Source organism: Streptomyces sp. CA-278952, from assembly GCF_028747205.1.
Classification (GTDB): Bacteria; Actinomycetota; Actinomycetes; order Streptomycetales; family Streptomycetaceae; genus Streptomyces.
In genome coordinates this window covers 7,807,397-7,863,243 of record NZ_CP112880.1, presented here as the reverse complement: position 1 = coordinate 7,863,243, position 55,847 = coordinate 7,807,397, and the positions used below count along the sequence as shown (strand labels likewise).

Sequence of the window (55,847 nt, the reverse complement as noted above, 5' to 3'; positions counted from 1 at the left end):
GCGCAGCACCGCGAAGAGTGCCGCGATCCAGTCGAGGGAGCGCGGGATCGCCAGTCCCACGGTCGTCTCGGGTCCGATGCCGCGCAGGGCGAGGACGCCCGCCACGGCCCGGCTGCGCTCCTGGAGTTCGGCGAAGGTCATCGTGGCGCCGTCGGCGACGAGCGCGATGCGCCCCGGATCGCGCTCGGCCGCCAGGTCGAAGCGGTCGACGACGGTGTCCGTGCCGACCTCGGTGCGCCCGGCGGGTTCGGGGTCCGGGCCCAGGCCGCGCAGCGCGCCCATCGGTCCGGTGGCCCGCGCGACGTCCTCCAGGACGCGCAGGTAGTCCGCCAGGAGACGGCGGGCGCTGTCGGGGTCTCCGTGGCGGTGCTCCAGCTTGACCGTGAGCCGGTCGCCGGGTGTGACGACCCAGGTGTACGGGTAGTGCGTGGAGTCGTCGGCCCGGACGGAGGTGATGCCGTGGCGGGCGTTCATCTCCGCGAAGGCGTCCGGGTCCAGGAAGTTCTGGAGCACGAACAGGTTGTCGAACAGGGTGTCGTGCCCGCCGGCCCGCTGGATCTCGCCGAGCCCCAGGTGCTCGTGGTCCATCGCCGCCACGCGCGCCGCCTGCACGGACGAGAGGTACGCGTCGACCGTCTCGTCGGGCCGGGCCCGGGTCCACAGAGGGACGGTGTTGAGCAGGACGCCGACGATGTCGCCGTGTCCCTCGCCCTCGCGGCCCGAGACGGTCACGCCGAAGACCGCGTCGCCGCGGCCCGTACGGGCTCCGAGGAAGAGGCCGAAGGCGCCGGTCAGCACCGAGTTCAGTGTGACGCCCCGGGCCCGCGCCGTTTCGCGCAGCAGCTCCGACAGCTCGGCGGAGAGGGCGTGCACGAGCGGTCGCGGCAGCTCCTCGATGAGGTCCGGGGCCGGTCCGGCGAGCAGCGTCGGTCCCGGCAGTGCCGCGAGGTGTTCGGCCCAGAAGCGCTCGGAGGCGGCCGGGTCCTTCGCGGCGAGCGTCCGGGCGTACTCCTCGAAGCCCGGCACGGCCGGCGTCGTGTCCCACGGCCGGCCCGCCACGACGGCCTCGTACGCGTCGAACAGGTCGCGCAGCAGGATCTCGCGGGACCAGCCGTCCCAGAGCAGCAGGTGGTAGCTGAGCAGCAGGCCGTCGCGGCCGTCGGGCATCGTGACGACGGTCAGCCGGACGAGCGGCGGCTCGCCCGGGTCGAAGCCCTGCTCGCGGTCCCGGGTGCGCAGGGCCTCGACCTCGGCCTCCGTCGTCAGGGCGAGGGTGCGGACGGGGACCCGCCGGCCGGTCTTGAGGACCTGGACCGGATTGCCGTCGTCGTCCGTGGTGAAACCGGCGCCGACGACGGGGTGGCGCGCGATCACGTACGCCAGCGCCTCGGCCAGCGCGTCGGCGTCCAGACGCCGGTCGAAGGTGAAGTAGCTCTGTGCGACGTAGTGCCCCGCCGCGCCCGCCAGCTGGGCCTGGAAGAACAGGCCCCGCTGGAGCGGGGTGACCGGTGCGGTGCGCTCGGCCGTCTCGGAGGCGTTTCCGATCTCTTCCAGGGCGGCGAGCCAGTGCCCGGTGATCGCGTCGGGTATGCCCTCGGCGAGGGTGAAGGCCGCGTGGAGGCAGCCGGTGGCCTCATCGGTCCAGGCGTTGACCTCGACGGCGTACGGGCTGTTCCGGTCGCCCGTGGTGATCGGCAGGGCGTCCGACTCGGCGCCCCGGCCGAGGTAGTTGAACAGGACCTGCGGTTGCGCGGTGAGCAGGGGGGCCGTCTGCGGATTGAGGTACCTGAGGCGGCCGTAGGCGACGTGCCCGTCCTCGTCCGGCTGGCGTTCGGCGATCTCGCGCGCCGAGGCGACGGGGTCGGTGTGGGCGGTGAGGCGTAGGGGGGCGATGGAGGTGAACCAGCCGACCGTACGGGAGTAGTCGTGGTGCTCGGCGGCCGGGACCCGGCCGTGTCGCTCCAGCTCGACGGCGAGGTCGGTGGGCGCGGTCTGGATCCGGGTCAGCGCGGTGCGCAGGGCTCCGCCCAGCAGTTCGGTGAGTCCGAGCCCGAGTGCGCCGGGTGCACCGCGGGTCACCCGGTCGCTCGCTCCGGGCGGGAGGACGGCCGTCCTGTCGCGGTGGCCCTGGACGGTGCGCAGCAGGGCCGGGGCCCGGAGGGTGGTGATCCAGTGGCCGGGGTCGTCGGTCTGCTCGGCGGTCCGCACGGCGAGCGCTTCGGCGTAGGCGGCGTAGGAGGTGGTCGGCTCCGGCAGGGCCGCCCCGGTCAGGGCGGTGGCCAGGTCGTCGAGGAGGATCAGCCAGGACACCGTGTCCACGGCGAAGTGGTGGACGGTGACGACCAGGGTGCGGTGCGCCGCCAGCCAGGAGAACGCGACGACGTCCCCGGTCTCCGGGTCGAGCCGGCCGGCGGCCTCGTTCGCCGCTGTGGTGGCGTCGGCAGCGTCCGGGGTGTCGACGCGGACCTCGCGGGCGGGTTCGGTGCGCAGGGCCCACACCCCGTGCTCGACGCGCAGGCGCAGGCGCAGGGCCGGGTGTGCGGCGACGAGGGCGTTCCCCGCGCGCCGGATGTCGTCGAGGCGGGTGCCTTCGGGGACGGTCACCGACCGGGCCTGGGCGAAGCCGCGGAGCGACCCGGCCAGCTCCCGTCGGCGCAGGATGATCGGTGTGAGCGGAAGCGGTCCGTCCGTGCGGCGGGACGTCGGCGTCGGCACGGCCTGCGGGGTGCGCTCGGCCAGGTGGCCGGCGAGGGCGCGAGGCGTCCTGAAGAGGAAGACGTCCCGGGGTGCGATCGACAGGCCGAGCGCCCGGGCCCGGTTGATCACGGTGATGGCGACGATGCTGTCGCCCCCGGCGCCGAAGAAGTCGGTGTCGGCCTCCACGGTGGCACCGGGGAGCGTTTCGGCGAAGATGCGGGTCAGGGTGGTGAGCGCGGAGTCGCCGGGGGGCTGCGGGATCTCCTGCGGCGGGTCGGTGTGCTGTGCGGCCCGTTTCGTCAGCGCCTTGCGGTCCAGTTTGCCGTTGACGGTCAGCGGCAGGGAGTCCACCGGCAGCACCCGGCCCGGCACCAGGTGCGCGGGCAGTTTGGCGGCGAGCAGGCCGGTGAGGTCCGCGGGCGGCTCGCCGACGACATGGGCGACCAGGTGGTCGCCGCCGTCCGCCACGGTGACGGCCGCGTCGAGGACGCCGTCGAGTTCCCGGATCGCGCTCTCCACTTCGCCCGGCTCGATCCGGAATCCCTTCACCTGCACCTGGTCGTCGGCGCGTCCGGCGAACTCCAGCTCGCCGTCGAGCGTCCGGCGGGCCAGGTCGCCCGTGTGGTACATGCGGGAGCCGTCGGTGGCGAACGGGTTCGCCACGAACCGCGCGGCGGTGAGCCCGGGGCGCCCCAGATAGCCGAGGGACAGCTGGTCGCCCGCGACGTAGATGGCGCCGACCCGGCCCGGCGGCACCGGTCGCAGCCGGTCGTCGAGGAGATGGGTGGTCAGTCCGGGGATCGGCGCGCCGATGGGGCCGGCGTCGGCGCCCCGGGCGAAGTCCTCGTCGGTCAGCACCCGGTGGGTGACGTGGACGGTGGTCTCGGTGATGCCGTACATGTTGACCAGTTCGGGGGAGCCCGTACCGTGCCGCCCCACCCATCCGCGCAGCCGTCCGAGGTCGAGCGCCTCACCGCCGAAGATGACGCGGCGCAGCGCCGTGACCGGCTCCTCCGCGTGCAGGTCCGCCTCGATGAACCGGTGGAAGGCGGAGGGGGTCTGGTTGAGTACGGTCACGCCGCGTTCCCGGACCAGCCGGTGGAAGTCGACCGGCGAGCGGGTCAGTGCGTACTCCGGGACCAGCAGTTCGCCGCCGTGCACGAGAGTGCCCCACAGCTCCCAGACGGCGAAGTCGAAGGAGAAGGAGTGGAACTGGACCCCGACGTCGTCCGGTCCAAAGTCCACGTCGTTGCGCGTGTTGGCGAGGAGCGTCGTCACCGCGGAGTGCGGGACGACGACTCCCTTGGGCCGCCCGGTCGAGCCGGAGGTGTAGATGACGTAGGCGGAGTCCCGGGGCGCGACGGCCGGGAGGTCGGTGTCCAGGGGGTGTTCGTCGCCCAGGACGAGCACCCGGGCCCGCACGCCCGCCCGGTCCAGCAACCCGGTGAAGCGGTCCTGCTGCTCCCGGTCCACGAGGACGACCTGCGGGGCGGCGTCGGCGAGGATGTACTCCAGCCGCTCGTCCGGATAGGCCAGGTCCAGCGGTACGTAGGCGCCTCCGGCGGTGACGACGGCGACGAGGGCGACGACCTGTTCCAGCGATCGCGGGACGGCGACGGCGACCCGCTGCCCCGGCCCGACCCCGGCCGCGCGCGTTGCGGCAGCCAACTCCTGTTTGGCGTGAGCGAGTTCGCCGTAGGTGAGGGAGCGGGTGGTGCCGTCCAGCGCGCACTGGGTGACGGCGGTGGCCGCCGGGTCTCCGAGCGCGGCGGCGTCGAACAGCTCGACCAGGGTCGTCGGCGCCTCGCGTGCCGGGGTGCTGTCGGGAGGGGCGACCAGCAGGTCGACGGGGTCGTCCGGGCGGCCGAGCAGTCCGGTGAGGTTCCGGGTGAACGTGTCGAGGATCGCCCCGGCGCCTTCGGGACGCAGGAGGTCGCCGTCGTAGATCAGGTTGAAGCGCGAGCGGCCGTCCTGTGCGCGTTCCACGACGAGCGTCAACGGGTAGTGCGGTGCGCCCTCGTTGAGGATGGCGGCGATGGTGAGGGTGTCGTCCGGTCGGCGCAGGGCGGTCACGTCGGTCGCGATGTCGAAGACGACCAGGGTGTCGAAGAGCGAGCCCGTGCCGTGCAGCCGGCCGATCCGGGCGAGGGAGACGTGCTGGTGTGCCAGGACGGCGCCCTGGTGTCGCTTCACGGCGTCGAGCAGGTCGTACGCCGTGTCGTTCGCTGTCCAACGGGCCCGCACGGGAATGGTGTTGATGAAGAGGCCGACCATGTCCCGGATGCCGGGGAGCTCGGCGTCCCGTCCGGAGACGGTGGAGCCGAAGACGACGTCCCTGCTGTGCAGGATGGGTCCGAGGGTCGCCGCCCAGGCACTGTGCACCGCCACGCTCAGGGGCACTCCGGCCGAGCGTGCGGCCGCGTCGATGTCGTCGGCGGGTTCGGCCGAGACGTCGGCGAACCGCTGGGAGGGGGTGTGCCCCTCGGCGACGAGGGAGGGACCCGGCAGTCCGGCGAGCTCCTCGCGCCACACCCGGTCGCTCTCGCCGTGGTCGCGTCCGGAGAGCCAGTCGACGTAGTCGCGGTAGCCGCCGATCGGGTACACCGATCCGGGCGCGTGGTACTCGGCCAGCAGGGTGCGGAGCATCGGCGGCACCGACCAGCCGTCGGCGATGATGTGGTGCACGGTCTGCACCAGGACGGGGCGCCGGGCGCCGGCGCGGACGAGCGTGTACCGCATCAGCGGCCCGGCGGCGAGGTCGAACCCGGCCCTGCGGTCCTGCTCGGCCAGGTCGCGGATCTCCTCGTCGGTGAGGGCGGGGCGGTCCAGGGTGACGAAGGGCGCGGTCCTGCCACGCTCGACGACGGAGACGACCCTGCCGTCGGCGAGGGCCGTGAAACGGGCGGCCAGGTTGGGATAGAGGGTGAGCAGCCGGGTGGCGGCCTCGGCGAGGCGGTCGGCGTCCACGTCGCCGTCCAGGGTCAGCACCTGCTGCTCGACGTAGGCGCCGGTGGCGTCGTCGTCGTAGACGGTGTGGAAGTAGAAGCCCTCCTGCAACGGGGTCAGCGGCAGGATGTCGTGGAGCGCCGGGCCGTCCAGTGCGTCGACGTCGGCCTGGGTCAGCGGCACCAGCGGGAAGTCGCTGGGCGTGTGGCCGCCGTCGTCGAGCGCGGCGAGTGAGGTGAGGGCGGAGCGGAAGTGGTCGCCGAGGGCGGTGATGTCGTCCTCGGTGAAGACGCCCTCGGGCCAGGAGATGGTGGTGACCAGTTCGTACGCGCCGCTCGCGTCGGGTTCGGCGATCGCGTTGAACTCCAGGGCGCGCGGCAGCCGCATCGACGGGTCGCGCTTCTCACCCAACTGGCCTGTCGTGACGCCGAGTTGCCAGTCACCGGAGGTGCCGGCGTCGAAGCGGCCCAGGTAGTTGAAGAGGATCTGCGGCGCCGGGCCGGCCGGTCCGTCACCGGCCAGGTGGCGCAGGGCGCCGTAGGAGATTCCGTTGCTCGGTACGCGGGCGAGGTCCTCCTTGACCGCCTTGAGGGCGGCGGCGAGGTAGGCGGGCGCGGTGGGATCGGGTGCCGTCCCGGGATCCACGACAACCGGGAACAGGGTGGTGAACCAGCCGACGGTGCGCGACAGTTCCGGGTCGAACCCGGCCGTGGCCGCCACGAAGCGCCCCTCGCGCCCGTGCCCTTCCAGCTCGATGTGGGCGAACGTCTGGTCCTGCCCCCGGTCGTGGCGCAGGCGGGCGAGGGCGACGGCGAGGGCGGTCAGCAGGACGTCGTTGACGCCGGCGTGGAACTTCGCGGGGATCTCGCCCAGCAGTGCGGCCGTGGTGTCGGGCCCGACGGAGACGGTGCGGGTCCGCTCCCGTGCCACGGTGTCGGCCGCGGTGAGCGCACGCCTGCCGATGGGTGCGTCGGGGGCGGGCAGTCGCGTGGCGTAGTGCCCGCGGTCGGTGTCGAACGACGCGCGGCCCAGCAGCTGGGTCCAGCGCCGGAAGGAGGTGCCGACCGGGGGCAGATCGACGGGGGCGCCGGTGGAGTGCTGACGCCAGGCCGTGGCCAGGTCGTCCATCAGGATGCGCCAGGACACGCCGTCGATCACCACGTGGTGGGCGACCAGCACGAGTTGGCGTGCCTCGCGGCGCCAGACGGCGCGGAGCATGACGCCGTTGTCCGGGTCGAGCGCGTCGGTGGCGAGGGCGACGCACTCCGCCGGCGGGGCGTCGCTCTCCTCCCAGCAGGGTGCGGTCTTCCCGGCCGGCGGGATGTCGAAGCCCCAGCGCTCGCCGCGTACGAGCTTGGCGCGGAGCATGTCGTGCCGGGTGAGCACGGCGGCGAGCATGGCGTCGAGGGCGTCGGCGGTCAGCTCCGCCGGGGTGTTGAGGACGACCGACTGCACGAAGCCGTCGATCGCGTCCGTGGTCTCGCCCAGCCACTGCACGATGGGCGAACCGACGACGGTGCCGGTCGCGACGTCAGCGTGGTCGACGGCGGCGACGGACTCGGCGCTCGCCACCGCCGCCAGCGCCCCGACGACCGTGTGGGTGAAGATCTGCCGGGCGCTCACGTGGAGACCGGCCTCGCGCAGGGCGCTGAGGAGGGAGATCGCCAGGATGCTGTCTCCGCCGAGCTGGAAGAAGTCGTCGTCCGCGCCGACGTCGTCCAGCCGCAGCACCCGCGCGACGGCTTCGCAGACCAGGCGCTCGTTCTCGGTGGCGGGCGCCACGGGGACTGCGGCGCCCACGGCGGGTTCCGGCAGCGCCTTCCGGTCGATCTTGCCGTTCGCGGTGAGCGGGAACTCCGTCAGTACGACGAGGTGGGCGGGGACCGCGTACTCGACCATGTTGGCCGTGGCCCACGCCTTGACCTCGTCCGCGCTCAGGTCCTGGTGGCCGCCGGACGGGATGACGTATCCGATCAGGTAGGTGCCGCCCACCGTGTTCTTCCTCGCGACGACACAGGTGTGCCGTACACCGGGGTGCTCGGCGAGGGAGGCCTCGACGTCCTCGATCTCCAGCCGCATGCCGCGGATCTTGACCTGGTTGTCCGCGCGGCCCAGGAAGTCCAGCGAACCGTCGGGGGCGTACCGCGCCAGGTCGCCCGTCCGGTACAGCCGGGAACCGTCCGAGGCGAAGGGGTTGGCCACGAAGCGGGAGGCGGTGAGGCCCGGCGCGCCCACGTATCCGCGGCCCAGGAGGAATCCGCCTACGTACAGCTCGCCGCCGACGCCGACCGGCACGGGCCGCAGCTCGTCGTCGAGCACGTAGAGCTGGGTGTTGGGGTTGGCCCTGCCGATGGAGGTCGACAGCCGTTCCGCGGCTCCCCGGTAGATGACGTGGGAGACGCCGATGGTCGTCTCGGCGGGGCCGTAGCCGTGGTAGAGGGGGATGTCCAGGCGGTCGCGGAACCGCTCGTACAGCTCCGGGGTGAGGACCTCGCCGCCGCACCAGACGTGCCGCAGGCTGTCGAGGCGGCCGGAGTCGCCCGCGATCTCCAGGAGGACGTCCAGCATGGACGAGACCAGGTAGGTGAAGGTGACGCGTTGCTCGGCGATGACGGCGAGCAGGTGGTGCGGGTCGCGTTCGCCGCCGGGCCGCAGGATCACGAGACGGCCGCCGGTGACCAGCGGCAGGAAGATCTCGTTGACGGAGATGTCGAAGGAGAGCGGGGCCTTGAAGAGCGACGCGTCGTCATGGCCGAAGCGGAGGATCTCGGCGGACTGCCACAACAGGCGTTCGCTGATCGCCTCGTGTCGGATCATGGCGCCCTTGGGCCGTCCGGTGGAGCCGGACGTGAAGATCACATAGGCCAGGGAGGCGCCGGGGACGCTCACGTCGGGTGCGTCCCCGGGGTGGGCCCCGTACTTCCAGTCACCGAGGTCGACGGGGACGGCGTCCGGTTCCCCCGCGTCTGCCTTGCCCGTGGAGTTGAGCTGCAGCACGACCGTGGCGTCCTCGACGACGGCGTTCCTGCGGGTGGCGGGCCACTGGGGGTCCAGGGGGACGAACGCGCCGTGGGCCTGGAGCACAGCGAGGAGGCCGACGACCATCTCTGCGGAGCGGCCGAGCGAGATTCCGACGACCTGTTCCGCGCCGAGGCCCCGTTCGATCAGGTGGTGCGCCAACTGTGCGGACAGCCGTGCCGCTTCGCGGTAGGTCAGCGACCGGTGCTCGTCGACGATCGCGACGGCGTCGGGCCTCAGGCGCGCCTGTTCGCGGAACAGCTCCATGACGGTCGGGCGGGCCCGGTCCGCCCGGGTGTCGTTCCACCGGGCCAGTTCCTCGGCCCGGGCACGGGGACCGGACGGGCCTATGGTGCCGAGAGGCCGGTCGGGGAAGTCGGCCAAGTCGTCGAGGGCCTGCTGGGCGTCGGCCGGGTCGGTCCCGGCCGGGACGGCGACGGCGAGGCACTCGGCGTCGGCCGGCCGGCCGTCGGGACCACCGGCTCCGCCGGGACCACCGGTTCTGTTGTGGCCACCGCTTCCGTTGTGGATCCGTCCGAGGACGTCGGGAAAGGGCGTGGCGGGTGTCAGCTCCATGCCGTCCGGGGCGATGCCGGTCGCCCAGTACGCGAGGGCGACGGAGCACGCTTCGACGATGGTCCGGTCGCTGTGGTCGCCGAGCCGCCGGCGTACGGCGGCCAGCCGAGTGGGGGAAAGCTCCAGGCGAGAACCGTTCGGTTCGGACATCGAAGTCTCAGCACCCTTCCGCGGTATGCGAATCGACCCGGCTCTCGGCCGGAATGCGCTCAACTGCCCTCTCGCCACGCACGCCACAGCCGGGCGTACTGGCCGCCCAGCTCGACCAGTTCGCTGTGCGTCCCCTCCTCCACCACGCGCCCCGCGTCCAGCACGGCGATCCGGTCCGCCGCCATCGCCTGGGTCAGCCGGTGGGCCACGAACAGCGTGGTCCGGCCGGAACAGGCGGCCAGCACGGCGCGTTCCAACTCGGCCGCGCCCTCACTGCCCGCCTCCGCGGTCGACTCGTCGAGTACGACCACGGGTGACCGGCCGAGCACCAGCCGGGCCAGGGCGATCTGGGCGACCTTGGTGACGTCCAGGCGTTCGCCGCCCTCGCCGACCGTGGTGTCCAGACCGTCGGGGAGCAGGTCGAGCCATCCCCCGGCGCCGACCGTGCGCAGCGCGTCCCTCAGCTCGTCATCGCTCGCGTCGGGAGCGGCGAGCCGCAGGTCGTCGGCGAGCGGGCCGGAGAACACATGGGTCTCCTGGGTCAGGATGCTCACCAGGGCGCGCGCGCCGGCCTCGTCCGTCCCCGCGAGGTCGTGCGTCCCGATGCGCACCGACCCGGCCTGCGGTCTCCCGATCCCGGCGATCAGCGCGGCCAGGGTCGACTTGCCGGCGCCCGTCGCCCCGACCAGGGCGAGGGAGCCCCCGGCCGGGATGGACAGGGACACGCCCCGCAGGACCGGGTCCTCGGCCCCGGGATAGGTGAACGTCAGGTCCCGTACGGTGACGGGGTAGGGCGCGTCGCCGGCCGCGGCCACCGAGCCGTCGCCCACCAGCCGCTTCTCGGCGGGCTCCGAGAACACGCCGACCAGCCGGGTGAGGCTCGCGCCGGACTTCTGCGCCTCGTCGAAGGTGAACATGATGGCGCCGAGCGGGGTGAACAGGCGGTGGAACATCAGCGGGGCGGCCGACACCTCGCCCAGGGTGGCGGCGTCCGCCTCCAGCAGGGCGTACCCGACGACCAGGATCAGGACGAGGCCGATGAACTCGGCCCGGTTCTCCCGGCCGACGAACCGTCCGAAGAAGCGGAACACCTCGACGCCGAGGTTCCGCACCCGCCACGACTCGCTGGTCACCTTCTCCCGTACGGAGTCCTCCATACGGTAGGCGCGGACCGTGTCGATGCCGTTCAGTCCACTGATCAGAGCCTGCGCGCGATCGGCCTGGGCCACCCGCTGCTCGCGGTAGAGCGGCGCCGAGCGGGGCAGGTACCAGCGGAGCGCCAGCGCGTAGGCGGGCAGGGCGCCGGCTCCCGCCAGGCCGAGCCGCCAGTCGAGACCGAACATGCCGATCGTCGCGATGGCCACCAGGACTCCGGCCGAGAACACGGTGGGGATGGCCGTACGGATGCCCTTGGAGAGCACGGCCACGTCGTCGCCGACGCGGGACAGCACATCCCCCCGCCCCACCTGCTCCACGCGTGCGCTCGGCATCCCCAGAACCGCTCGCACGGCTTCCTCGCGGAGCCGTGCGAGCAGTTCGGCGCCGAGTCTCCCGATCAGGTACGTGGAGGCCGCGGAGGCCGCCGCGCCGAGGAGCGCCGCACCCACCATCAGCACCCCGACGGTGAGCAGTATCGAGCGCGACTCGCCCCCGACCACCCCGTCGACGACCCGGCCGAGGAGCAGCACCGGGAGCACCTGGAGCGCGGCCCCGGCGACCGTGGTGAGCACCGTGGAGGCGGTCAGCCACCGTGCCCGCCGGCAGTGCTCGGCCACCCAGCGGGTGGCCTCGCGTCCGGTGGCCGTGCGCAGGGTCGTCCCGGCGAGGGGGGTGGTTCTGGTCGTAGTCACACGGAGACCGGTTCTCGCCGAGGGAGCCGAGGGAGCCGAGGGAGGGAGCGTCGGATCGTCATCGTTACTTGGCCGACGCGACGAGCTCGTCGATCGCGTACGGCAGGGAGAGCAGGGTGCCCTGCGACATCGCCGCGCCGATCGCCGGTCCCTCGCTGTCCAGCAGGTAGGAGACCTTGCCGTTCTTGACGGCCGGGAGGTTGGTGAACAGCTCGAACTTCTTCAGCGCTTCCGTGTCGGCCTTGTCGTTGATGACGAAGATCCGGTCGACGTCGACGAGGTCGATGCGCTCGGGCGAGAGCTCGGCGGAGAAGCCGCCGTCCGCGATCTTGTCGATCTCGGTCTGGTAGCCGAATCCGGTGCCCGTGACGAGGCGGCCGCGCACGTCCGTGGAGGTGAACGCCGAGATCGAGTCCTTGTACCAGGACAGGGCGACGGCCTTCTGTCCGCCGAACTCGGGGTGCGCCTTCTTGGCCGCGTCCAGCTTGGTCTGGATGCCCTTGACCAGTTCGGCGCCCTCCTTCTCCTTGCCGAGCGCCTTGGCGATGTGCACCGCGTTGTCCTGCCACGGGGCGCTGAAGAGCTCCTTCTCGCCCTTGGTGCGGCCCACGGTCGGGGCGATCTTGGCAAGCTTCTCGTAGGCCGCCTTGTCGACCTCGGAGTAGACCGCGATGATCAGGTCCGGCCGGAGGGAAGCGATCTTCTCGAAGTTGGGGCCCGCGTCACCGTTCTTCATGACGACCTCGGGGCGGGTGTCACCCCACTGGTCCTTCACCCAGGGCCACTGCGTGTTGATGTCGGGCGTCTGCCCGGCCGGGTTCGGGTACTGGTCGACCATGCCGACCGGCTTGACGCCCAACGCCAGGACGGCCTGGTCGTCGGTGTAGCCGACGGTGACGACCCGCTGGGGAGCCTTGCTGACCTCGGTGGATCCGAACGCGTGCTCCACCGTGACGGGGAACGCGCCCCCGGCGGCGGCAGGGGCGTCGTCGTTCTTCTCGTCCGCCGCATCGGTACCGCATCCCGCGAGGAGACCGACGCCGAGGGTCGCGGCGGACACGGCCGCGGCCAGCCGCTGCCACGGCTTCACAAGCGTCGTTCGATGGAGAGACATCCAGAATCCCTTGCTTTCGCGCTGTCCACTGCGCCCCGGTACGAGGGCAGCCAGACTGTATCCCGACCAAGTGAGGTCAGCCTAGCCTAACTGGGCAACTTTCCGCCGGTCACGAGGAGTTGGATCCGCCGGGAGGTCAGCGGCCCTCCGGGGCAGGCCCGTTCCACGGTTCGCGCCGGACGTGTGTGCGGCCGATCGGCACGATGAGCGGCCGGTCGCCCACCGGATCGTCGATCACCTCGGCGCGCAGCCCGAACGCCTCGTGGAGCAGCTCGGCGGTGATCACGTCCCGGGGGTGTCCCTGCGCCAGGACGGCTCCCGCCCGCATGACGACGAGGTTGTCGCTGTAGCGCGTGGCCAGGTTGAGGTCGTGCAGGACCATGACCACGGTGCGGCCCGACTCGTGCAGATCGTCGACCAGGTCGAGTACGTCGATCGCGTGGGCCAGGTCGAGGTAGGTGGTCGGCTCGTCCAGCAACAGCAGGTCGGTGCCCTGAGCCAGGGTCATCGATATCCACACGCGCTGGCGCTGGCCGCCGGAGAGCGAGTCGACGGGCCGGTCGGCCAGGTCCGCCACGCCGGTCATGGCCAGCGCGCGCCGCACGACGTCGGCGTCGTCGGAGGACCACTGCCGCAGCCAGCTCTGGTGCGGGTGGCGTCCGCGGGCTACGAGGTCGGCGACGGTCAGCCCTTCCGGCGCAACCGGCGCCTGCGGCAGCAGTCCGAGCTTCTTCGCCACGTCCCTGGTACGGAGCCTGCCGATGTCCTCGCCGTCCAGCACGACGGAACCGCCGGCCGGTTTGAGCAGCCGGCTCAGGGTCCGCAGCAGGGTGGACTTCCCGCACCCGTTGGGGCCGATGATCGTGGTGATCACCCCCGGTGGAACGGTTACGTCGAGCTTGTCGATGACCGTGCGGTCGCCGTATCCGACGGTGATGCCCCTGGCTGCCAGCCGTGGGACGTCCTCGACGCCGGCTTCGGTCCGGGCGGTGAACTGAGCGGCCACAAGCCCCCCTTGTTGAGGTTAGCCTTACTTCTACCATCTATCGGAGGTTCGCCCGTACCAGCAGGTAGACGAGGAACGGCCCCCCGATCACCGCGGTGACCACCCCGACCGGCAGACCGATCGGCAGCGCCGCGCGGGCGAGAAGGTCCGAGCCGATCAGCAGCAGCGCGCCCACCAGCCCGGAGGCGATCAACGGCGGCGTGGGCCGACGCGCCAGACGCATCGCCACCTGCGGTGCCACCAGGGCGACGAACGGCACCGGACCCGCCGCGCTCACCCCCACCGCGGCCAGCAGGACGGCGCAGAGCAGCAGGACGGCCCGAACCCGCGTGAACCGTACGCCCAGCCCGGCGGCGACGTCGTCGCCGAGGTGCATGGGCTTGAACGGGAAGGCCACCGCGGCCACGACGACGAGCAGGACGAGGCTGCACCAGAACGCCACCCGGACCTCGTCCCAGCTCCGGTTGTCCAGCGAGCCGATCAGCCACACCTGGGCGCGCGCCACGTCCCGGATGTCGGCGGAGGCCAGCAGCCACACCGTGATGGCCTGCATCGCCGCGGTGACGGAGATGCCGATGAGGATGAGCCGGAAGCCGTCGATCCCGCGCCGCCAGGCGAGGAAGTACACCAGCAGCCCCGTGCCGAGGCCGCCCAGGAGGGCCGCCGAGGAGAGCCCGACCGAACCGGCGATCGCCGCAGCGGTCCCTCCCGTCGTCGTCACCAGGAACACCGCGACGGCGCCGGCGCCGGTGGTGATCCCCAGGATGTCCGGGCTGGCGAGCGGATTGCGCGCCACGGACTGGGTGATGGCCCCGGAGAGGCCCAGGGCGATGCCCACGATGAGACCGGCCAGCGCCCGGGGCATCCGGAGGTCCATGACCACGAACGCGTCGACCTGTTCGCCCCGGCCGAAGAGGGTGGCGATGACCCGGGAGAGGCCGATGGGAAAGTCGCCGACGGCGATGGAGAGGCAGAAGACCAGGAAGGCCGCCGCCCCGAGGACCAGCGTGACCAGTACGAGCCAGGGACGCCAGACGAACGACACCTGGCCGAGCCGTACGCCCGGCGGCATCGACGCCCGCACTTCGGCTCCGCTCATGGGCTCCTGGACTTCCCTCATGTGCTCGTGAACCCGCCTCATGCGCTCCTGAACTTTCCTCGCCACACCAGGAGCGCGAAGAACGGGGCTCCGAGAAGGGCGACGACGACGCCCGACTCCAGCTCCCCCGGCCGCACGACCAGGCGGCCCACGATGTCGCAGACCAACAGCACGCCGGCGCCGAGCAGCCCCGCGTACGGCACCAGCCAGCGGTAGTCGGGGCCGGTCAGATAACGGGCCACGTGGGCCACCATGAGCCCGAGGAAGGCGATGGGGCCACTGGCCGCCGTCGCGGCCCCCGCCAGCAGCGTGATGGCGACGATGCCGATCGTCCGGCTCACCGCGATGTTCACTCCCAGGCCGCGGGCCACATCGTCGCCCAGGTTGAGCAGGTTGAGGGCGGGCAGCGTGATCAGCGCCAGGAGCAGCCCGACGGCGATGAACCCCGTCACCGGCCAGATGACGTCGAAGCCGACGCCGGCGACGGAGCCCGCGTTCCAGAACCGCAGCGCGTTCAGCGACTTCTGGTCGGACAGGGCCACCGCCGTGGTCATCGCCGCGAGGAACACCGTGACGCCCTGTCCGGCCAGAGCGAGGGTCAGGGGGTTGCCCGCGCCCCTGCCGATGCTGGCCAGGCCGAAGACGACGACGCCGGCGATCCCCGCGCCCACGAAGGCGAACCAGACGTACTGGAACGGGTCGGTGAACCCGAACAGGGCGATGACCGACACCACGGCGAAGGAGGCTCCGGCGTTCACGCCCAGCAGTCCCGTGTCGGCGATCGGATTGCGCGTGTACCCCTGGATCAGCGCGCCGCCCACGCCCAGGGCCAGGCCCGCCACGATCGCCAGGACCGTGCGGGGCACACGCACGGTCTGCACGATGAGCCGGATCTCGGTGAGCTTCTGGTCGGGCCCGGGGTCCGCGAGCAGCCCGTGCCAGACCTCGGCGGGACTCAACGCGCGCGCCCCGACGGCCAAGGACACCGCCGCCGCGATCACCAGGGCCACCGTGAGGACGCCCAGCCCGACGACCCGCCGTCGGCGGGTGTCGGCCGTCCCCCCGGGCACGGGGCGCTCCACCTCAGTCGTGAACATGTCGAGGAACGATATCCCTTTGATCGGAGCGGTCCCGCGGGGCCCACCCGGCAGGTCGCCGGGCGGGCGACGACGGCAGTTCGACGGACAGCGCTCAGCGCGGGGTGGCGGCGCCGGTCCCCTCCGGCACCGGCCGGGACTCGTCGGAGGTGGACTTGACCCGGCGGTCGAGCAGCGAGTCCAGGATCTCGCCGACCCGTATCGCGGTGTTGGAGAGCAGCGAGGTGGTGATGCCGTGCGTGTGCTCCGTACCGCCCTGGAGGTAGATGCCGCAGCGCAGGCCGGGGTCGGTCACGATCCGGTAGTCGCGCTCGACCCGTACGCGGCCGGCATCGTCGCGCCGGCAGCGTTCTCCGACCTCGCCGAGGACGCCGAGCGGGTCGGCGGGGCTGTATCCGGTGGCGAACACCACGACGTCGGCGTCCAGTTCCGACTCCTCGTCGGTCACCAGGGATTTCACGGTCGCCCGGACCCCGTCGGCCCTCTCCTCGACTCCGGTGACCCGGGACACGTTGAGGAAGCGCAGCCGTTCGGTGCCCAGCACCTTCTCGCGGTACATCTGGCGGTAGAGGTCGTCGATCAGATCGATGTCCACCACGGAGTAGTTGGTGTTGCCGTGGTAGGCCATCAGCCGGCTCTTGACCTCCTCGGGGGCGGCGAAGTAGTCGTCGACCGCGCCGGGGTCGAAGATCCTGTTGGCGAAGCTGCTGTCGTCGGCGGGGCTGTAGCCGTAGCGGGAGAAGACCGCGCAGACCTCGGCGTCCGGGAAACGGCGGTGCAGATAGGCGACGTTCTCGGCGGCGCTCTGGCCGGCGCCGACGACGACGAACCGCGAGGGCGAGGCGTTCTCGAGGCCGTCGACCTTCCGCAGCAGGTCGGAGTTGTGCCAGACGCGTTCGCCGCGTTCCACACCCTTGGGCATGAGGGGGCGCAGCCCGGTTCCGATGACGAGGTTGCGGGCCCGGTGGACCGTCGGCCCCTCCGCGGACCGGACGGTCACGTCGAGGTACTCCACCGTCCCGTCGTACACGAACGGTGTGACGGCGACGACCTCGTGGCCGTAGGAGACGAGGTCGTCGACCTTGGCCGCGGCCCACTCGAAGTAGTCGTGGAACTCCACCCGCAGCGGGAAGAGGTTCTTGTGGTTGATGAAGTCGATCAGCCGGCCCTTGCTCTGCAGGTAGCACAGGAAGCTGAATTCGCTGGCCGGGTTCCGCAGTGTCACCAGGTCCTTGAGGAAGGAGACCTGCATGGTGGCGTCGTCGATGAGCATGCCGCGGTGCCAGCCGAAGCTCGACTGCTGCTCGAAGAAGTGGGCGGTGACCGAATCCTGCCTGCCGACTTTGCTGTTGTGCTCGCTGAGCGCGATCGCCATGGCCACATTCGACGGGCCGAAGCCGATGCCGATGAGGTCGTGGACCAGTGGTGTGTCGCCAGGAAGAACCTGTGACATGTCACTCCCATTCGTCTGGGAAAGTCGCCTGTCAGGCGTGGGGGTTGGTGGCGAAAGGCGGGCAGGCCGACGGAACCGCCCACCTCAACTTAGGCGAGCCTAAGCTGACTAACACGCCTTGTCGATAGGGCAAATGGGGTGAGGGCGCCCTGACGGTCCGTCAAGCACGGACGACAGCATGCCGTGTTGCCGACTCAGGTGAGGCTTGCTTTACTTGCCCGGCCCATCCCTGCCCCGAGGAGGAACCCATGCGGGTCGTCATGTTCGGTTACCAGACCTGGGGGCACCGCACCCTGCAGGCCCTCCTCGCATCCGAGCACTCGGTGGTGCTGGTCGTGACGCACCCCAGGAGTGAGCACGCGTACGAGAAGATCTGGAGCGACTCCGTCGCCGATCTCGCCGAGGAGCACGGGGTTCCCGTCCTGATCCGCGAACGCCCGGACGACGAGGAGCTGTTCGAGCGCCTCAAGGAGGCGGACGCGGACATCATCGTGGCCAACAACTGGCGGACCTGGATACCGCCGCGCATCTTCGGCCTCCCCCGCCACGGCACGCTGAACGTCCACGACTCGCTGCTGCCGAAGTACGCGGGATTCTCGCCCCTGATCTGGGCGCTGATCAACGGCGAGAGCGAAGTCGGCGTCACCGCGCACCTGATGGACGACGAACTCGACGCCGGCGACATCGTCCGCCAGGAGGCGATAGCGGTCGGCCCGACGGACACCGCCACCGACCTCTTCCACCGCACCGTCGATCTCATTGCCCCGGTCACCATCGGCGCACTCGCCCTCATCGCCTCCGGACAGACCGAGTTCACCCCGCAGGACCGGTCGAAGGCGACCTTCTTCCACAAGCGGGCCGCCGAGGACATCCGCATCGACTGGAACTGGCCCGCCGAGGATCTCGAACGGCTGATCCGCGCCCAGTCCGCCCCTTACCCCAGCGCCTTCACCTTCCACCGGGGCCGGCGGCTGGAGGTCCTCTCCGCCGTCGTGTCGCAGAACCGCTACGGCGGCACACCCGGCCGGGTGTTCTACCGGGAGGGCGAGGGCGTGGTGATCGTCGCCGGGGCCGACGCCCGCACCGGCCGCAATCACGGCCTCGCGATCACGCGCGTACGGACCGAGGACGGCCGCGAACTGCCCGCGACCGAGTACTTCACCTCGATGGGCGGCTACCTCACCGGCCGCCCCTGATCCGGGCGGGCTGCCGCCCGGCGCCCGCTCAGCGGACCGGGTCGGCGCCCGGCGCCGGCGGGGCATCGATGCGGACCAGCCGATACCCCTTGAGCTCCGCCTTCTTCTTCCGGCCCGGCGCCATGGTCCGGCGGCGCGCGCTCTGCGCCGCGCCGAAGAGCGCGCCGAGCCGGAGGTTGCCTCGCCTCAGGCGGTAGAAGGCGTCCCGCTTCGCGCCCACCAGAGCACCCACCGCGACGAACGGCACGCCGTCCAGGATGGCGTCCAGCGCCATCCCAGGCATCCGGCCGCTCGCCCGCCATGTCGCCCACCGGCCGATCGCTCAAGGGAACGCTCCTCTCTCACGACATGAATTGTTCAAGGTGCAACCATATGGGTGATGTCCGTGGCGAGCACGTCCGGAAGGACCACCGCCCGCCCGCGGGGCAGGGCGCCGACGGATCGCGGCCGGCCGGTCAGCCCGCCGTCGTCGCGTCGCCCCAGCCCAGGGGGTGCGGTCCGGCGCCTTCGTCCGGCAGCGGGGCCGGCGGCTCGCCTCCCGCCCGGTTGAAGTCGGTGAGCGCTTCGACGAGCGCCGTCCGCTGGTGCGGAGCCAGGCGCTCGACGATCGACGCGATCTCCTGACGTCGACGCGCGGTGACGTTCTCGACCGTGCGACGCCCCTCCTCCGTGAGCCGGAGCAGCGTCTCCCGGCGGTTGTCCGGATTGGTCTGCCGGTCCGCGAGGCCCGCCGCGATCAGCCGGTCGACCATGCGCATCGCCGTCGACGGCGCCACTCCCAGCAGCTCCGCCAGCGCCACGAGCTTGGTGTCACCCCGCGAGGACAGCACCACCAGCATCCGGAACTGCGGCAGCGTCACCCGCTCCTCGACGTCCGCCAGCGAGCGCGCCGACACCGCGACCAGCAGCCGGGATGCCGTCAGCACCGCCCCGGTCACGGCGTCCACATCGTCCATGCGCTCCGCAGGAGCCGGCTTCCTGGCCATGGCACCTTTCTACCCTGCTCCCGGCAGGGCGTGGACCGCCCCTCGGTCTTCCACGTCTCCTGGATTTAGACTGTGCAAAGATTGCACAGGCTAAGAGTCGAGCCGGGGCCCGCTGTGCCGCCGACTCCCGTTCGCGTCCAGAGGAGGCGTTGTGATGACGCCACGACAACACACCGGCCCCAGCCGTCCGCCCCTGCCGCGCGGCTGGCGGCGACGCCTCGCCCGCCTGCCCATCGCCTTCTACCGCGTGGGCCTCGGCCCGGTCTTCGGCCGGCGCTTGCTGCTCCTGCACCACACCGGCCGGAACAGCGGCCTGGACCGACGGGTGGCCCTGGAGGTCGTTGCGCACGACCGCGGGGAGGGAACCTGGTTTCTGGCCTCCGGTTTCGGCCCCCAGGCCGCCTGGTACCGCAACCTGCGTGCCTCGCCGAAGACCACGATCCAGGTCGGCAACCGCCACTACGCCGTCACCGCCCATTTCCCGAGCGCGGACGAGGGCGGCGAGATCATGGCCCGCTACGCCCCCGCCCACCCCCGCACCGCCCGTCGGCTGTGCGCCTTCCTGGGGTTCGACGTCGCCGACGGCAGCGCGGACGCCTACCGGCGGGCCGGCCGCGCCATCCCCTTCGTGCGGCTCGACGCGGCCCCCGGCCAGCGGGTGCGCTGACCGGGACGTCGGACACCTCCTTACGGACCCGTGACGGGTGCGCGCCGCGCCCGGCCCGACGGCTCGCCGGGCCCTAGCGTGGCGGTCATGCGCGTACTGGTCACCGGCGGAGCCGGGTTCATCGGGTCACATGTCGTCGCCGCACTCGCCGCGGCCGGGCACGAGAGCGTGGTGCTGGACGCCCTGCTGCCCTCGGCCCACCCCGGCGGCGCGCCGCCGGTGCCGCCGGGCGACCGGGTGCTCGTGGGCGACGTCCGGGACCGGGGAGTGGTGGCGGACGCGCTGGTCGGGGTGGACGCCGTGTGCCACCAGGCGGCCATGGTCGGCCTCGGCAAGGACTTCGCGGACGCCCCGCTGTACGTGGGGTGCAACGACCTCGGTACGGCGGTGCTGCTGGCGGAGATGGCCGCTGCCGGGGTCCGGGACCTGGTGCTGGCCGGGTCGATGGTCGTCTACGGCGAGGGCCGCTACGCCTGCCCCCGGCACGGCACGGTCCGCCCCGGACCGCGCGCGGAGGCCGATCTGCGGGCGGGGGACTTCGAGCCGCACTGCCCGGACTGCGGGGCGGAACTGACGCCCGGTCTGGTGGCCGAGGACGCGCCCGCGGACCCGCGCAACGTGTACGCGTCGACGAAGCTGGCCCAGGAGCACCTCGCCGCCGCGTGGGCACGGGCGACGGGCGGCCGGGCGGTGTCGCTGCGCTACCACAACGTGTACGGGCCGGGGATGCCGCGCGACACCCCGTACGCCGGTGTCGCCTCGTTCTTCCGCTCGGCCCTGGCGCGTGGCGAGGCCCCCCGGGTCTACGAGGACGGGGGCCAGCGGCGCGACTTCGTCCACGTCCATGACGTGGCGGCGGCGAACGCGGTGGCCCTGGAGGCGGTACGGGAGCGGCGGCCCGCGTCCTTCGCCGCGTACAACACCGGCAGCGGCGACCCGCACACCATCGGGGAGATGGCCGCCGCGCTGGCCGGCGCGCACGGCGGGCCGGACCCGGTGGTGACCGGGGAATACCGCCTGGGGGACGTCCGCCATGTCACGGCGGACTCGCGGGCGCTGCGCGAGGAGCTGGGCTGGCGGCCCCGGGTCTCCTTCGCCGAGGGGATGCGGGACTTCGCGGCGGCTCCGCTGCGGGGTTCGGCGGGCAGCCGGGAGGAGAGCGCCGTCACGCTGTCGGGAGCGTGACGGAGAGGCGGCAGCCGCCCTGTACGTTGCGCACCTCGGCGCGCCCGGCGTGCGCCTCGACGGCCGCGGTGCGTCGGGCGGGGTGGGGCGGGCGGGGTGGGGCGGGCGGGGTGGGGCGGATGGCGTTGATCAGGAGATCGCCCAGGACCCGGCCCTTCTCCTCGCCGTCCGCCTCCACCGGCCCCTCTCCTCACCGTCCGCCTCCACCGGCCCCTCGTCGATCCGGTCGCCGGTCAGCCGCACTCCGTGCTCACCGACCGGTCCGCGACGAGCAGGACGTTCTTCACCGCGAAGGGCCCCCGGCCGGCGGCGCGGGGGCGGCGGCCACACCCTCCTCCGTACGGTCCGCTTCGGCGTCCAGGCGGTAGCCCACGCCCCACACGGTGCGGATCAGCCGGGGGCGGGCGGGATCCGTCTCGACCTTGCCGCGCAGTCTGCGGATGTGGACGGTGACCGTCGACAGATCGCCGAAGTCCCACCCCCAGACCTCCCGCATCAGCTCCTCCCGCCCGAACGCCTTCCCGGGGTGCCGGAGGAGGAAGGCGAGCAGGTCGAACTCCCGCAGTGTCAGGGCCAGTCCGCGCCCGTCGCGGTAGGCCTGCCGGGCCGCCGGGTCGAGGCTCAGCCCGCCTCCGGAGAGCGGGCCGGCCCCGTCCGCCGGTACGGCGGCCCGGGCGCGGCGCAGCACGGAGTCGACCCGCAGGACGAGTTCGCGCGGGCTGAACGGCTTGGTGACGTAGTCGTCGGCGCCGGTCTCCAGTCCGAGGATGCGGTCCTCCTCGTCGCCCCGGGCGGTGAGCATGATGACGGGGACCGGCCCCTGCTCACGCATCCGGCGGCAGACCTCGAACCCGCCCATGGCGGGGAGCATCAGGTCCAGGACGACGAGGTCGGGCCGGTGTGCCGCGAACCGTGCCAGCGCGGTGGGACCGTCGCCGGCCTGCTCGACGGTGTAGCCGGCGCGGTGCAGATAGCCGACGACGACCTCGGCGACGGTGGGGTCGTCGTCCACGACGAGGACCCGGCCGCGCGCCCCCTGCGGGACGGGCGCCGGATGCCGGGCGGGCGGGGTGTTCTCCATGGCGTCCACTGTGGCACCCTCGCCCCGGGACTTCCGGGGCCGACCGCCCCCCATCCGGCCGATGTCCATGTTTCGTAAGAACCTGATGCCCTGAATGCCGGACTTGTCTCCGTAGGGTGATGCGGGTGACCGATTCTTCTGCCGCTCTTCCGTTCCCGCCCGCCCCGCACACCGGCCTCCCCAGGGCCGACCTCGTGCTGCCCTGCCTCGACGAGGCGGCCGCGCTGCCCTGGGTGCTCGATCGCGTCCCCGCCGGCTGGCGCGCGATCGTGGTCGACAACGGCTCGACCGACGGTTCGGCCGAGCTCGCCCGCTCCCTCGGCGCGCACGTCGTCACGGAGGAACGGCGCGGGTTCGGCGCGGCCTGCCACGCCGGGCTGCTCGCCGCCGAGGCCGAGTTCGTCTGCTTCTGCGACTGCGACGGCTCGCTGGACCCCGCGCTGCTGACCGGCTTCGTGCGGCGGATCGCGGACGGCGACTGCGATCTGCTGCTCGGCCGCCGCCGCCCCGAGGGCCGGGGCGCCTGGCCGCCGCACGCCCGCGCCGGCAATCTGGCACTGGCCCGGATGCTGCGCCGCCGCACCGGTCTGCGCCTGCACGACCTCGGCCCGCTGCGGGCGGCCCGCCGGAGCGATCTGCTCGCCCTGGACCTCACCGACCGGCGCAGCGGCTATCCGCTCCAGATGGTGGTCCGGGCCTCGGACGCCGGACTGCGGGTCGCCGAGAGCGACGTCCCCTACCGGCCGCGCACCGGGAAGTCGAAGGTGACCGGCACCTGGCGCGGAACCTGGCAGGCGGTGCGCGACATGCGCGGCGTGCTGCGGGAGCCACCGGCGGACCGGCCATCCGACCGGGCCCGGCGCGCGGGGACGGAGGCGGTTCGATGAGCGCGTACGGGCCCACGGAGCTCCTGGTCATCGCGAAAGAGCCGGTGGCGGGGCGGGTCAAGACCCGGCTCTGCCCACCCTTCTCCCCCGCCGAGGCCGCCGAGCTCGCCGCCGCGGCACTCGCGGACACCCTGGACGCCGTGCTCGCCCTGCCCGCCCGGCGGCGTGTCCTGGTCCTCGACGGGCGGCCGGGCCCCTGGGTGCCCCCGGGCTTCGAGGTGGTGCCGCAGAGCGCGGGCGGTCTCGACGAGCGTCTCGCCGCGGCCTTCGGCGGGTGTACGGGGCCGGCCCTCCTGGTCGGCATGGACACCCCGCAGATCACGTCCGATCTGCTCGCCCCCGCTCTCGCCCCGGGCGGCTGGGATGACGTCGGGGCCTGGTTCGGTCCGGCCGAGGACGGCGGCTTCTGGGCCCTGGGCCTGGCGGATCCCGATCCGGCCCTGTTGCGCGGGGTGCCGATGTCCGTCCCGGATACGGGTGCGGTGCAGCGGCGCAGACTGGTGGAGGCGGGGCTCGCCGTGCGCGATCTGCCGGTACTGGTCGACGTGGACACCGCTGCCGACGCCCACCGGGTCGCGTCGGCGGCGCCGGGCGGCCGGTTCGCCGCGGCGCTCGGCCGGCTGACCGGGGCGGGGGTGCGATGAGTACGACCGTGCCCTCGTCCGGGCTCGCCTCCCCGGCCCCGGCCGACCGCGTCGAGGCCCCGGACGCCCACGCCCACGGAGCGGCCTTCGGCTCCACGGATGCCCCCGGCGCCGCCCCGGTCCGCACCGCTCCGTGGGGCGCCGACCCGTACGCCAACGCCCTGCGCACCGGCCGCGGTCCGCTGTTCCTGCGCCGCAACGACGGCTGGCTGCTGCCGCTGGACGTCGAGCGCTGGTGCTCCGACGCGGGCTCCGCCGACCTGTCCGCGCTGCACCGGTGCGAGGGGCCGGTGCTGGACATCGGCTGCGGGCCGGGGCGGCTGGTGGCGGAGCTGGCCTCGCTCGGACACCGGGCGCTGGGCATCGATGTCAGCGAAGCGGCGGTGGCCCGCACGCGCGGGCTGGGCGGCGCCGCTCTGCTCCGCAGCGTGTTCGACCCGCTGCCCGGGGAGGGCTGTTGGGGCACCCTTCTGCTCCTCGACGGCAACATCGGCATCGGGGGCGATCCGGCCGCCCTGCTGGACCGGGCGGCCGATCTGCTCGGCGTCGGCGGGCTGTTGATCGCCGAGACCGCCCCCGTCGACGTGGACGAACGGGTCCGGGTCCGTCTCGACGACGGCCGGGACGGAACGGACGGAAGGACCGCCCCCGCCTCCGCGCGCGACGCCGAGCCGTTCCCGTGGGCGCGGATCGGGACGCCTGCCCTGCTGCGGCACGCCCGGGCCGGCGGCTGGCTCACGGCCGATCAGTGGGGCGCGGAGGGGCGGACCTTCGTCTCGCTGCGCCGGCCCGTACGGGAGCGGAGCGCCCGGGCCAGCAGCCAGAGCGCGGAGAGCGCGAACAGCGCGCCGGTGATCAGCAGCCAGTTGCCGAAGTAGACGTCCGGGGAGGTGCCGGCGGCGGCCTCGTACCGCCGTTCGGTGCGCCGGGCGATCAGCGGGAACCAGATCAGCAGGAGCAGTCCGGAGAGGAACGCCGGCACCCGGACGAAGTTCACCAGGGCCGGCCGGGGGCCGAACGCGGCGCGCAGCGCCCGGTCGGCCCCCGCGTACACCGGCAGCAGCACCAGGTCGTGCAGGACGGCCGACCCCGCGAACCAGAGCAGCACGCCGACGGTGTCCCCGTCCAGCAGCCGTACGCCCGCGTAGCCGGCCAGGCAGAACGTGGCGGTGAGCAGCAGCAGGTGGAGGGGGCCCTCGCCGTACGGGCGGCGCGGCGAGAAACGCGGACGGCGGGGGCCGGCGGACGCGGGCGGTACGGCTCGGGTGGACATCACAGCTCTCCGAACGTCAGGGTCTCGACCCACTTGGTGTTCAGCACCCCGGGCACGGCGGGGACGATGATCCTGGCCGGGTAGCCGTGGTCGGGCGACAGCGGTGCGCCGTTCACCTCCAGCGCCAGCAGCGAGCGGCCGTCGCGGACCTGGTTGTCGCGGAGTGCGGCCTTGCGGAACGAGCCGCTGCGCTGGAGCGACTCGACGAACACGCCCGGCGGCCGGCCCGGGTATCCGGCGAGCGCCGCCAGGTCGGAGAGCCGCACTCCGCGCCACCGCTGGTCCGAGGTCGACCAGCCCTCCACGCAGGCGATCGGGAGCGCGGCGCCGTGCTGTTCCATGGCCAGCAGCTCGGCCCGGGAGAAGCGGAACTCCCCGGCCGGCCCCCGTACCGTCAGCCGCCAGCGCTCACCGGTGTCGGCGGGCCTGATCCGTACGGCGGCGGCGGTCTTGTTGATCTGGAAGGCGTTCGGGCCGGCCCCCGGGTCGGTGCCGCCGCGCGGGGTGAGGAGCGCGATGCGGCGCAGCGGCCCGTCGAAACTGCGACCGGCCGAGGTGACCAGCAGAAGGAGCGAACCGGCCCCCACGAGGGCCAGTGCGCCGCGCCGGGACAGGGTGGCGGGCAGCGGGTCGGGGGCGGCGAGGGTGTCCGGTCCGCCGCGCGGGATGCCGCCTCGCAACACCCGTACGGCCTGGGGCGTCTTGAGCGCCACATGGGTGACGAACCCGGCGAGGAAGACCCAGGCCCCGTAGAAGTGCAGGGTGTAGAACGACCCGGGGAAGAGGTAGTCCAGCTGGATGTTGAGCAGTCCGGTGAGGAACTCGAACAGCGCCCCGCCCACGAGCAGCAGCAGCGAGATCCGCTCCAGGGCATGGCCCACGGAGCGGGCGGGCGGCAGCGCGAAGAGCCGGGGGACCACGGACCAGAGCTTGGCGAGCAGGACGGGCACGAGCACGATGCCGACGGTGACGTGCAGGCCCTGGGTCAGCCGGTAGAGCCAGTGCGGGCCGGTCGGCCAGGAGAACAGGTAGAAGCCGAGCCACCCCTTGCCCGGGGTCTTGTCGTTGACCCGGTTCAGGTCGGGGTTGTAGGCCGCGTACGAGAGCAGACCGGTGACGAACAGCAGGGTGAGTCCGGCGAGCAGGATGACGCCGAGCACGGCGGTGAAGCGCACTCCCCGCACGGGGCTGCGCCAGAATGCCGGGTCGGCAGGGGTGCGCGGGGCGCGGAAGGGGTCGGCCAGGGAGCGGATGCGACGGCGTTCGGGCATGACGCCGACGCTAGGCGGGGATCGGCGCCGACGGGCGGACGCGACTCCTGACAAAATTCTGACGTCGTGCCGGCAGGGCGGGGAGGCGGGCATCGCCGCAACGGTCGTCGCCGCTGGAAGGCGGATCTGACGGTTCGGTGACGCGGCCCTGCCGTACCGCCCGATCGCCCCCCGGTGTGCATAGCGTGCCAGCGTGAAGACCGAGAACGCCACCCCCACGAATACCGCCGGCGGCACAGGGCACGGCCCGCCCGCACCACCGGACCACGACCGCGCCCGGCGCGCGGGGCGGGCCGACCTGGTCGCCGCCGCCGCGGGCGTGCTGCTGGTCACGGCCGCTGTGGTCGTCGGCCATGTCATCCAGAACCGGGACGGGAGTCTGCGCGCCCAGTGGCCGCCGCTGCTGGCTTCCTGGGACCCGCACCTGGGGCCGGGCACGCCGGCCGCTCTGGTCACGGCGGTCCTGGTGGTCGTCCACGGCCCGGCGCTCGCCGCCCGGCTGCCCTGGCGCGGGCTGCTGGCCGCGGCCTGGGCCGGGTCGATGGCCTGGGTCTTCTCGATGGCGCTGATCGACGGCTGGCACCGGGGCGTCGCGAAGCGGCTCACCACGAAGCACGAGTACCTGCGGGTCATCGACCGCTTCGAGGACATTCCCGCCACCCTGCGCGACTTCACGAACCACATCGTGATCGGCGAGCCCGGCAACTGGCCCGCGCATATCGCCGGGCACCCGCCGGGGGCGACGCTGACCTTCGTGTGGCTGGACCGCATCGGTCTCGGTGGCGGCGCCTGGGCGGCCGTCTTCTGCGTCGTGGTGGGCACCTCGGGGGTGCTGGCCGCCCTGATCACCGTGCGCGTGCTGGCCGAGGAGCGCCTGGCCCGGCGTGCCGCGCCCTTCCTCGTCCTCGCCCCGGCCGCCGTCTGGGCGGGCGTCTCCGCCGACGGCTACTTCACGGCGGTGGCCGCCTGGTCGGTGGCGCTGCTCGCGCTGGCCGCCACCCGCCGGGTCCGCTTCCCGGCCGTGGCGGCGGCCGGCGGGGGTCTGCTGTTCGGGTGGACCTGCTACCTCAGTTACGGGCTGGGGCTGATGGCGGCCGTCCTGCTGGCGGTGCTGGTGCTCACCCGGACCGCCCGCCCGGTGCCGTTGTTCCTGCTCGGCGCCCTCGTGGTCCCGGTGGCCTTCACGCTCGCCGGGTTCAACTGGTGGACCGCCTACCACCTGCTGGTCGAGCGCTACTACCAGGGCGCGGGCGGCGTCCGCCCGTACGGCTACTGGGTCTGGGCCAACCTGGCCTGCGCGACCCTCGCGGCCGGGCTCGCCGCCGTCGCCGGGCTGCGCCGGAGCGCGGTGGCCGCGCCCGGCGCCGTACGGGCACTGCGGGGCGGCTCCGCGGCGGCCTCCCCGGAAGCGAGGCTGGCGCTGCTCGTCCTGGCGGCGCTGGCGGCGCTGCTCGCCGCGGACCTCTCCGGCATGAGCAAGGCGGAGACCGAGCGCATCTGGCAGCCGTTCCTGCTGTGGCTGCTGCCGGCGACGGCGCTGCTCCCCCGCCCGAGTGTGCGGTGGTGGCTTGCCGCGTCGGCGATTCCGACCCTGCTGATCAACCACCTGCTGTGGACCGGATGGTGACGTGACGTCAGCACGCCCCCCGGGTGCGTCACTTGGTCTCCAGGTCCCGGCGGCGGAAACCCATCAGCCCCAGCAGGATCAGTCCGGCGGCGACGGCGGTCAGCGCGAGCAGTGGGGTCCAGCTCATCCCGGCGGCCGGGAGTCGCGGCACATGGCCGAAGGGCGACAGGTTCTCCATCCAGCCCGGGAGCTGGAGGATCGGCCCCAGGTACCCGACGAGGAACGCGTACACGGGCACGATCCACGCCGCCGCCCCCGCACGCGGGAACCAGCCGAAGAGCAGGACGGCCACGCCGACGGTCACCCAGAGGGCGGGGGCGTACGCGGCGGCCGCTTGGACCAGGTCGAGGACCAGGCCCCCGTCCCCCGCCGACGCCGCGCCCGAGAGGCCGAAGCCCAGCCCGGCGATGACCAGCAGCGCGGTGCCGCCGGCCAGCGCGACGGCCACGTGGCTTCCGAGCCAGCGGTTCCGGGAGAGGCCGGTGGCCAGGAGCGGTTCGGCGCGGCCGGCGCTCTCCTCGGCGCGCGGTCGCAGCGCGGCCATCACCACGTACACGGCGGCGACCACCGCGACGACCACCATCACCATGGACGCGAACGACTCGGCCACGGTGCTGCCGCCGATCTCCGCCAGCGCCTCCTGGACCTGTTCGATGTCCTTCACCATGTCGGCCGCCTCGCCGAGGATCGAGCCGTACATGACGCCCATCAGGCACAGCCCGGCGCCGAAACCCAGCAGGGTCGCCCGGTGCAGCCGCAGGGCGAAGCCGAAGGGCCGGGTGAGGGCGTCGGACGCCGTGCGCCGGCCGAGCCGCGCGGCGCGCAGGCCCGCGCCGACATCGCGTCGGGTGCTCAGGACGAATCCGTACGCCGCGGTCAGCGCGGCGAGGGACAGGCAGAGCGCCAACGGCCACCACCGGTCGTCGACGAAGACGTAGGTGCGCTGGGTCCAGCCGATCGGGCTCAGCCAGGACAGGGCGTCGTTGCCCACGTCGCCGGAGGCCCGCAGCACGTAGGCGGCGCCGATCGCCGCGAGCGCCATGCCCGAGGCGCCCCGGGTGTGCGCCGTGATCTGTGCGGTGATCGCGGCGGTCCCGGCGAAGACGAGCCCGATCGCGGCGTGGGTGAAGCCGTACAGCAGCGCCCCGCCGGGGCCGATTCCGTCGATGCCCGACGCGGTGAGACCCAGGGCCAGCAGCAGGGCGAGCGCGAGGTTGGCCACGACGGCGAGCGCCAGTGCGGAGGCGAGGTGAGCGTGGTGCCCGACGACGGTGGAGCGGACCAGTTCGGCGCGGCCGGTCTCCTCCTCGTCGCGGGTGTGGCGGGTGACGATCAGGATGCTCATCAGACCCACCAGGACGGCCATGAAGCCGAGCAGCTGGTGGCCGAGCATCGCTCCGGCGGTGTAGTCGGAGAGATAATGACGAGGGCCGGTCATGGCGAGCGCGGCCGGGCTGTCCATGGAGCCGACGGCGGTGGCGCGTTCTTCGGGAGTGGAGTACAGCGCCTTGTACTGGGACGCCGTGGCCAGCGTGCCCAGGGTGAGGGCGAGCAGCCATACGGACATGCGGACGCGGTCACGGCGCAGTCCGAACCGGACCAGGGTCCCGGTACCGGTGAAGGCGACGGAGGCGGCCCTGGTGGGCGCGGGCCTTCCGGGGGCGTCGAGCGGCGCGACGGTGCTGGTCATCGGGGGACGCCGCCCTTTCCGCCGGTGGAGGTGGAGGGGGGCCCGTCGGAGGGGGTGGGTTCGCCGGTCCCCGTACGTCCGTTGGACGCGAGCTCGTCGCCGTAGTGACGCAGCATCAGCTCTTCGAGCGTCGGCGGGTGGCTGGTCAGGCTCCGGATGCCGAACTCTCCGAGCCTGCGGAGCGTGGCGTCGAGGTGTGCTCCGTCCACGGCGAAGTTCACTCTCCGGTCCAGCACTCTCAGTCCGTGCACACCGGGCAGGGCGTCGAGTCCGGTGGCCGGGCGCTCGGTCTCGGCCTCGACGGTCGTACGCGTGAGGTGGCGCATCTCGCCGAGCGTGCCCGACTGTACGGTGCGGCCCCGGCGGACGATGCTGACGCGGTCGCAGAGCTTCTCGACCTGGGCCAGGATGTGGCTGGAGAGCAGCACGGTCTTCCCCGCCGCCTTCGCCTGGAGGATGACGTCCTGGAAGACGACCTCCATCAGGGGGTCGAGGCCGGCCGTGGGCTCGTCGAGGAGGAGCAGTTCGGCGTCGGAGGCGAGCGCGGCGACGATGGCGACCTTCTGCCGGTTGCCCTTGGAGTAGGCGCGGCCCTTCTTGACCGGATCGAGGTCGAACCGTTTGATGAGTTCGTCGCGCCGCCGCCGGTCGAGGCCGCCGCGCAGCTTCGCCAGCAGGTCGATGGCCTCTCCTCCGGTGAGGCCCGGCCACAGCTCCACGTCCCCGGGGACGTAGGCGAGGCGCCGGTGCAGCTCGACCGCGTCCTTCCACGGGTCCTTGCCGAGGAGTTGGGCCCCGCCGGAGTCGGCGCGCAGCAGCCCCAGCAGGATGCGGATCGTCGTGGACTTGCCGGCCCCGTTGGGTCCGAGGAAGCCGTGGACCTCGCCCGCTTCGACGGAGAGGTCGAGGCCGGCGAGGGCGTGCGTCCGGCCGAACGACTTGTGCAGCCCGGCGACGGTGATGGCCTTCTTCATATTCCGAAAGTACGCTTCTTTCAGAAGTCTGTGAAGTTAAGAAACCGTATGAATCGCTGGATAGAGTGGCCGAGCACGCGGGCGCACACGAGCGTCAGGAACCACAGGGACCGGGGTCGGAGCATGGATGAGCGGCGGAAAGAGAGCCGCGTGGACGGCGACGACGAGACGGCGGTCTCCCGGTTCGTGGAGCACTTCGCCGCCCAGCTGGTCCAGGCGGGCATGGCGCGCATGCCGGCCAGGGTCTTCGCCGCCCTGCTCTCGTCGGAGCGGGGAGTGCTCACCTCCGCGGAGCTGAGCGAGCAGCTGAAGATCAGCCCGGCGGCCGTGTCGGGAGCCGTCCGCTATCTCGCCCAGGTCAACATGGTCAGCCGCGAGCGGGAGCCCGGGTCCCGGCGTGAGCGCTATCGCGTGCAGGGCGACCAGTGGTACGTGGCGTTGCTGAATCGGGACACCATCCTGAAGAACTGGCAGGCCACGATGCAGGAGGGCGTTGACCAGTTCGGCCTCGACACCCCGCAGGGACGCCGGATCAGCGACACCCTGGAGTTCTTCCGGTTCCTGGAGGAGGAACTCGGGTCGATGATGCAGCGTTGGGCGGCACACCGGGCCGAACACCTCGGCGGCTGAGGAAGCGCCGCCCGGCACGGCGCTTGCTCAACACCCGTCAGCCCGCCGGACGCGGGAGGAGGATCAGCTGGGGAGCCGGTCCAGGATCCAGGTGCACAGCTCCTCGGTGATGCCCGTGTGCGCGGTGGTCGTGGACGAGCAGAGGAAGTCGTCGAGTTCGCTCTCCTGCGGGTCCAGGTCACCGACGTTCGCGTACAGGTCGTCCTGCTTCTCGATGTCGCGGATCGCGACCGCGCTGACCGTGGGGACGAAGCAGACGTCCTCGTGGCGCAGGTCGATCTTGCCGCCGAGCTTCTCCATCGCCCCGGAGAGGATCTTGTACGTGTGCAGGGTTCCGCCCGGCGCGCCGTCCAGTTCCGGGAAGCCGTTGGTCGTGACGGTCTGCTCGGCCTTGGGGAACCTGCGGTTCAGGTACGCGGCCGTCACGTCGTCGCCCTGGGCCTGGGTGTAGAAGGTGGTGCCGGGGTAGATCCGGTCGATGCGCAGCGCGACCTCGCCGGGCTTCACGTCCGGCAGACCGATGCCGTCGGCGCGGCCGTTGGCCACGGCGATCTTCATCGGGATCTGCGGCCAGCCGCCGACCCGGTCCAGGGCGTCGAGGAACTCCGTGCGCTCCGGGGCGACCGTGATCTTCTCGGTGTCCTTGTCGTAGTGCTGCCACAGCATCTGCCGCGCGGCCGGGCTGTTCATCTGCCGCGCGAAGTCGTTCGGGAAGGGGATGAAGTGGGAGAACGCCTGCACGCCGACGGGGATGGAAGCGCCGCGGTGCGGGCTGTCGTAGGAGAAGTACAGCGCGGTCCTGTGATCCATCCGCTGCGTTTCGAGCTTGGCGAGTGCGTAGCGGGTGACGATGCCTCCCATGCTGAATCCGCCGACGACGAGACGGGTGTCGCCCACCTGCTCGGCCGTCGCCCGCAGGATGGCGGCCACCGCCGCCTCCGCGTTGTCCAGGATCGACGCGCTGCGCTCCTCGAAGCCGAGGAGGATCACGTCCCTGCCGCGACGGCGCAGCTCGCTGATGAACGGGAAGCTGCCGCTCTCCAGCCCGTGGTAGAGCACGTCGAGCTTGCTCCGGCCGAGGTTGAAGCCGTCGGCCATGATCACGGGCCGGACGAGGCCGCCCTGGTTGCCCTCGCCGGGGAAGACCCAGGCGAAGCCGTTCGGCAGGGGCCATTCCTCGTGCTCCGGTACCTCGACGGTCCCGGCCGGTTCAGCGGTGAGCGGGCCGCCGAGGGTGAAGGCACCGACATTAGGCTCGGACGTCTCTGACATCGTCGTACTCCTGAGAGAGTTGGTGGGCGGGACGACCTCATCATGGTGGGCGAGAGGGGCGTATCACCCCTGGGAGCCGGGAGGTTCACCACATCTGATGATCATGAACGGAAAAGCGCGTTCCGTGCGTCCGGCGGGTGCTCCAGCACCGTCAGATGCTTGGGCGCCGGCCGACGTGGCGCCGGGGAACGGGGGCGGCCACGGTGATCGCCTCCACCCGGCCGTCGTCCAGGTGGGCGGCCGGTTTCCCTTCGGCCCACACGATCAGCTGGAGGCCTCGGTCACCACCGCGGCCGGGCGAGGGTGCCCGGGCGGATCGCCTGATCGCCGAAGCGGGCCCGCGCCCGGTCGGCGGCTTGCTCGATGCGGCGCCGTTTGCCGTCCGCCGGGTCCAGGAGCAACTGCTGGACGGCGTACTGGGCATCGGTGAGGTCCGCGCGAACGGTGATCGTGCGGACACGGGCGCGCTGCAGCCCGAAGCGGGAATACAGGTCGTACGCGGCAGCGCCGAGTGCCGGTGTGTGAGCGGTGTACTCCTCCAGCGTGCGCGAGCGCTGCGTCGTGGCGCCGTCGGCGTACGAGATGCTCAGCGCGAGCCGCGCGGCGACCTGGCCAGTGGTGCGCAGCCGGAGCCCGAGACGTTCACAGAGGTCGAGCAGGGCCCGGCGGTGTGCGGCGGGGTCGAGCTCGTCGTGGCTGAACTCGTGGGAGCAACCGGTGGACTTGGGCGCCGCCTCGGAGGTGACCGGGCGCGCGTCCAGGCCGCGGGCCCGTTGCGACAGCGTCACGGCAGTGGCCTTGCCGAGGATGCGCTGCAGCGTCAGCAGCGGAACGTCGAGAAGGTCGCCGATGCGGTGGAGGCCGTACTCCCCGAGCGTACGGGCGGTGGCCGGGCCGACCCCGTAGAGGGCGCCGACAGGCTTGGGATGGAGGAACTCGGCGACTGCCCGGGGGCTCGGGGCGACGACGGTGACCTGACCAGGAGCGGTCGTGTCGGCCGCCATCGCGGCCAGCATCCGATTCGGGCCGGCGCCGATCGTCGCCCGTAGCCCGAGGTGTGCGGCCAGGCGGAGTGCGGCCATGGCCGCCAGGCCACCGGTGTCCCGGTCGAAGAACCGCAGGGCACCGGTGACGTCGAGGTCGGCGGCGTCCGGCGGGAGGGCCTGCACCAGCGGGGTGAGATCACGCAGCAGCGTGAGGGCCTGCTCGTACGTCTCCTGGCCGGCCGGGCCGAGGTCGTGGAGCTGAATGCGCAGGATGCTCCGGGCTCGGGTGGTCATGGCGCTCACCCCGCCGAGCCGGGAGACCGGTGTCCCAGGCGCCGCAGGTCGGCGGAGCCGGACCCGGCGGGCCGCAGATCGCTCCAGGCGTTGAGCTTCGCCCCGGCCGTTCCGTCTTCGAGGGTCCGGCCCGCACCCGGCGTGCTGTCACCGCGGACAGGCGTGGGGGCGGGTGTGGTGCGGCCGAGCAGGCCGAGAGCGGCTTCGGGGCCCAGGTCGCGGCGGGTGGTGGCGACTTCCTCGAGGTCCCAGGCCGCCTGCCCGACCACGGTACGCCGGGGGCCGCGTTCCTCGACGACTCCGCGGACCAGGAGCAGGCCGGAGTGGAAGACCGTGTGCGCGCAGGTGGCGTGGGAGTCCTCGAAGAACGCGAGGTCCACGAGGCCGGAGCCGTCCTCCAGGGTCACGAAGATGACCCTCTTGCCGGACGGGATCGGCGGCGTCTGGGTCGATGCCCGCACGCCGGCGACCAGCACCTGCTGTCCGCGGTGCATCGCCTGCACGTGGTGGGCGTCGGTCGCGCCGAGCTCGGCGAGCAGGCGGTGGTGGTGTTCGAGCAGATGACGGCTGACGTCGATGGAGAGCACGTCGATCTCGGCACTCGTCACGTCGCGGCCGGTCATCTCGGGCAGCCCGGCCGGCTCACCCGCGTGCGTCTCGTCGCCGAGCGGCAGTTGGCCGTCGATCGTGGTCCGGTTGCGTGCGGAGCGGTGCAGCTCGGTGGCCTGCAACAGCAGATCCCGCCGGGTCAGCCCGCCTTGCAGCGGAGCGAGCGCTCCGATCTTGATGAGGCGCTGGGCGAGAGGCAGGGACGGGCGGGCGCGCAGCCACAGATCCTGCAGTCCGGCGTACGGCTGCCCGGCCTCGATGCGGGCGCTCTCCGCCTCGGTGATCCCGCGCACCGTGGACAACGCGAGCCGTACGCCCCAGCCGTTCGCGGTCGGCTCGACGCTGTGTGCGCTGCGGGAGGTGTTGACGTCGACCGGCAGGATCGCCACGCCGAACTGCTTCGCGTCCTGGACCAGGACGCGGGGCGCCCACATGCCGGGATCGTGCTGGAGCAGCCCGGCGAAGAACGCGGCGGGGTAGTGCGTTTTGAGCCACGCCGACTGGACGGCCGGGACCGCGAAGGCCACGGCGTGCGCGCGGCAGAATCCGTACGCCCCGAACTCCTTGACGATGTCCCAGACTTCGCCGATCACGTCCGGGGTGTAGCCGCGCTCGCCGGCGCAGCGGCGAAACCACGCCTCCACCTTCGGCAGCCGCCCGGCGTCGGCGAGGGCGCGGCGTGCGACGTCCGCGGCAGCACGGTCGCAGCCGGTCATCGTGGCCAGGATCATCATGATCTGCTCGTGCCAGATCACCACCCCGTACGTGTCGTCCATGATCGGCACAAGGTCGGGGTGGGGATATCGAGGCTCCTCGGCCCCGTGCCGGGCGGCGATGAATTTCGCGGGCATGCCCCCGGCGACCGGGCCGGGCCTGAAGAGGCTGATGTCGGCGATCACGTCCTGCATGTGCCGTGGCTGGAGTCTCGCGATGAGATCCTGCTGTCCTGGGCTCTCCAGTTGGAAGCAGCCCAGCACCTTGGTGCTGCGGATCAGTTCGAAGGTGGGCTCGTCGGCGAGGTCGACGTGGTCGGGACTGTCGAGGTCGATGTGCCGGCCTGTGGTGCGACGGATCTCGGCGACCGAGTGCGCCATCGCCGACTGCATGCGCACGCCGAGGACATCGAGCTTCAGCAGGCCGAGGTCTTCGACATCGTGCTTGTCGGCCTGCACCGTCGGATACGCGCCTCCCGGAGCGGGCTGCACCGGGAGGCGGCCGAGCAGGCTCGCGTCGGAGAGGATCACGCCGCACGGGTGCATGGCGAAGCCGCGCGGCAGGGCGTCCAGGCCCTCGGCCAGCTCCCACAGCGGACCGTACTGGTCGGCCTCGGCCGCGAGCTGCCGCAGTTCGGGCAGCTCGGACAGGGCGGAGCCGATGTCGCACGCGCGGATGTGCGGAAAGCTCTTGGCGATCCTGTCGACGGTCTGCGGGCGGATCCCGAGCGCGAGCCCCGTATCGCGCAGGGCGTGACGGGCACGGTAGGTCTCCGGCATCCCGGTGACCGCCACGCGCTCGGAGCCGAACCGTTCGAAGATCCGGTCGTAGACCTCCAGGCGCCGGTCCGACTCGACATCGAGGTCGATGTCCGGCAGGGCGGTACGGCGCTCGCTGAGAAAGCGTTCGAACAGGAGCCGGTGCGAGAGCGGGTTGGCCGTGGCGATGAACAGGCTGTGGTTGACCATGGACCCGGCACCGGAGCCGCGGGCCGCGACCCGGATCCCCATGGACCGTACGTCCGCGACGACCTGGGCCACCGCGAGGAAGTACGCCTCGTATCCGAGGCGCTCGATCACCCCGAGCTCGTAGCCGAGGCGATCCATCGCCCGCACGTCCCGGTCGAGACCGCGGGCGGTCATCCCGGCCTCGCTGCGCTGCCGCAGCAACCGCATCCCGTCCCCCGGCCGGGTGCCGGCTCCCGCTACGTGCGGCTCGGGAAAGTGCGCCCGCCCCAGGCCGAGGTCGCGCACCGGGTCCACCGTGCACTGCTCGGCCGTAGCCGCCGTCTCCTCGATCAGACGCCGCCCTCGACCGGCCGGGGCGCTCGCGGCCGCGGCCACCTGCTCCGCCACCTCGTCCATCTCGGCTCCGGACTTCAGATACCGCTCGCCCGGGTCGAGCGCTCCACGCCGCGAGATCGGGCGCAGCAGCCGGGCGGCGTCCAGCACGTCGGCCAGGCGGTGCTGCTCGCGCCGCTCGTACCGCACCGCATTGGTGAGCACCGTCGGGATGCCGAGCCGGTCGCCCAGAGCAAGGGTGTGCGCGGCCAGCCGCACCGATCCCGCGCCCAGCCCGGGCAGGCCGTAGGCGACCGCCTCCAGCCGGAGAAGTCCCTGACCCGCGATCTCCCGCCACGGGACGAGCAGCCTCTCCGCGACGTCCGGCCGCCCGGCGGCCAGCGCGCGTACAGGCTCGGAGGCCGGCCCGAGGATCGCCACCACATCCTCGCCCAAGCCCTCCCGCAGCGCCTCCCACGAGGCGACCGGAAAGCCGTCGACCGGACGTGCGTAGGCCGCGGAGACGAGACGGCAGATACGCGCCCACCCGCTCACGGAGCCTGCCAGCAGCGTGATCCTCAGGCGCGGCTCCGCCACGTGCCCACCACCGCGGACCGGTGTGCGCGAGCGGCGAGGAGCCTTTGCCGTGTCGAACGCCGGGACAGCGAGATCCACCCCGAAGATCGGGCGTATCCCGGCGCTCAGGCACGCCTTCGCGTGCCGCACGGCGCCGGTGACACTGTCCCGATCAGTCAGCGCGAGCGCACCCATGCCGAGCTCAGCCGCCCGGCGCACCAGATCCTGCGGATGCGAGGCGCCGTAGCGGGCGGAGAACCCGGAAGCGACGTGGAGATGCGTGAAAACAGCCATCGCGCACCTCCGAATCTGCTCTGGCACCCCCTGCTCGTCTGGCGTCCTGCTGTCAGAACGTCGCATCCGATCCATTCGCACAATAGTTCGATAGGACGGTTTCAGCCAACCGATCTTGACGTGGCGGGAAGTCGCCCTACTGCGAGAGTGCACCTGGACACACGGAGTCGACACGGCAGGACGTCGGCGCCGACTCCAGCGGTGCGGCGAGCACGTGAGCCGCGCGCGACCCCGGGCTGCCCGCCACCACGCCGGTGGCCAGATCCAGGCCCACCTGCGCCGCCGTCGGCCTGCCCCACCCCTCGACCACCTGCTGCTCTGTCCACACTCTTCGATATTCGCTCGAACGTTCGAATAATTCAAGCCAGGCACCTCTCGGCGGAGGCACGCCGGGCAGGGGCCGGGCAGGGGCCGGGCAGGGGCCGGGCAGGGGGGCTCCCGGGGCGGCGAAGCAGCCACCGAGGCCGAGCCGGAAGCGGGGGCGGGGGCGGGGGCGGGAAACCCAGAGCCAGCAGCGCAGAGCCGGGATCGCGGAGCCAGGATCCTGAAGCCGGCGGCGGGAATTCCGTGCCCTCGCCCGGGACGCCCAAGGTCGTGGTCCACGCCGCCGCCGACGTCCGCCTGGTCGCCCCGCCCGAGGAACTGGAACGCGTCAACCACGACGGGGTGCGGCGGCGGCTGGCCTGGATCGACGCCGAGGCCATGGGCGGGGTCCGGTTCCACCACATCTCGACGCTCGCCGTGGCCGGCGGGATCGACCCGGCGGCCCCCAACCGCCGGTTCAGCGAGGCCGATCTGCGCATCGGCCAGCACTTCCGCACCCCGTACGAGCGGTCCAAGTCCCTCGCCGAGGAGGCGGTCCGCGCCTGGGCCGCCTCCGGCCGCCGCTGCCACATCCACCGGAGCGGCCACGTCGCCGCCCACAGCCGCACCGGCGCGTTCCACGGGGGCATCGCCACCAACCGCGTCTACCAGACCCTGCGCGGCTATCTGCCGGCCGGAGCCGCCCCGCGCCTGGAGGGACGACGTTCGCCTTCAGTCACGTGGACACGGTGGCCGCCGGGATCGCGGCTCTGGCCCTGTACGCGGACGCGGCCCCCGGGGCCCACCATGTCGAGACCCCGCACCAGGTCCCCCACGACGAACTGGTGGGCTGGATGAGGCGGTCCGGCCACCGGATCGAGCTGCGCGACGCGAAGGACTTCGCAGCCGCGCTGGACCGGGCGGAAGGCGATCACCCCGAAGAGGTCCGGCTGGCCGCGGCCTGGAGTCTGCTGGAGGACCGCAACGTCCGGACCGGCTCCTCGCACACCCTTGCCGTACTCGACCGGCTGGGGGTGCGGTTCACCGCCCCGACGCCCCGGTGGTGGGCCTCCGCGCTGGCCTGGGCCACCGAGTCCGGCTTCCTGCCCCGGCCGGACCCGGCCGGCCACTGAGCGCACGTACTCCCGTCACGGGCCCCAGGCTCCCGCCGCAGGTCCCCGAACCGTGAGGTGAACCATGCCCCGGCTGTCACCCGTACTGAAGCAGGCCACTCCCGTCACCGCCTTCCGAGGGGAAGGGCTGTACCTCTACGACGCGGAGGGGCGACGCCACCTCGACTTCACCGCGGGCGTCGGCGTGACCAGCACCGGCCACTGCCATACGGGACGGAGACCGCCGTGGTCCGGACGTGGGGCGGGGCCGGAGAATCCTCTCCGGCCCCGCCCCACGTCCTGGCCCGTGCCGGGCCCGGCGTTCTCCGTTCCGCAGTCAGATCCGCCCGCGCGCCAGTCGGGTCAGCGGGCCCATCGGAGGCCTGGCGGTCGAACGGCCGATGGCGAACGCCGCTCCGGCGACACCGGCCACCCCCGCCGCGGCGCCGGCGGCGACGGCCTTGCGGTGCTTGACGACGGTCCAGGCCGTGGTCGCCGCGCCGGCCGCCTTCGCCACGTTGGCCGTCACGGCGTGCTGCCCACTCTGGAGACCGGCGGCAGCGGCACGGCCGACGCGGCGGGTGGTCTCACCGGCCGCCCGGGCGCCGTCCGAGGCCGCGTCCTTCGCGCTCCCGGCCGCGTCCTTGGCACCCCCGGCCGCGGACAGCGCCTCGTCGGCGGTCGCGTCGGCCCGCTTGCCGGCCCTCTCGGCCGTGGCTCCAGCCGCCTTGCGGGCCGGTTCCGTCTTGCCGGCAGTGGTGGTCCTGCCCTTGTTCGGGGTGTAGTTCTTCGCATCCTTGTCGTCAGTCATGGGCTCCTCCTTGCCTTGGGTGCTGCGATGAAACCTGGGCTCTGCCCGCTCACGCGCCGTCGTGCGGCAGCAGTGTGCCGAGCGGTCCGAGGTCGAGATTGAGGTCGTCCATCGTCAGGTCGTAGCGGTCGCACAGCTCCGTCATGCGTTCGTTCAGGATCATCAGCGTCATGCCGATCCGCTCCTCCTGGGGCTCGCTCAGGTCGCCCTGGTCGACGCGGTGGATCGCGGTGCGCTCCATGAGCTGACGGAGCAGTTCGACGATGGTGAGCACCAGCTTGATGAGATCCCGCTCCACGGTGTCCGGGTCGGTGTGCAGCCGCTGGGCCGCCGTCGAGGGACGGCTGTCGTCCGGTTGCGCGGGGCTGAGCCCGAACGCCCGGGCCGCCGCGCGTGCCACCTCTTCGGCCGCCGCGGAGGGCACACCGCCCACACCTCGCGCGCGGTCGTCCTCGGTCATCGTGTCCACCTCCTCCGCCTCCTCGCTCGCCGGAATGCTTCGCCCGTACGCGGCCGGGGGCGGGCTCACCACGGCCCCGGCTCCTCACCGGTGATCGACCGGATCACCGCTCGAAGGTTGATGTGGACGAGGTCCACGTCGGCGATGGACAGGACGAGGTCTCCGGTGAGCACGGCCCCTCCGTTCAGCAGGCGGTCCAGGAGATCGATCAGCGCGACGGGCGGACCGCCCCGGGGCTCGGTCTCGCCGAGAACGCCGCCGATGATGTCCGTGCTCACCGTGGACCACCGCCGCCCGCGCCCTCCGCCACCACGGCGGTGGCGAACGAGTAGGGCGCCCACGGCCCGGTCACCTCGATCGCGACCCCGGGGGTGCCTTCGGCCAGTGCGGAGAGATCCCGGTGGAGCTGCGCCGTGTGTTCCCGGGGCACGAGGTAGGCCTCGTTGGCCACGTTCACCCCGGCCCGGGCGGCGAGCTGCCCCTGCTGCGGGCGGTGCACCGCCCGTGAGGCCGCCACTCCCTCGGCCAGCCGCGCGGCCCGGGCGGCCAGGTCGGAGGCCGCCCGGTAGACGTCCTGGCTGTCGCGCTGCTGCGCCTGACGCTGCCGCAGATAGGCGCGGCCCGCTCCGCCGCCCGACGGCGTCGCCGCGGCCGGTGCCGATGCCGTCACGGCGGCCGTACGGGGATCGGCGTAGACCTTCACGCCCAGCTCGACGTGACCCTCCAGACGACCCAACAGCTCCTGGAACTCGCTGCGTTGCCTGACCAGCATGTCAGCCACCCGGGTGTCGTCCAGATAGACCGTGGCCAGCCGCATCGGCAGGACGGAGGTCTCCGCGAACGCGGCGTCCACCACGGCGTGGTGGGCCCGGGCCACGGCTTCGAGCCGATCCAGGTCCTCCATCTGCGCGGTGAGTCCCCGCTCGCTGAACGTGTCCGCCGGCACGGGGGAGACGAGTGCGCACAGCCCGCCTCCGCCGACGGGGCGCAGGGGCCGGCCGTCCACGCCCGGCAGCCGGGCGGCGAGCCCGTCCAGGGCGGGGCCCTCACGGCCGACGGCGTAGACGTAACTCAGCTCCCCGGTGCCTTCGCCCGGAACGCCGACGGTCGCGTTCGGTCCGGTGTTCATCGTTCGTTCTCCTGTTCCGCCGGGGCGGCCCGGTCTCCGGCCGTCCCGGAGCCCGGGATCCCGGCCGCCGCAGACCGCAGGTGGGCGAGTTCGGCGCGCAGTCGCTCGTTCTCGTCGGCCAGCGCGTCGTGCCCGGGGCCGGCGTCGGTCCCGGGCGCGGGGCGGGCCCGTGAGGAGAGCGAGGGATCGTGCTCCCACCAGTCGATGCCCATCTCCTTGGCCTTGTCGACGGAGGCGACGAGCAGACGGAGCTTGATCGTGAGCAGCTCGATGTCGAGCAGGTTGATCTGGATGTCACCGGCGATGACGATGCCCTTGTCCAGCACCCTTTCCAGGATGTCGGCGAGGTTGGCCGACGAGCCCTGCTGCCCGTGTGCCGGGCCGGCCCCCCGGGGCGGGGCCGGCATCCGGCCGGCGAGTGAATCGGACACGGTGTCTCACGCCTTTCCGTAGGGTCTCGGTGCGGCTCTGTGCGCGGGTCCGGTCACCGGTCGGCGGTGGCCTGACGGCGTCGGGAGCGCCGGGCCGGCTGCGGCTCCTCTTCCGGCTCCTCTTCCGTCTCCTCGGCCTCGGCTTCGTCGCCCCGGTCCCCGGCGTCCTCGTCGTCCGCGGCCTCCTCCGCCGGTTCGTCCAGCTCGTCCGCCGGCTCGACGGCCTCGTCTTCCTCCTCGCCGCCCTCCTCGTGGTCTTCCTCTTGGTCTTCCTCGTCGCCGAACTCCTCGTCCTGCGGCTCTTCGTCCTCGTACGCGAGGTCGTCGTCCTCGTCGGGGGGCTGCTCGTCCTCGGACGGTTCCTCATCGGACGGTTCGTCGGGGGCGCTCTCATCGGGTTCGGAGCCCTCGTCGTTCCGGGACTCCTCCTCGTCCAGCGCCTCGTCATGGCTGAGGACGACCTCTCCGTCACGGATCTCGCCGCGCCAGCTGTCGGTCGCCTCGCCGCGCATCATGATGAACTTGCGGTAGAGCTTGAGGTCGAGCCGGGCGCGGCGGCCCTGGGCGCGCCAGATGTTGCCGGTCTTCTCGAACAACCCCTTGGGGAAGTATTCGAGGACCAGCAGGACACGGGTGAGATCGTCGGTGATCGCGTGGAAGGTGACCACGCCCTTGACGGTGCCCTTGGCTCCTTCGGTGGTCCAGGTGATGCGTTCGTCGGGCACCTGCTCGGTGACGTTCGCCTTCCAGCTGCGGGTCGACTTGGCGACCTTCACCTTCCAGTTGCTGGTGGTGTCGTCCGCCTTCTCCACGCTCACGACACCCTTGGCGAACGAGCTGAACTCCTGGAACTGGGTCCACTGGTCGTACGCCTCACGGACCGGCACGCCGACGTCGATGTCCTCGACGATGGTGACGCTCTTGGACTTGCCCCCACCCGACTTGCGCCCCTTGCCGAACATTCCCTTGACCTTGTCCTTGACGGTGTCCTTGAGATGGGAGGCGCCGGCGCTCAGGGCGGCCTGACCGGGGGACTTGCCTTCCCCGAGGGCTTGGCCGCCCTTGGCCAGACTCTTGAGCGCACCGCCTCCGCCGCCCGGCTCCGCGAGCTTGGACACCGAGTCGCCGAGACGGTGTCCCAGCTGGGTCACCGCGTGTTCGGCACGGGCGCGGAGGTAGTTCTGCAGCTCGTCCTTGAGGCGGTCGGTGGCCGGGCTCTTGACCACGTCGTCCTTGATGCCGCCGAGTGTGGAGTCAGGCATCGTCGCCTCCCTTGGCCTTGCGGGCGCCGGAGGCCGCGGTCTTCCGGGCGGTTCCGCCGCGCTTGCGGGCGGGGGCGGACTTGCCCCCGCTCCCGGACCGGCTGCCGCCGGAGGAGGACCGGTTCCTGGACGCGGGCTTGGAGTCGGACGCGGCGGCGGTCTTCCGGGGAGTGCGCTTGCGCTCTCCGTCCCCGCCCGTGTCCTCGTCCCGGTCCGCCTCGGCTTCGTCATCGTCGGCGGCGGCTGTCCTGGTCTCGTCGTCCTCCTCGTCCGGCTCCTCCTCGTCGGTCCCGGAACCGGCCCCCAGCGCCTGGGTGCGCTGCTGCAGGGAGTCGGCCAGGCTGCCGGCCCGCTGCGTGACGGCCTTGGTGGCCGCCGTTTTGGTGGCGTCGACCAGTTCCTTGCGCACCTGGTCGTTGAGGGAGCCGAGGACCGGTGAGTCGGCCAGCATCCTGCCGAGCTGCCGCGGGTCGAGGTCGATCTTCTTGCCGAGGAGGAACATCCCGAACCCCAGGGCGAGTTTGGCCTTCTTGGTACGCCCCAGCAGGTATCCCCCCACCAGAGCCGCGCCTATCTTGGCGTTCTTCGTCATGTGCGATGCACCTCTGCTCTCCCCCGGGTCATATGTGTCGTGGTCGATGGTCACGGCGTGTGCCGTGCGCTGTTGCGGTACTCCTCGATCTCGTCGAGCTGGTCGAGGAGTTCGTCCTCGCGCCGATCGAACTCGTCCTCGTCGACGAGGCCGTTGATCAGGTCCTGTTCCAACTGGGCAAGCCGGGCGCGTACCGGCTCGGGGTCGTAGTACTCCTCCTCGGCGGCCTGGACGACCTGGTCGAGAACCCAGGCCGTCCCCCGTACGGGAGCCAGCGGCAGGGTCAGGATGCTGCTGATGAGGCCCATGGCGGACAGATCACCTCCGCTCCCGGGGAGGGCCGGACGAGCCCGGGCCACCCCCCGACGGTCAGACGAAGCTGTACGGAGGCAGCGGGCCCGTCAGCGTGAACGCGTACGCGTCGCCGCGCTGCTCCGCCTCGCGCCGGACAGCTGCCACGAAGGCGTCGGTCTCCGCCCGGGGCACGAGGAAGGACAGGTTGAGGAACTGCTGCGGGGCCGGCTCCGCGTGTGAGCTGCGGGTGGCGACGTCCGCCAGCCGGGCGGCGACGTCCTCCGCCTCCCGCTGGTGGCGGGCGGTCACCTCGCGGGCCACCAGCTCTCCCAGGGCGACACGGTCGTCGTGGCCGCCCTGGGCACGCGTCCGTTCGTTGAGTTCCCGGATGTCGTCGGACTCGGTCATGATCTCCCGCAGGAGGTCGTCCTCGTCACGACCGGCCTTGAGGTTGTACTCCACCCGGCCGTCGAGTTCCACCAGCCGGTCCCCGTACGCGTCGGCCTCCCGGTCCAGGGCCGCGGTGACCTCGTCGTCGCCGGGGCCCACCAGACCGAACCTCATCGGCAGGGTCGCGCCACCGGCCATCAGCGTCTCCAGGACGCCCTGATGGGCCATCACATCGCGTCGCTTGGCGCGGAGTCCGGGAGGCGCGTCGCTGACCACGGCGGCCAGCCGGTCGGTGTGCAGGGTACGCAGGGCGGAAGGCGGGTCGCCCACGCCGTGCAGGCCGTTCAGGGGCAGCGGGTGGTCGGCGCCGGTGATGGCGTAGATGTAGGTGGGCACCGGCTACTCCCCGCTTCGCTGGGTCTGGCGGCTGGACGTCGACTTACGGGCCGGGCGCTTGCGCGGCTCTTCCTCGGGCTCCTCGCGCTTGCCCTGCAACGACTCGGTCACCGCCTCGACGGCACCGCTGAGCGCGCCCTTGGACTTGCCCTTGGCGCCGTTCTCCGTCATGTCGCCGACCAGGTCGGTGAGTTGACTCGGCGCCTTGCGTCCGGACTCGAGATCGAGTCGGTTGCAGGCTTCGGCGAACCGCAGATAGGTGTCGACGCTCGCGACCACCACCCGGACGTCGATTTTGAGAATCTCGATACCGACCACGGAGACACGGACGAATGCGTCGATGACCAGCCCGCGGTCGAGTATGAGTTCAAGAACGTCGTAGAGATTTCCCGAGCCGCTCCCACCACCGGACGTCGCATTGCTCTGCTGAACGAGTGCCATGGGGAACTCCTTTCGGTGATCTTTGTTACGTCTGAGTTACGTCTGACGACGGAATTTCAGCGACGGTCGATCTGGCCCCTGGCGTAGCGGCGCAGTCGCTCGTAGGACAACAGCGTTCCCCGCGGGTCGAGTTCAACCCGGTAAGAGGCCATGACACTCATGGTGTCCGGCACTCTTTCCAACTCGACCACTTCCACGTCCGCCGACCAACCGTCCTCGGTGGCCCTCACTGCGGAAACAGAACCCGGCTCGCACTGGAGCAATTCCGTGAGCTGTGCAGAGGCCTGCCTCATGGCGGTAGGAACGTCGACGCGCTTTCCGTCGTGCTCTTCATCGGTCTTCTTCTCGGTGCTCATCATTCACCTGTCGCCGGGGATGGCCGCTCGCGATCGGCCTCCGTCGTCCATGGCTGACATCCGCCTGCCCCTGCGCTCCGGACGTATGCACGAATGAATGGGCCGATGGCGGCGAGCCGCCCCGGATGACGCCGGATGCCGCTGTGCGGCGGCTACTTCGGCGGTGTCGTGACGTGTCGGCGAGTCCGTGTACCGGGAGTCCTCATCGCCCCTCGGGGTACGCGCATCATCGCCCCTCGGGGGTACGCGAAGCGGACATGTCGACCACGAAGGAGCCGGCCATGCACATCTCCGGACTCGTCAGCGCTCTGATCATCGGTGCGGCGATCGGCCTGCTGGGGCGCCTCGTCCTGCCCGGCCGTCAGCACATCGGCGTCCTGTGGACGCTCGTCGTCGGCATGGCCGCCGCGCTCCTCGGCTCGCTGCTGGCGTCCGTGCTGGGTGTGGGCGACACGCGGGGCGTCGACTGGTCGGAGTGGCTCATCCAGATCGTCCTGGCCGGCCTGGGCGTGGCCGCACTCGACCGCGCCCTCGCCGGGACCGAACGACGGCCGCGGAAGCGCGCGTGACGCCTGCCGTCAGTACGGGTAGGCGGGACCCGCGGCCCGGCCGGTCAGGTCGTCCCGCGGATCCGGAGGTCGGGTCGTCGCGCCGTTCAGCTCGCGCCGCTGGGAGCGTGGCTCAGGTCCACGACACAGAAGATGTTGCCGTCCGGGTCGGCCAGAACAACGAAGTCCGGATCGGCCGGGTAGAGGTCCCAGTCGACGCTCTGCGCGCCGAGACCGAGCAGTCGCCGGACCTCACTCCGCTGCTCCTCGGCCGAATCCGTGAACAGGTCCAGATGGATACGGGGGCGGGGCTCGGCCGGGGAGTCGCTGCGCAACAGGCCGAGTGCCCGGCCGGAGCCGTCGGCGTGGTCGAGCGTTCGCCACGTCTCGGTCGCCCACTCCTGACTGGCGACCAGGTTCAACGCCGCGCTCCAGAAGGCAACCGCTCGGGGGATGTCGGTGACACCGACGACAGGCATTCCGAGTCTCAGCATGGGACGAGCGTAGCAAGGTGCTCCTTCAGGCCCGCGTGCTGTTCGGCTTGAGCTGTGTGAGGCGCCCGTCGAGTTCACTCCGGTAGAAGTCGATGGAAGCCGTCGAGGTCGGACCGGCGTTCTGCACGACCAGTCTGTCGAAGCCCGCGTCGACGAACTGCTGGGCCGCCTCGACGCACCGTCCGGGCTCGCTCCGCAGGCGGTAGTGGTCGCTGATCACCACGGAGGGGAAGCCCGAGGCCGTACGGCGCTTACTCGACGGCGGAAGAACGCTCCTGCGCGACTCAGCGGAGGTCATCGGGTGTGAGGTCGGGGCGCAGGCGGTGCCAGGAGGGCTGGCGCAGCCGCCCGGCCCTGGTGCGGGTCGCGTAGCGGACCTCTCCGACCAGCCGGGGCTCCACCCACCGGGCTCCGGTCACCGCCGGCCGCTCGGTGAACGGGCAGGTTTCGGTCGCCGCGGCGTGGAGGAGGGTTGCGAGGGCGGTGCGTTCGGCGTCGCTCCAGCCGGTGCCGACCCCGCCGACGTAGCGGAGTCCTCCGCCGGGGTCCGGTCGGCCCATGAGGAGGGCGCCGGGCAGGGAGGTGAGGCGGCCGTGGCCGGGCAGCCAGCCGCCGACGACGATGTCCTCGGTCCGCACGTGCCGGATCTTGACCCATGCCCGGGAGCGGACACCCGGCTCGTAGAGGGAGGTGCGCCGCTTGGCGACGATCCCTTCGAAGCCGGCGGTCCGTGTCATCTCCAGCGCCCGCTGCCCGTGCCCGACGACCGCCGCCGGGGTCGACCACGCGGGCCCGCCCAGGCCCAGGGAGTCCAGGACGGCGCGGCGCTCGGAGTACGGGGTGCGGGTGAGCCGGCTCGTGCCGAGGAACACGACGTCGAAAAGCATCAGGTGCACGGGCGCCTTCGCGGCCATGCGGGCCGCCCTGGCCCGGGAGCCGGCCAGCCCCATCCGGGGCTGCAGCCGCTGGAAGTCGCCGCGCCCCTCGTCGTCCAGGGCGACGATCTCCCCGTCCAGCACGGCGGGGCGGGAGCCCAGCGCCGCTCCCAGGCTCGCGAGTTCGGGATAGGCGGGGGTGATGTCGGCGCCGGACCGGGAGCGCAACTGTACGGACCCGTCGCCGGGCAGGTAGATCATGCACCGCTGCCCGTCCTGTTTCACCTCGTACGCGTACGAGGCGTCCTCCGAGGGCGGGGGCAGCCGCCCGGGGGTCGCGAGCATCGGTGCGATGCGGGGCAGACGCGCCACGGAACCCTCTCGGTCCTCGGTCAGGAGGCGCTCCGCTTCCTCGCCGTGCGTTTGGCGCCGGCCGTCTTCTTCGCCGCGGTCGTCTTCTTGGCGCCCGCCTTCTGACCGGTGGCCTTCCCGGACGCCGCCGCCTTCCGGCCGGCGGTCGGCTTCTTGGACGAGGCCGTCTTCGTCGATGCGGTCTTCTTCCGGGGCCGCATCTCGTGCACCGTGGCCTCCCCTTCCTCACCCTCCCCTTCCTCACCCTCCCCGCGGCTCTCCTTCGCCGCCTCGACCGACGCGTTCAGCGCGGCCATCAGGTCCACGACCTTGCCCTCCTCCTGCTCCTCGCCCTCGGCGGGCTCCGGAAGCTCCTTGCCCTCCGACTTCGCCGTGAGCAGCTCCTCCAGGGCGTCCCGGTAGGTGTCCCGGAACCCGGCGATGCTGTCCAGAGCCATGGAGTCGGTCAGCTGGACGGCCCGCTCGATCTCGTCGTCGTCCAGCTCCACCTCTCGCGGGGTCAGGGACTCGGGGCTGCGGATCTCGTCCGGCCAGCGCATCGAGTGCAGCACGATCGCCCCTTCCCTGACCCGCAGCAGTCCCAGCCGCTCGCGGTTGTGCCAGGCGAACTTCGCGACGGCCACCTTGTCCGAGCGCTCCAGCGCCCGGCGCAGCAGGGTGTAGGGCTTCTCGGCGACCTTGCCGTCGATCGCGAGGTAGTAGGAGTCGCTGATCCGGATCGGATCGACGCTGTCGGCGTCCACGAAAGCGACGATCTCGATGGCTTTCGCGGTGGGGAGCGGAATCCGGTCCAGTTCCTCATCCGTGATCGGCACCGTCTGCTCCTTGGAGAGCTCGTAGCCCTTGCCGATCTCGTCCTGCGACAGGGCTTCGCCGTCCAGCTCGCAGACCTTCCGGGTGCGCACCCGTCCGAGATCCTCCAGGTGGACCTGGCGGAAGTGGATCGAGTGGTCCTGGGTCGCGGAGACGACCTTCACCGGGATGGTGACCAGGCCGAAGCTGATCGCACCGGTCCACAAGGGCCTCGGCATACCTACCTCCATGCCCCCCACGGGCTGAGTGGCTCTGCGGGATCCAGGATTTCGCGGCACAGTCCCAGCCGCAATGGCACCAGGTCGGCACTGGCGCCAACCACCTGAGATTGACGGGCCGAGCGCGTCCTCTGTTCGGGTGACTCCGCACGACGCACGACGTCACGACGCACGAGGCTCGCAGCGGAGCGCGGCCTGGCCGCCGTGTACCGCGGCCTGCGCGCCGACCACGCCGGTACCGCTGCGGTCACCGCCCGCTTCCGTACCCTCGCCCCCTCCCCCCAACATGGGCGGCGGCCCCGTGGAAGCCGTCTCGATTCGGCGCCAGGAGGACCTCAGCACCTCCCACTCCTACGAGGTCGGCGCGAACGCGCCGGTCATGCGCGCCCAGAACCTCGACTGCATCGGAGAGGCCGTGACCCCTGGTACGGAAGAAGTAGCAGCACCCCCACGACTCCAGCGCCCTCACCGATCTGACGACACTATTGGCGAACTCAGTGCACGGAATGCGTCTCGGCGGGAGACGGATAGTGTGCCGGGAGCCCCCGGCCTATGAGGGGTGCTTCCTGCAACGGAACTTCCATCCCGGCAACGTCCCATCCCGGCAACGTCCTCTTCACAGGCACCGGCGATGATCTTCAGATCAGTGGTGTAGCCGACTGGGTGGAGACCTCTTGGGAGCCCGCCGACTTGGACGTGGCTCATTGCTCGACGGCTCTCGCCTGCTGCACGGTGTTCCCGCTGGCATGAGCTTCGCCGATCGCTACGTCGCTGCGGGAGGAACCTTGGCCGAAGATGGCACCGCCCATCTCTACTGGCGGCTGCTGGACGCGCTGGGGTTCGCTCCGGAGGCGGAGAAGGTCGCTGTTCCCTGGCGTGAACTGGGCCGCGTCGATCTGACAGCCAGCGTCCTGACGCAAAGGCTGGAGGGATACATTGACAGGTGTCTTCCCGGGCCCGCGCCTGCTGGATAGCCTCATACTCCGCCTGCGGGCGAAGGGGGATTCGGCGGCCCGTGTCCGACTTGTTGTGGGAACGGGTGCACTGCGCCCGGACCTTGCAGGGACGGCAGGCAGTCATCGGGAACCGTGCCCGGACCACGACTGCTCCCTCACTGCGAGCTTCGGGCACGACGGGCAGTGCGATGTGCAGTGGCGATGCCATGTCCAGCTCGCACCGGCCGTAGGGGTGCACGTGGGTCCAGAACAGCCGAGACAGGGCCCGCCGGTCGACGTCGGTGAGCCGCTTCCGCCATTCTTCCGCTCAGGGTGTCTTGGACGTCGTTGATCTCGCGCTGCACTTCGGCCTCGGCGAGGTAGTCGCAGATGAACGCCGTACGCACCGCCCTCCCGAGCTCCTCGATCGCCCGGTACGCCGGATGCCTCGGCCCGCTGCGGGTGAAGCACCGCAGGACCTGCTCAGCCTCGGCTGCGCCCAGGCAGGGCGGTTGTCTGTCTCATCGAAGGTGGAGCAGTCTTATCGACGTTGAGGGCGGTGAGTGTCGGCCGCTGCCTGGACGCGGGCATGGTACTGCCGCCACGTGGCATCGTCACCGAAGTCGTCGTGATCTGGACCGGCTTTACCGTCGATGAGTTCTCGCAGGACATCGGCGTGGCCAGCATGCTGGGCAGTCTCGGAGACCATGCGAACGAGCAGGACGCCCAAGGTGGTGGCGCGGCGGTCTTCGGGCCAGTGCGGTACCTGGCCCGGGGTTTCGAGAGCGAGTTCCGTAATGGTCCGGTCGGCATGCGCACAGGCACGTTGATAGAGCTCGATGATGTACTTGCTGGACTCGTCGGGCCTGGCCCACATATCTGTGCCTTCCCAGATTGAACCGTCCTCGACCCAGGCCAGCGGCTCTGGCGCCGGCCGGTCGAACGACTCGCCGAGGTACCCGTATTCAAGGCCTGCCAGATGCTTGACCAGGCCCAGCAGGTTCGCGGCGGTGGGTGTCATGGGTCGGCGCATGTCGTATTCGGTGAGTCCCTCCAGCTTGGAGATCAGACCGGCCCGTCCTGCCTGCAGCTTGCGGTGCAGCTCCACTTTGAGATCAGTCACGTGGTCCTCCTATAAGGATGCAGCCACCCAACCACGCGGCTGTGACAAGGAGCCGGTGATGAGCCCGAGGCTGACGACGGCCGACACTTCGGCAGGGCCGTCGGGAGGTTTTCGTGGGTGAACGGTGCCCGAGCCTGGCGTCCCTTGGAACGAGATCCGACGGTCTCAGCCAAGTACGTGGGATCTCATGTCCAACTGACAGGGGGCTGCACCACCCACCCCCCCCGGCGACGGGTGGCCCCTTCCTGGAGGTGGATCCGCTGGGATGATCCGAGGTGACTGGCCGCTCGCTCCACCACGTACAGCCATGCCCGCCAACGCCCCCAGGGCACAGCGGGGTTGCGAAGGGGTTACCTTCTCAGGCATGGATCATCAGGGAGAGTTTCGTCGGGCAGCGCTTGAGTTGGGCATCCCGGACGGGGAGATCAGCAGATTCAGACAGCACCTTCGTTTGTCGATCGGATTGTCCGTGGGCGGTAGTCCTCCGGTCGGGCGGTTCGGCGGGTTGCCCCGGCTGCCGGTGGGTATGAAGTGGCCGTCCGCCGGGGACATTCCGTTGCCGTTGCTCCTTTCCGTCGATTGTGGGGCGCTGCCGGGAGTCGACGGCTTCGACCTGCCGGCGGACGGGACGCTGCTCTTCTTCGTGAACCAGGAGATGGACCATGAGGACAGTTCCGGGAGGTACGCGCGAGTCGTGTATGTACCGACCGGTACCGAAACCGCGGTCGTGGAAGCCCCTAGCTCCAAGTGCGTCCGCGAGCAGCTCGACGTCAGTGCCGAGCTCAGAGCCGAACTGCCCCTCTGGCTCCAGGAGGGCGAGGACGAGGACTGGCACGAGTTCTGGGAGGATCTCGATTGGGAGGACATGTCGCCCTTCCAGCAGCAGTTGGTCCGGTACATGGAGTGCGACCTGCCTCACCTGCACGAACTTCGGGCTCTGGCCCACGACCTCTGGCCGTCTGACGCTTACGTTGCCATCGGCGGGTATGCCGATGATGAGGTGATCAACAGCATTGCGGAGCAGACCCTCGCGGGACGCGAGAAGGCAGGCAAGATCCCAGCCATCCCGATCGCGAAATGGCATTCCCACCTGGAGAAGGAAAAGCACCGGATGACGAGCGAATGGATATCACTCGCCAGTGAAGCCCGGGTCTACGAGGAGTACTACACGAGTTTCGTGATCCGTCACGACGACTTGGCCGCCGCTCGGGTGGACAAGGCGCTAGCCGTGACCAATTTCGTGGCCCCGTGACCAGGTGCAATGCCATGGTGGCTTCGGGCACCATGCCGAAGGCGGCGGCGACGAGTTTGGGGTCCATGGTGTTGACCAGGTCGAGTAGTCGAGTGCAGCGGATCATGCGGGGCGGGATGCCGCAGGCGTCGAGAATGTGGCTGACATAGGCGGTGGACGCCGGTCCTCGGCCGGACTTCGTCTGGCGGGTGACCATCAGGTGGGGGCTGTCGGTCCGCTGGGCTTCGCGGTGAGCAGCGTTCCAGCACTGCCCATGACGCGGGGTCCAAGGGGAGCGGATGCGGACGGTTGCCGAGCCGGGCGTCCGGGCATGAGGGGCGAGGTCAGCGGTCTGCAGCATCTTGACCTCACGACTTGAGGCGCCATGCAACAGTGCGAGCATGCCCATCGGGCGGATACCCCAGCAACTCACTCGACTGCTGCTCGTCGTGAACATCTACGAGCCCGCTGGTCACCAACTCCTGCCGCAACCAGTGAACAAACACTGCTGCTGAACGCGAACGAAGCCAACCGCACATGTTTCTCCCCCCCTACGGGGGAGGTGGATGGCCCCGTAGGTTGAGGTGCGGCGACGCCCCCGTGATGAGAATCGATCACATGCCGAGAGGGAACGTACTACCCAATGTGCCGCGCTGGGCCGTCCTCGCCGCCTACGCTGTACCGCTGGTCACTCTGCCGTCGGCGTTGTGGCGGATCGCCCTGGTGGCCGGGCTCCCGGTGGCCTCGGATGCCGTCCGTACCGGCTGGGGCGTGCTGTACGTCCTGACGCTGACGGCGGTCTCCGAGGCGCTCGCCCTGCTGACGCTCGGTCTGGTGCAACCGTGGGGTGAGGTCGTGCCGCGCTGGATCCCTCTGATCGGCGGCCGTCCCGTGCGCCCGCTCCCTGCGGTGATAGCGGCACTGCTGGGTGCGGGCGTCCTCTTCCTCCTGAGCATCGTGGTCGGCATCACCCAGTCCCACAGCCTGGCTTCCGGCAGCCTCACGAACTCTGCGGCCCAAGAAGCTCTCCTCGTCGCCTGCTATGTACCGTTGCTGGCTTGGGCCCCGTTGCTGACGGTGTCGACGATCGCGTACTACCGGCGCCGGACGGCCGCGTCTCCCCCGCCGGAGCGCGTGCTCGAGCACCACTGAGGCGAAGCTTGCCAGGCCACTTCCCGGGCCCGAGCGCGCAGGCAGAAGTGTCTTCCGTTGGACCGCCAGAACCCCTCGACAAGGTTCATCGTCCCAGCTCAAAAGGCACTTTTGCGCTAACGGCCAACATGGGGACCTGCCCCGACCGAAACGGCGATGCCAACGAACTGGTGCGTGATTGCGGGTGACGTGTTCTTGCTGGTGGGTGACATGATCCGGATGTGACGATCATGGTCAGTCGAGGGTTCTCGCGCCTCAGGTGTTCACACGGGTCTCGCGGGGGCATCACGCGTCCCTGGTTGAGGAGTTGGCCGGTCCGTGCCAGGCCGTGGTCGAGTGGCGTCGTCACGAAGCTCGCGGTGGGGCCAGGAAGCGTGAGGCAGGAGCCGGTGTCCGTCATGGGCTGGTGTTCGTCGACCGGCTCGTGGCCACGTTGATTCACTTGCGGCACGATGTGCCGCAAGCGGCGTCAGGGATGCTGTTCGGCGTCGACCGCCCCACCACCACCCGTGCGATCGGCTAGATACGAGGGCTGCCGGCCGGGCGGGGGTGCGCGGTCCCGGACCGGCCCGGCCTGCGGCTGCGGACCCTGGCGGATGTGTTCGCACACGCCCAGGCCGAAGGCATCGAGCTGCGGCTGGACGCCACCGAGGTCCAGGTCCGTCGGCCCCCGGCCAGCAGCGGCGGACGCCGTGCTTCTGTCTCGGGGAAGCAGAAGCAGAACACGATGAAGGCCACCGTCGTCGCCGACCATCAGGCCGCACCCTCTGGGACCGGTTTCCAGCATTTTCACGACGTGGAAGTTACTCCTGGACGACGGCTGCCTCGGACTCCGTCGCGACCATCCCGGCCGAGCGGTGACCCCGAGATGGTCGTCGACGAGCCTCCCGCCAGGATCCGATCCGGCCGCCCTCAGTGCGAGCATGTCGTGCGAGGCCGGCCCCAGCCACACGCCTTCCCTGAGGCACGAGATCCCCCACAGGGCCCAGGCCGCTCCGGCTGAGAAGGCGAGCATCACCAGGACGGGCGCCTCCGCCGTTTCCCGCGCCCCGGCCCCCGCCATCCAGCACAGCAGCAGCGCCGCCAGGATGACCGGGCCCCAGTGGCGAATCTGCTTCCTCGGCCGGAGACCGAACTCCGGGTGGATCCGGGTACGCCGGGTCACCGGCCGCTCCGCGGTGCGGGGATCCTCGGCAGGAGTTCCCAGAGCGGGCGCCCTCCGCTTGCCCAGGCGGCGAGGACCTGCCGGTTGGCGAGGTGCATGTGCAGCTGCTGGGCCAGCGGTGGGCAGCGGGCGGAGAAACGGCCGTTGGTGATGACGAGGACGACGTCGGCGCCGTAGAGCTGGCGGGCGGTGCCGTTGACCCGCTGGAGGTCGGGGGTGCCGACGGCCGAGCCGCGGTCGCCGTCCTTGCGGTGTTTTACCTGGATGACCCAGGTCCGGCCCAGCGGGTCGGTGGCCAGGACGTCCGCTCCGTTGTCCCCGGCCCCGCCGATCTGCCGGGCGTCGGTGCAGCCGTCGCGGAGCATGAGGTCACGGATCGCGTACTCGAAGTCGCGGTGGTGCAGGGCGTCCAGCTCCGGGAGTCCGTAGCGCAGGGCCTGCTGATGCACGCGCTCCCATGTCCGCTGCTGCTGGAGCCGGTGGGCCCATCCGGCTCCCCCGATCAGGGCGAGAGCTCCCAGGACGATCAGGACCCACCAGTTCACCAGGAGCCAGGAGACCAGGGCCCAGACCGCAGCGACGGCCAGGGCAGCGACGGCGAACTTCACCTGTGCGTCGCGTTTCCGCTGCCGGCGGGGGCGCCCCTTGGTCGTCAGCACCCTTGCCCCGCACCAGGATTACCTTCGGTCTCATTCCGGTCCCCTGTCTATCGGGAACCGCGCGGCCGCGCCTGCGAGTTATCGGACGATGACGCGAAGTGACTGGTTGGCTGAATCGGCACACGGAACGGTCAGCTGGAGGAGGCGGAGCAGTGGTTGCGCCACGCCGTGGACGCCGGAGAGCTCTACGCCGCGCTCAACCTGGGGTTCCGGGTGGTGCCGAGGGCAAGACACACACGCGTCCAGGCCGGTTTCGAGCGGGAATCAACGCGGAGGCCCGTCTGAGTAAAGTGACTATTTGATCGATCATTTATATGCACAGCTCGGAGGACCGGACATGGCAGCACAGAAAGAACGGCAGCGGGTGACTGTGGTCACCGGCGGCAGCCGGGGCATCGGCGCAGCGATCTGCCTGCGGCTGGCGGCCGAGGGACACGATGTCGCCGTCGGCTACCGGTCGGACGCCGAGGCGGCCGAGGCCGTGGCCGAAGGGGTGCGCGCGCTGGGACGGGCAGCCGTCGCGGTCGCGGTCGACACCGCCGACGCGGCGGACGTTGACCGGCTGTTCGACACCGCCGTCGCGCACCTGGGACGGGTCACCGGGCTGGTGAACAACGCCGGGGTGAGCGGACCGGTCGGACCGCTGGCCGGCGCAGACCCGGAGGGGATGCGGCAGGCCCTGGAGGTCAACGTCCTGGGTTACCTGCTCTGCGCCCGCCGGGCCATCGGCGACATGACGGCGGGCGGGGCGATCGTGAACATCTCCTCCGCCGCAGCGACCCTCGGCAGCCCCGGCACCTACGTCCACTACGCGGCGGCGAAGGCCGCCGTGGACGCCATGACGGTCGGGCTGTCCAAGGAAGTGGCGGCCGACGGCATCCGGGTCAACTGCGTCGCTCCCGGCACGATCTGGACCGATTTCCACGCCGACCCGCAGCGGCCCGCCAAGGTCGCGGCACTCGTGCCCATGGGCCGCGCCGGCCGGCCCGAGGAAATCGCCGGAGCGGTCGCCTGGCTGCTCTCGGACGACGCCTCCTACGCCACTGGCACGGTGATGAGGATCGCCGGCGGAATGTGAGCACGAGCGGCCCGGGACTTGTTCGTTGCCCCGGGCCGCTCCGTACGAGGAGGCCGGGAGGAAGT

General features: G+C 71.6%; 49 protein-coding genes and 4 pseudogenes (2 of these 53 running past the window's edge). 17 read left to right on the top strand and 36 right to left on the bottom strand.

Annotation, left to right across the window (positions count from 1 at the left end; all coding sequences use genetic code 11):
- The 7 genes from N7925_RS34450 to N7925_RS34420 form a co-directional block, all read right to left on the bottom strand.
- On the bottom strand, positions 1–9,387 hold the 5' portion of the coding sequence (locus N7925_RS34450; protein WP_274346215.1) for a non-ribosomal peptide synthetase. 1,548 nt of this gene lie to the left of the window's left edge; the window shows 9,387 of its 10,935 coding nt (coding positions 1–9,387); the start codon lies at positions 9,385–9,387; its stop codon lies off the left edge, out of view.
- A 59-nt stretch (positions 9,388–9,446) separates the two neighbouring features.
- Positions 9,447–11,237 (bottom strand): ABC transporter ATP-binding protein, encoded by a 1,791-nt coding sequence (locus N7925_RS34445; RefSeq protein WP_274346214.1) that lies wholly within the window; start codon positions 11,235–11,237, stop codon positions 9,447–9,449.
- 64 nt (positions 11,238–11,301) lie between these two features.
- Positions 11,302–12,351, bottom strand: coding sequence for an iron-siderophore ABC transporter substrate-binding protein (locus tag N7925_RS34440; protein WP_274346213.1), 1,050 nt, complete (start codon positions 12,349–12,351; stop codon positions 11,302–11,304).
- A gap of 136 nt (positions 12,352–12,487) precedes the next feature.
- Entirely contained in the window at positions 12,488–13,357 is an 870-nt protein-coding gene (locus N7925_RS34435) for an ABC transporter ATP-binding protein (RefSeq protein WP_265603433.1), read from the bottom strand.
- Between the two features lie 37 nt (positions 13,358–13,394).
- The gene (locus tag N7925_RS34430; protein ID WP_274346212.1) at positions 13,395–14,456 is read right to left on the bottom strand and encodes a FecCD family ABC transporter permease; all 1,062 of its coding nucleotides are present in this window, start codon (positions 14,454–14,456) and stop codon (positions 13,395–13,397) included.
- 38 nt (positions 14,457–14,494) lie between these two features.
- The gene (locus N7925_RS34425; protein ID WP_265603431.1) at positions 14,495–15,553 is read right to left on the bottom strand and encodes a FecCD family ABC transporter permease; all 1,059 of its coding nucleotides are present in this window, start codon (positions 15,551–15,553) and stop codon (positions 14,495–14,497) included.
- A gap of 94 nt (positions 15,554–15,647) precedes the next feature.
- The gene (locus tag N7925_RS34420; RefSeq protein ID WP_274346211.1) at positions 15,648–17,006 is read right to left on the bottom strand and encodes a lysine N(6)-hydroxylase/L-ornithine N(5)-oxygenase family protein; all 1,359 of its coding nucleotides are present in this window, start codon (positions 17,004–17,006) and stop codon (positions 15,648–15,650) included.
- Positions 17,007–17,254: 248 nt separating this feature from the next.
- Here N7925_RS34420 and N7925_RS34415 point away from each other — a divergent pair, with 248 nt between their 5' ends.
- Positions 17,255–18,202 (top strand): methionyl-tRNA formyltransferase, encoded by a 948-nt coding sequence (locus N7925_RS34415; RefSeq protein WP_265603429.1) that lies wholly within the window; start codon positions 17,255–17,257, stop codon positions 18,200–18,202.
- A gap of 28 nt (positions 18,203–18,230) precedes the next feature.
- Here the strand turns inward: N7925_RS34415 and N7925_RS34410 are convergent, their stop codons facing one another.
- Together N7925_RS34410 and N7925_RS34405 are read right to left on the bottom strand one after the other, a co-directional pair.
- Complete coding sequence (locus tag N7925_RS34410; protein WP_274346210.1) at positions 18,231–18,476, bottom strand: hypothetical protein; 246 nt, start codon at positions 18,474–18,476, stop codon at positions 18,231–18,233.
- 181 nt (positions 18,477–18,657) lie between these two features.
- Entirely contained in the window at positions 18,658–19,188 is a 531-nt protein-coding gene (locus N7925_RS34405; RefSeq protein ID WP_274346209.1) for a MarR family winged helix-turn-helix transcriptional regulator, read from the bottom strand.
- Positions 19,189–19,342: 154 nt separating this feature from the next.
- Here N7925_RS34405 and N7925_RS34400 point away from each other — a divergent pair, with 154 nt between their 5' ends.
- Together N7925_RS34400 and N7925_RS34395 are read left to right on the top strand one after the other, a co-directional pair.
- On the top strand, positions 19,343–19,855 hold the full coding sequence (locus tag N7925_RS34400) for a nitroreductase family deazaflavin-dependent oxidoreductase (protein WP_274346208.1): 513 nt from the start codon (positions 19,343–19,345) through the stop codon (positions 19,853–19,855).
- A gap of 87 nt (positions 19,856–19,942) precedes the next feature.
- Positions 19,943–21,040 carry an NAD-dependent epimerase/dehydratase family protein gene (locus N7925_RS34395; protein ID WP_274346207.1) on the top strand — a complete coding sequence of 366 codons (1,098 nt, stop codon included), beginning with the start codon at positions 19,943–19,945 and terminating at the stop codon, positions 21,038–21,040.
- Here the strand turns inward: N7925_RS34395 and N7925_RS36275 are convergent.
- Both N7925_RS36275 and N7925_RS34385 read right to left on the bottom strand, forming a co-directional pair.
- A pseudogene (locus N7925_RS36275) lies at positions 21,021–21,337 on the bottom strand (hypothetical protein); the annotation flags it as partial. The gene N7925_RS34395 and the pseudogene N7925_RS36275 sit on opposite strands and share 20 nt — an antisense overlap.
- A complete protein-coding gene (locus tag N7925_RS34385; protein ID WP_274346206.1) occupies positions 21,324–22,121 on the bottom strand; it encodes a response regulator transcription factor in 798 nt (265 codons plus the stop codon). The pseudogene N7925_RS36275 and the gene N7925_RS34385, both read right to left, overlap by 14 nt.
- A 119-nt stretch (positions 22,122–22,240) precedes the next feature.
- Here N7925_RS34385 and N7925_RS34380 point away from each other — a divergent pair, with 119 nt between their 5' ends.
- From N7925_RS34380 to N7925_RS34370, 3 genes are read left to right on the top strand one after another with little or no spacing between them, the layout of a single operon-like run.
- Positions 22,241–23,008, top strand: coding sequence for a glycosyltransferase family 2 protein (locus N7925_RS34380; RefSeq protein WP_274346205.1), 768 nt, complete (start codon positions 22,241–22,243; stop codon positions 23,006–23,008).
- Positions 23,005–23,652, top strand: coding sequence for a TIGR04282 family arsenosugar biosynthesis glycosyltransferase (locus N7925_RS34375; RefSeq protein WP_265603422.1), 648 nt, complete (start codon positions 23,005–23,007; stop codon positions 23,650–23,652). The genes N7925_RS34380 and N7925_RS34375 overlap by 4 nt, the downstream gene beginning before the upstream one ends.
- Positions 23,649–24,530 carry a class I SAM-dependent methyltransferase gene (locus N7925_RS34370; protein WP_265603421.1) on the top strand — a complete coding sequence of 294 codons (882 nt, stop codon included), beginning with the start codon at positions 23,649–23,651 and terminating at the stop codon, positions 24,528–24,530. Before N7925_RS34375 ends, N7925_RS34370 begins: the two co-directional genes overlap by 4 nt.
- Positions 24,531–24,924: 394 nt before the next feature.
- Here N7925_RS34370 and N7925_RS34365 read toward each other — a convergent pair whose 3' ends face one another.
- On the bottom strand, positions 24,925–26,196 hold the full coding sequence (locus N7925_RS34365) for a molybdopterin-dependent oxidoreductase (protein ID WP_274346204.1): 1,272 nt from the start codon (positions 26,194–26,196) through the stop codon (positions 24,925–24,927).
- A gap of 193 nt (positions 26,197–26,389) precedes the next feature.
- Between N7925_RS34365 and N7925_RS34360 the strand changes: the two genes are divergently transcribed.
- The gene (locus tag N7925_RS34360; RefSeq protein ID WP_274346203.1) at positions 26,390–27,823 is read left to right on the top strand and encodes a hypothetical protein; all 1,434 of its coding nucleotides are present in this window, start codon (positions 26,390–26,392) and stop codon (positions 27,821–27,823) included.
- 28 nt (positions 27,824–27,851) lie between these two features.
- On the opposite strand, the gene N7925_RS34355 is transcribed toward N7925_RS34360, so the two are convergent.
- Complete coding sequence (locus tag N7925_RS34355; protein ID WP_274346202.1) at positions 27,852–29,513, bottom strand: ABC transporter permease; 1,662 nt, start codon at positions 29,511–29,513, stop codon at positions 27,852–27,854.
- Entirely contained in the window at positions 29,510–30,487 is a 978-nt protein-coding gene (locus tag N7925_RS34350; protein WP_274346201.1) for an ABC transporter ATP-binding protein, read from the bottom strand. Before N7925_RS34350 ends, N7925_RS34355 begins: the two co-directional genes overlap by 4 nt.
- Positions 30,488–30,610: 123 nt before the next feature.
- Between N7925_RS34350 and N7925_RS34345 the strand changes: the two genes are divergently transcribed.
- Entirely contained in the window at positions 30,611–31,117 is a 507-nt protein-coding gene (locus N7925_RS34345; RefSeq protein WP_265603416.1) for a GbsR/MarR family transcriptional regulator, read from the top strand.
- 63 nt (positions 31,118–31,180) lie between these two features.
- Here N7925_RS34345 and N7925_RS34340 read toward each other — a convergent pair whose 3' ends face one another.
- From N7925_RS34340 to N7925_RS34330, 3 genes are all read right to left on the bottom strand, one after another.
- The gene (locus tag N7925_RS34340; RefSeq protein WP_274346200.1) at positions 31,181–32,389 is read right to left on the bottom strand and encodes an esterase/lipase family protein; all 1,209 of its coding nucleotides are present in this window, start codon (positions 32,387–32,389) and stop codon (positions 31,181–31,183) included.
- Positions 32,390–32,670: 281 nt separating this feature from the next.
- A complete protein-coding gene (locus N7925_RS34335) occupies positions 32,671–33,678 on the bottom strand; it encodes a DNA polymerase Y family protein (protein WP_331618184.1) in 1,008 nt (335 codons plus the stop codon).
- The gene (locus tag N7925_RS34330) at positions 33,675–37,142 is read right to left on the bottom strand and encodes a DNA polymerase III subunit alpha (protein WP_274346198.1); all 3,468 of its coding nucleotides are present in this window, start codon (positions 37,140–37,142) and stop codon (positions 33,675–33,677) included. The genes N7925_RS34335 and N7925_RS34330 overlap by 4 nt, the downstream gene beginning before the upstream one ends.
- Positions 37,143–37,709: 567 nt before the next feature.
- Here N7925_RS34330 and N7925_RS34325 point away from each other — a divergent pair.
- The 3 genes and pseudogenes from N7925_RS34325 to N7925_RS34315 all read left to right on the top strand — a co-directional run.
- A complete protein-coding gene (locus tag N7925_RS34325) occupies positions 37,710–38,303 on the top strand; it encodes an SDR family oxidoreductase (RefSeq protein WP_274346197.1) in 594 nt (197 codons plus the stop codon).
- Positions 38,300–38,578 carry a hypothetical protein gene (locus tag N7925_RS34320; RefSeq protein ID WP_274346196.1) on the top strand — a complete coding sequence of 93 codons (279 nt, stop codon included), beginning with the start codon at positions 38,300–38,302 and terminating at the stop codon, positions 38,576–38,578. The genes N7925_RS34325 and N7925_RS34320 overlap by 4 nt, the downstream gene beginning before the upstream one ends.
- 64 nt (positions 38,579–38,642) lie before the next feature.
- Positions 38,643–38,786: pseudogene (locus N7925_RS34315) on the top strand (aspartate aminotransferase family protein); the annotation flags it as partial.
- Positions 38,787–38,894: 108 nt separating this feature from the next.
- Here N7925_RS34315 and N7925_RS34310 read toward each other — a convergent pair.
- From N7925_RS34310 to N7925_RS34260, 11 genes are all read right to left on the bottom strand, one after another.
- The gene (locus tag N7925_RS34310; protein WP_274346194.1) at positions 38,895–39,368 is read right to left on the bottom strand and encodes a hypothetical protein; all 474 of its coding nucleotides are present in this window, start codon (positions 39,366–39,368) and stop codon (positions 38,895–38,897) included.
- Positions 39,369–39,417: 49 nt separating this feature from the next.
- The gene (locus N7925_RS34305; protein ID WP_265604101.1) at positions 39,418–39,828 is read right to left on the bottom strand and encodes a gas vesicle protein K; all 411 of its coding nucleotides are present in this window, start codon (positions 39,826–39,828) and stop codon (positions 39,418–39,420) included.
- Positions 39,829–39,893: 65 nt separating this feature from the next.
- The gene (locus N7925_RS34300; protein ID WP_265603411.1) at positions 39,894–40,106 is read right to left on the bottom strand and encodes a gas vesicle protein; all 213 of its coding nucleotides are present in this window, start codon (positions 40,104–40,106) and stop codon (positions 39,894–39,896) included.
- Positions 40,103–40,957 carry a GvpL/GvpF family gas vesicle protein gene (locus tag N7925_RS34295; protein ID WP_274346193.1) on the bottom strand — a complete coding sequence of 285 codons (855 nt, stop codon included), beginning with the start codon at positions 40,955–40,957 and terminating at the stop codon, positions 40,103–40,105. Before N7925_RS34295 ends, N7925_RS34300 begins: the two co-directional genes overlap by 4 nt.
- Entirely contained in the window at positions 40,954–41,388 is a 435-nt protein-coding gene (locus N7925_RS34290; protein ID WP_443032324.1) for a gas vesicle protein, read from the bottom strand. The genes N7925_RS34295 and N7925_RS34290 overlap by 4 nt, the downstream gene beginning before the upstream one ends.
- Positions 41,389–41,441: 53 nt before the next feature.
- Entirely contained in the window at positions 41,442–42,650 is a 1,209-nt protein-coding gene (locus tag N7925_RS34285) for an SRPBCC family protein (protein WP_274346192.1), read from the bottom strand.
- Positions 42,643–43,242 carry a hypothetical protein gene (locus N7925_RS34280; protein WP_274346191.1) on the bottom strand — a complete coding sequence of 200 codons (600 nt, stop codon included), beginning with the start codon at positions 43,240–43,242 and terminating at the stop codon, positions 42,643–42,645. Before N7925_RS34280 ends, N7925_RS34285 begins: the two co-directional genes overlap by 8 nt.
- Before the next feature lie 50 nt (positions 43,243–43,292).
- Positions 43,293–43,550 (bottom strand): gas vesicle protein GvpG, encoded by a 258-nt coding sequence (locus N7925_RS34275; RefSeq protein ID WP_265603407.1) that lies wholly within the window; start codon positions 43,548–43,550, stop codon positions 43,293–43,295.
- A gap of 61 nt (positions 43,551–43,611) precedes the next feature.
- Positions 43,612–44,322: a GvpL/GvpF family gas vesicle protein gene (locus tag N7925_RS34270; protein WP_274346190.1), complete on the bottom strand. Its 711-nt coding sequence runs from the start codon at positions 44,320–44,322 to the stop codon at positions 43,612–43,614.
- Positions 44,323–44,325: 3 nt separating this feature from the next.
- Positions 44,326–44,763 (bottom strand): gas vesicle structural protein GvpA, encoded by a 438-nt coding sequence (locus N7925_RS34265; protein ID WP_265603405.1) that lies wholly within the window; start codon positions 44,761–44,763, stop codon positions 44,326–44,328.
- A 56-nt stretch (positions 44,764–44,819) separates the two neighbouring features.
- A complete protein-coding gene (locus N7925_RS34260) occupies positions 44,820–45,119 on the bottom strand; it encodes a gas vesicle protein GvpO (RefSeq protein WP_416222964.1) in 300 nt (99 codons plus the stop codon).
- A 281-nt stretch (positions 45,120–45,400) separates the two neighbouring features.
- Here N7925_RS34260 and N7925_RS34255 point away from each other — a divergent pair, with 281 nt between their 5' ends.
- A complete protein-coding gene (locus N7925_RS34255) occupies positions 45,401–45,688 on the top strand; it encodes a GlsB/YeaQ/YmgE family stress response membrane protein (protein WP_265604099.1) in 288 nt (95 codons plus the stop codon).
- A gap of 86 nt (positions 45,689–45,774) precedes the next feature.
- On the opposite strand, the gene N7925_RS34250 is transcribed toward N7925_RS34255, so the two are convergent.
- From N7925_RS34250 to ku, 4 genes are read right to left on the bottom strand one after another with little or no spacing between them, the layout of a single operon-like run.
- Positions 45,775–46,161: a VOC family protein gene (locus tag N7925_RS34250; protein ID WP_265603403.1), complete on the bottom strand. Its 387-nt coding sequence runs from the start codon at positions 46,159–46,161 to the stop codon at positions 45,775–45,777.
- A 25-nt stretch (positions 46,162–46,186) separates the two neighbouring features.
- Entirely contained in the window at positions 46,187–46,459 is a 273-nt protein-coding gene (locus tag N7925_RS34245) for a hypothetical protein (protein WP_265603402.1), read from the bottom strand.
- Positions 46,446–47,408 (bottom strand): non-homologous end-joining DNA ligase, encoded by a 963-nt coding sequence (ligD, locus tag N7925_RS34240; RefSeq protein ID WP_265603401.1) that lies wholly within the window; start codon positions 47,406–47,408, stop codon positions 46,446–46,448. Before ligD ends, N7925_RS34245 begins: the two co-directional genes overlap by 14 nt.
- 20 nt (positions 47,409–47,428) lie before the next feature.
- Positions 47,429–48,439: a non-homologous end joining protein Ku gene (ku, locus tag N7925_RS34235; protein ID WP_265603400.1), complete on the bottom strand. Its 1,011-nt coding sequence runs from the start codon at positions 48,437–48,439 to the stop codon at positions 47,429–47,431.
- Between the two features lie 527 nt (positions 48,440–48,966).
- Between ku and N7925_RS34230 the strand changes: the two are divergent.
- Positions 48,967–49,413: pseudogene (locus tag N7925_RS34230) on the top strand (phosphotransferase); the annotation flags it as partial.
- A gap of 137 nt (positions 49,414–49,550) precedes the next feature.
- Here N7925_RS34230 and N7925_RS36270 read toward each other — a convergent pair.
- Positions 49,551–49,877, bottom strand: a complete 327-nt coding sequence (locus N7925_RS36270) for a Tn3 family transposase (RefSeq protein ID WP_443032363.1) — start codon at positions 49,875–49,877, stop codon at positions 49,551–49,553.
- A 38-nt stretch (positions 49,878–49,915) separates the two neighbouring features.
- Positions 49,916–50,497 carry a DinB family protein gene (locus N7925_RS34225; protein WP_274346189.1) on the bottom strand — a complete coding sequence of 194 codons (582 nt, stop codon included), beginning with the start codon at positions 50,495–50,497 and terminating at the stop codon, positions 49,916–49,918.
- Positions 50,498–50,861: 364 nt separating this feature from the next.
- Between N7925_RS34225 and N7925_RS34220 the strand changes: the two genes are divergently transcribed.
- From N7925_RS34220 to N7925_RS34210, 3 genes and pseudogenes are all read left to right on the top strand, one after another.
- Positions 50,862–51,749, top strand: coding sequence for a DUF1963 domain-containing protein (locus N7925_RS34220; protein ID WP_274346188.1), 888 nt, complete (start codon positions 50,862–50,864; stop codon positions 51,747–51,749).
- A 597-nt stretch (positions 51,750–52,346) separates the two neighbouring features.
- Entirely contained in the window at positions 52,347–52,880 is a 534-nt protein-coding gene (locus N7925_RS34215; RefSeq protein ID WP_274346187.1) for a hypothetical protein, read from the top strand.
- A 259-nt stretch (positions 52,881–53,139) separates the two neighbouring features.
- A pseudogene (locus N7925_RS34210) lies at positions 53,140–53,746 on the top strand (transposase family protein); the annotation flags it as partial.
- Positions 53,747–54,041: 295 nt separating this feature from the next.
- Here the strand turns inward: N7925_RS34210 and N7925_RS34205 are convergent.
- Positions 54,042–54,704, bottom strand: a complete 663-nt coding sequence (locus tag N7925_RS34205; protein ID WP_443032323.1) for a restriction endonuclease — start codon at positions 54,702–54,704, stop codon at positions 54,042–54,044.
- 337 nt (positions 54,705–55,041) lie between these two features.
- Between N7925_RS34205 and N7925_RS34200 the strand changes: the two genes are divergently transcribed.
- On the top strand, positions 55,042–55,782 hold the full coding sequence (locus N7925_RS34200; RefSeq protein WP_274346186.1) for an SDR family NAD(P)-dependent oxidoreductase: 741 nt from the start codon (positions 55,042–55,044) through the stop codon (positions 55,780–55,782).
- A gap of 64 nt (positions 55,783–55,846) precedes the next feature.
- Here N7925_RS34200 and N7925_RS34195 read toward each other — a convergent pair whose 3' ends face one another.
- Position 55,847: a 1-nt sliver of an alkyl/aryl-sulfatase gene (locus tag N7925_RS34195; RefSeq protein ID WP_274346185.1), read on the bottom strand. It continues 1,823 nt past the right edge of the window; a 1-nt sliver of its 1,824-nt coding sequence is all that appears in the window; its start codon lies off the right edge, out of view — the gene reads right to left on this strand; the stop codon is cut by the window's right edge — 1 of its three bases falls inside, at position 55,847.

Bases quoted from the DNA above. Each gene is read 5' to 3' on its own strand.
- N7925_RS34310 (WP_274346194.1), bottom strand. From the start codon at position 39,368: ATGACTGACGACAAGGATGCGAAGAACTACACCCCGAACAAGGGCAGG.
- N7925_RS34340 (WP_274346200.1), bottom strand. From the start codon at position 32,389: ATGTCAGAGACGTCCGAGCCTAATGTCGGTGCCTTCACCCTCGGCGGC.
- N7925_RS34425 (WP_265603431.1), bottom strand. From the start codon at position 15,553: ATGTTCACGACTGAGGTGGAGCGCCCCGTGCCCGGGGGGACGGCCGAC.
- N7925_RS34285 (WP_274346192.1), bottom strand. From the start codon at position 42,650: ATGCCTGACTCCACACTCGGCGGCATCAAGGACGACGTGGTCAAGAGC.
- N7925_RS34320 (WP_274346196.1), top strand. From the start codon at position 38,300: ATGAGGCGGTCCGGCCACCGGATCGAGCTGCGCGACGCGAAGGACTTC.
- N7925_RS34405 (WP_274346209.1), bottom strand. From the start codon at position 19,188: ATGGCCAGGAAGCCGGCTCCTGCGGAGCGCATGGACGATGTGGACGCC.
- N7925_RS34420 (WP_274346211.1), bottom strand. From the start codon at position 17,006: ATGTCACAGGTTCTTCCTGGCGACACACCACTGGTCCACGACCTCATC.
- N7925_RS34410 (WP_274346210.1), bottom strand. From the start codon at position 18,476: ATGGCGCTGGACGCCATCCTGGACGGCGTGCCGTTCGTCGCGGTGGGT.
- N7925_RS34395 (WP_274346207.1), top strand. From the start codon at position 19,943: ATGCGCGTACTGGTCACCGGCGGAGCCGGGTTCATCGGGTCACATGTC.
- N7925_RS34200 (WP_274346186.1), top strand. From the start codon at position 55,042: ATGGCAGCACAGAAAGAACGGCAGCGGGTGACTGTGGTCACCGGCGGC.
- N7925_RS34345 (WP_265603416.1), top strand. From the start codon at position 30,611: ATGGATGAGCGGCGGAAAGAGAGCCGCGTGGACGGCGACGACGAGACG.
- N7925_RS34365 (WP_274346204.1), bottom strand. From the start codon at position 26,196: ATGCCCGAACGCCGTCGCATCCGCTCCCTGGCCGACCCCTTCCGCGCC.
- N7925_RS34305 (WP_265604101.1), bottom strand. From the start codon at position 39,828: ATGACCGAGGACGACCGCGCGCGAGGTGTGGGCGGTGTGCCCTCCGCG.
- N7925_RS34250 (WP_265603403.1), bottom strand. From the start codon at position 46,161: ATGCTGAGACTCGGAATGCCTGTCGTCGGTGTCACCGACATCCCCCGA.
- ku (WP_265603400.1), bottom strand. From the start codon at position 48,439: ATGCCGAGGCCCTTGTGGACCGGTGCGATCAGCTTCGGCCTGGTCACC.
- N7925_RS34265 (WP_265603405.1), bottom strand. From the start codon at position 44,763: ATGGCACTCGTTCAGCAGAGCAATGCGACGTCCGGTGGTGGGAGCGGC.
- N7925_RS34385 (WP_274346206.1), bottom strand. From the start codon at position 22,121: ATGGAGAACACCCCGCCCGCCCGGCATCCGGCGCCCGTCCCGCAGGGG.
- N7925_RS34350 (WP_274346201.1), bottom strand. From the start codon at position 30,487: ATGAAGAAGGCCATCACCGTCGCCGGGCTGCACAAGTCGTTCGGCCGG.
- N7925_RS34245 (WP_265603402.1), bottom strand. From the start codon at position 46,459: ATGACCTCCGCTGAGTCGCGCAGGAGCGTTCTTCCGCCGTCGAGTAAG.
- N7925_RS34400 (WP_274346208.1), top strand. From the start codon at position 19,343: ATGACGCCACGACAACACACCGGCCCCAGCCGTCCGCCCCTGCCGCGC.
- N7925_RS34430 (WP_274346212.1), bottom strand. From the start codon at position 14,456: ATGAGCGGAGCCGAAGTGCGGGCGTCGATGCCGCCGGGCGTACGGCTC.
- N7925_RS34275 (WP_265603407.1), bottom strand. From the start codon at position 43,550: ATGGGCCTCATCAGCAGCATCCTGACCCTGCCGCTGGCTCCCGTACGG.
- N7925_RS34280 (WP_274346191.1), bottom strand. From the start codon at position 43,242: ATGACGAAGAACGCCAAGATAGGCGCGGCTCTGGTGGGGGGATACCTG.
- N7925_RS34375 (WP_265603422.1), top strand. From the start codon at position 23,005: ATGAGCGCGTACGGGCCCACGGAGCTCCTGGTCATCGCGAAAGAGCCG.
- N7925_RS34370 (WP_265603421.1), top strand. From the start codon at position 23,649: ATGAGTACGACCGTGCCCTCGTCCGGGCTCGCCTCCCCGGCCCCGGCC.
- N7925_RS34415 (WP_265603429.1), top strand. From the start codon at position 17,255: ATGCGGGTCGTCATGTTCGGTTACCAGACCTGGGGGCACCGCACCCTG.
- N7925_RS34255 (WP_265604099.1), top strand. From the start codon at position 45,401: ATGCACATCTCCGGACTCGTCAGCGCTCTGATCATCGGTGCGGCGATC.
- N7925_RS34440 (WP_274346213.1), bottom strand. From the start codon at position 12,351: ATGTCTCTCCATCGAACGACGCTTGTGAAGCCGTGGCAGCGGCTGGCC.
- N7925_RS34260 (WP_416222964.1), bottom strand. From the start codon at position 45,119: ATGAGCACCGAGAAGAAGACCGATGAAGAGCACGACGGAAAGCGCGTC.
- N7925_RS34355 (WP_274346202.1), bottom strand. From the start codon at position 29,513: ATGACCAGCACCGTCGCGCCGCTCGACGCCCCCGGAAGGCCCGCGCCC.
- N7925_RS34380 (WP_274346205.1), top strand. From the start codon at position 22,241: ATGCGGGTGACCGATTCTTCTGCCGCTCTTCCGTTCCCGCCCGCCCCG.
- N7925_RS34295 (WP_274346193.1), bottom strand. From the start codon at position 40,957: ATGAACACCGGACCGAACGCGACCGTCGGCGTTCCGGGCGAAGGCACC.
- N7925_RS34220 (WP_274346188.1), top strand. From the start codon at position 50,862: ATGGATCATCAGGGAGAGTTTCGTCGGGCAGCGCTTGAGTTGGGCATC.
- N7925_RS34330 (WP_274346198.1), bottom strand. From the start codon at position 37,142: ATGGCTGTTTTCACGCATCTCCACGTCGCTTCCGGGTTCTCCGCCCGC.
- N7925_RS34215 (WP_274346187.1), top strand. From the start codon at position 52,347: ATGCCGAGAGGGAACGTACTACCCAATGTGCCGCGCTGGGCCGTCCTC.